This is a genomic window from Kitasatospora sp. NEAU-69 (assembly GCF_057158765.1).
Genome location: NZ_JBWXUE010000012.1, coordinates 1 through 57,438 on the forward strand (window position 1 = coordinate 1; position 57,438 = coordinate 57,438).

Consider the following 57,438-nt stretch of genomic DNA (forward strand, 5'->3'; position numbering starts at 1 on the left):
ACATCGGCGGGTTGCCGTGCTTGCGGCTGGGCAGGTCGGCGTGCTTGGTGCGGAGCATGGCCAGGGCGGCGGCGAGGACCTCGCGGGTCTCGGCCGGGTCGATCACGTCGTCCACCAGACCGCGTTCGGCCGCGTAGTACGGGTGCATCAACTCGCTCTTGTACTCCTTGATCTTCTGCGCGCGCATCGCCTCCGGGTCCTGGGCCCCGTTGATGTCCCGCCGGAAGATCACGTTCGCCGCGCCCTCCGCGCCCATCACCGCGATCTCGTTCGTCGGCCACGCGTACGACAGGTCCGCGCCGATCGAGCGCGAGTCCATCACGATGTACGCCCCGCCGTACGCCTTGCGCAGGATCAGCTGGATCCGCGGCACCGTGGCGTTGCAGTACGCGTACAGCAACTTCGCGCCGTGCCGGATGATCCCGTCGTGCTCCTGGTCCACACCCGGCAGGAACCCGGGCACGTCCAGCAACGTCACCAGCGGAATGTTGAACGCGTCGCACATCTGCACGAACCGCGCCGCCTTCTCCGAGGCGTTGATGTCCAGCACACCCGCCAGCGACTGCGGCTGGTTCGCGATGATCCCCACCACGTGCCCGTCGATCCGCGCCAACGCGACGATCACATTCGTCGCCCACCGCTCATGGATCTCCAGGTACTCGCCGTGATCGACGACCTCCTCGATCACCTTGCGCATGTCGTACGGCCGGTTGCCGTCCGCCGGCACCAAGTCCAGCAGCGCGTCGCAGCGACGGGTGACCGGGTCCTCGGTCGGCGTGGCCGGCGGCATCTCCCGGTTGTTCTGCGGCAGCAGCGACAGCAGGAAGCGGACCTCCTCGATGCACGACTGCTCGTCGTCATACGCGAAGTGCGACACACCCGAGACCGAGGAGTGGACGTCCGCGCCACCCAGACCGTTCTGCGAGATCTTCTCGCCCGTCACCGCCTGCACCACGTCCGGACCCGTGATGAACATCTGCGAGGTCTCCCGCACCATGAACACGAAATCCGTCAACGCCGGCGAGTAGGCGGCGCCACCGGCACACGGACCCAGCATCACCGAGATCTGCGGGATCACCCCCGACGCACGCGTGTTGCGCTGGAAGATGCCGCCGTACCCGGCCAGCGCCGTGACACCCTCCTGGATCCGCGCACCCGCACCATCGTTCAACGACACCAACGGCGCACCCGCCGCGATCGCCATATCCATGATCTTGTGGATCTTCTGCGCATGCGCCTCACCCAGCGCACCCCCGAAGATCCGGAAATCATGCGCGTACGTGAACACCGTCCGCCCGTGCACCGTGCCCCACCCGACGATCACACCATCGGTATGCGGCTTCTTCCCCTCAAGGCCGAAACCCGACGCACGATGCCGCCGCAGAGGCTCCACCTCATGAAACGAACCCTCGTCCAGCAGCAGATCGATCCGCTCACGGGCCGTCAACTTGCCCTTCGCGTGCTGCGCCTCGGTGGCCGCCTCACTCGGACCACGACGAACCTGCTCACGCAGCTCGTGCAGCTCGGTGACTCGGCCACGCGTGTCCGTGGGCTCTCCCGAGGGGCTCTCCTGCAACACCGTCATCTCGAACTCCCAGGTATGTGAGCGTGCGAGCAGTCGGTGTCTCCTCGGGCTCCCGGCTGCGATTTCCGTCCTCCCTACGACATTACGAGGGATGGCGGTCCCGATTCGGCGTCGATTCCGTACAAGGTCACCAGCCTTTAGCTGTCGGAGTCATACAGAAGAGACCATGGTGACGGGCGTCGGCAGGTGGCTCCGAGGGTTACTTGCCGAGTGCACGCCAAGCTGCTAGGTGATCCCCTGTCACTGGCAAATTAGCAGTTCAGGGCCGGTATGGCGGCGTTTCCGGCCGAGTGTCCGCCGGATGGAGGAGGGGTTACCGGGAGGTAGTCGGCGGGGTGGCCGGGTGGGCGAAATATGCCGGTAACTCGTAGGGATACGCCAAAATCGACGTGAAGCCTCTTGCGCCCGCAATGCACGCAGTCCGCAGTATCGCGCCCGCGCTGCCCGAAGGCGGTCGTTCTGCGTGTCCTCGGCGGGTCCGCCGGGGGTGCACGGCCGGGCCGAACCGGGACCCTCTTGACCGGCCCAGGCTATCGGGTGACCGATACTTGCTCCCATGGCATACGACGATCTCCGCTCGTTTCTGCGGGCCCTCGAACGAGAAGGCGACCTCAAGCGCATCAAGGCCGAGGTCGACCCCCATCTGGAGATCGGCGAGATCGTCGACCGGGTGCAGAAGGCCAAGGGCCCCGCGCTGCTCTTCGAGAACGTCAAGGGCAGCTCGATGCCGCTCGCGATGAACGTCTTCGGCACCGAGCGCCGGCTGGCCAAGTCGCTCGGCCTGAAGTCGCCGGAGGACATCGCCGAGAAGATCGCCGGGCTGCTGAAGCCCGAGCTGCCGCACGGCTTCACCGGGTTCCGGGACGCCTTCGGCAAGCTCGCCTCGATGGCGCACGTGCCGCCGCGCAAGGTCAAGGCGACCGAGGCGCCGGTCCAGGAGGTCGTGCTGACCGGGGACAGCGTCGACCTGGACCAGCTGCCCGCGCTCTTCACCTGGCCGCAGGACGGCGGCTCCTTCTTCAACCTGGGCCTGACCCACACCAAGGACCCGGACACCGGCATCCGCAACCTCGGTCTGTACCGCCTCCAGCGGCACGACAAGCGGACCATCGGCATGCACTGGCAGATCCACAAGGACAGCCGCAACCACGCGGCCGTCGCCGCCAAGCGCGGCGAGCGGCTGCCGGTCGCGATCGCCTTCGGCTGCCCGCCGGTCGTCACGTACGCCGCGACCGCGCCGCTGCCGGGGGACATCGACGAGTACCTGTTCGCCGGCTTCGTGGCCGGTGAGCGGGTCAAGATGGTGGACTGCAAGACCGTGCCGCTCCAGGTCCCGGCCGACGCCGAGGTGGTCCTGGAGGGCTGGCTGGAGCCCGGTGAGCTGCTGCCGGAGGGCCCGTTCGGCGACCACACCGGCTTCTACACGCCGCAGGAGCCGTTCCCCGCGCTGACCATCGACTGCGTGACGATGCGCCGGCGCCCGATCCTGCAGTCCATCGTGGTCGGCCGCCCGCCGACCGAGGACGGCCCGCTGGGCAAGTTCACCGAGCGGTTCTTCCTGCCGCTGCTGAAGATCATCATCCCGGACATCGTCGACTACGACCTGCCCGAGGCCGGCGGCTTCCACAACTGCGTGATCGTCTCGATCGACAAGAAGTACCCGAAGCACGCGCAGAAGGTGATGCACGCCATCTGGGGCGCGCACATGATGTCGCTGACCAAGCTGATCATCGTGGTGGACGCCGACTGCGACGTGCACGACTACCAGGAAGTCGCCTGGCGGGCGCTCGGCAACGTCGACTACAGCCGCGACCTGAGCGTCGTCGAGGGTCCGGTCGACCACCTGGACCACGCGTCGTACCAGCAGTTCTGGGGCGGCAAGGCGGGCATCGACGCGACCCGCAAGCTCCCGGAGGAGGGCTACACCCGCGACGGCGGCTGGCCCGAGATGGTCACCTCGGACCCGGCGACGGCCGAGCTGGTGACGAAGCGCTGGACGGAGTACGGGCTGTGAGTACCACTGCGGATCTCTTCGAGACGCCGCCGCCCAACCGGGCCAAGGCCTTCCTGAAGCTGGTGCTGATCGAGCACTCGGTCTTCGCCCTCCCCTTCGCCTACATCGCCACCCTGACCGCGATGTTCCTGGCCGACCGGAAGGTGCACTGGGGCACGCTGCTGGTCGTCACGGTCGCGATGGTCAGCCTGCGCACCTTCGCGATGGCGGCGAACCGGATCATCGACCGCGAGATCGACGCCCGCAACCCGCGCACCGCCAACCGCGAGCTGGTCACCGGCGCGGTCTCGCTGCGCACCGCGTACACCGGCTCGGCGATCGCGCTGCTCGTCTTCCTCGGTGCGGCCGCCTCGCTCAACACGCTCTGTCTGGTGCTCGCGCCGGTGGCCGTGGTGCCGATGGTGGTCTACCCGTACGGCAAGCGGTTCACCGACTTCCCGCACGCGATCCTGGGCCTGGCCCAGGCGATGGGCCCGGTCGGTGCCTGGCTCGCGGTCACCGGCCGCTGGTCCTGGGACGCCGTGGTGCTGGGCCTGGCGGTCGGCATCTGGATCGGCGGCTTCGACCTGATCTTCGGCTGCCAGGACGTCGCGGCCGACCGCGCCGAGGGCGTGCGCTCGGTGCCGGCCCGCTTCGGCGTCGCCGGCGCGCTGTACGGCGCCCGGGTCTGTCACCTGATCACCACCGGCCTGCTGGCCTGGTACGGCGTGCTCACCCACGCCGGCCCGGCGTTCTTCGTCGGCCTGGTCGTGGTGATCGGCGCCTTCCTGTACGAGCACAGCATCGTCAAGCCGGGCGACCTCTCCCGCCTCAACCGCGCGTTCTTCACCACCAACGGCTTCGTCGGGATCTCGCTCTTCGTCTTCGCCCTGCTGGACCTGATCCTGCGCGGCCTGCGGATCGGCTGAGCCCGGCTGAGGGATCATCGGCAGCGAGGATCCCTGCCCGGAGGAGGCGTCATGCTCGGCACGCTGCAGTGCGTGGTCCTGGACTGCCACTACCCGCCCGCGCTGGCCCGGTTCTACGCCGTGCTGCTCGGCGGGGAGGTGGACCGGCCGGATCCGCGCTGGTCGCTGGACGAGGACTGGTCCACCCTGCACACGCCGGGCGGCCTGGTGCTGGGCTTCCAGCGGGTGGCGGACTTCCACCCGCCGCAGTGGCCCGATCCGGCGCACCCGCAGCAGGTGCACCTGGACGTCGAGGTCCCCGACCTCGCGCTCGCGGAGCGGGAGGTGACGGCGCACGGCGCGGCGGTGCTGCGCCGCGAGCCCGGCTGGGTGATCTACGCGGATCCGGCCGGCCACCCGTTCTGCCTGCTCCCGCAGTCCGCGCGCTCCTGAACCACCACCGCCGGACAGGCCCTAGAGCAGCCGCAGTCGGTCGCCCACCCGCAGCCGTCCCGGGGCGCTGACGGTGGCCAGCGCGTCCAGCCGGTTGTCGTGGCACCTGGCGATGGCGCGCAGGATCTCCGGCGCGTACGGCAGGCCGGGCTGGGCCGTGCTCGTCATCGCGCACCGCTCGCTGGCCCGCACGAAGGCCAGCCGCACGCCGGAGCCCGGCACGCCGGAGCTCGCCACGTCGGAGTCCGGCACGCCCGAGCCCAGGAGCCCCTCGCGGCCGAACCAGTCGTCCTCGACGAACGGGCGGGTGCCGGGCGGCGTGCGCAGCAGGACGTTCGGGCGGAACCGCCGCTCGTCCACCAGCGCCGTGCTCGCCGCCTCCCGCATCCAGTCCAGCGTGGCGGTGGTGAGCACGCTGACCGGCAGCTGGTCGAAGTGCGAGACGGCGTCCTCGCGGGCCAGCGAGACGTCCTCGCGCTGCAGGTAGGCGCGCAGGAACGCGTCGGGGTCGGCGACCGGGTGGCCCAGCGGGTCGAGCAGTTCGGGGCGGTCGAGTCGGGAGCCAAGCCGGGAGCCGAGCCGCAGCAGGCCGTCCATCCGGCGGAACCGGCGGGTGTTCTTGCCCGAGCCGAACTTGCCGTCGCCGTCCCGGACGGCATAGAGGCGGTCGCCCGCCAGGCCGCGTTCATCGACACCGACCTCGGTCAGCCGCTCCCCGGCGGTGGACTTCACGGGGTAGCGCCAGAGCCTCTCGACCACACCGATGATCTCAGCCATGGGTCCGCAGCCTATCGGGGTGACAAGAGATGGTCTAGACCTATCACAGCGCGCTCGGCACGCTCGGCACGGCCGGCGCGCTCCGGTGCCCGTGCTCGTTCCAGTAGCCGAGCAGCCGGTCCCGCTCGGCCGCGTAGTCCGGATTCGGGGCGATGATGCTCTCGGACGGGCAGGGCAGCGTGATCCGGCGGCCGTCGGCCAGGTGCATCCGGACGAACTCCGTGCTGCCGTTCGTCTCCGGCTCCAGCGAGTCGATCTGGTCCCAGCCGAACCGGCGGCGCAGGACGAAGTACTGCCGGAGCTCGATTCCGTCCGGGTCGAGCGTGGTCCGGCCGCAACCGGCGGCGACCACGAGGAGCCCGAGCAGGGTCACGGCCATCACGACGCCGATCAGCGGTTGGTGCTGGGCCATCGCGAAGGGCACCACGGTGGCGAGGGTGAAGAACCCGCCGGCTCGCAGCAGCAGGTTGCCGAGCTGGCGCCGGCTCATGGTGAAGATCAGATTGTCCACGTCAGAACCCTAGCGACCTGCGCAAACAACATTTCGGCGCGCCTTCGGCGCTGCTCAACTGGCATCAAAAACAAGCGATCTGACACTTGATCGACTGGCTCGCATGATGATCTTATGTTGGCTTCGACGAGTCGATTCGACGGGGGAAAAGATCATGAAGCTCCAGACCAGACGTGTCCTGCGGGCCGGCGGCGCCGTCGCGGCCGCGGCCGGCCTCGCGCTCGCCTGCTCGTCCGCGCCGGCCAGCGCCGCCGGTGCGCCGGGGTACGAGTACACGAACATGCAGATCGGCAAGTGCCTGGAACTGCACGACCACGACACCAGCGACGGCGCCCTGGTCGACCTGTGGAACTGCGACGGCGGCTCCAACCAGCGCTGGAACGTCCAGCAGCACGGGACCGGCTACGAGATCGTCAACAGCTTCAGCGGCAAGTGCCTGGAGCTGCACGGCTTCGACACCAGCGACGGCGCCAAGGTCGATCTGTGGACCTGTGACGGCGGCCCGAACCAGACCTGGACCACCACCGGCGGCTCGCTGGAGACCGGAATCCCGATCGTCTGGAAGAACGTCTTCAGCGGCAAGTGCCTGGAACTGCACGGCCTGAGCGGCGGCGACGGCGCGACGGTCGACGTGTGGAACTGCGACGGCGGCGCGAACCAGTCCTGGACCGGCGCCTACACGGCTCCGGCGCCCGCCCCGACGCAGACCCCGACCCCGGCGCCGTCCGCGAGCTGACGCGCAAGGGCCCGTCCCGGCTTCACCCGATCCGCGCCACCGCGCGGATCGGGGCGCCGTCGGCGGCCGCCAGCCGCAGCGGGAACAGGCTGACCTCGATCGGCCGCTCCCGGGCCTGCGCCTCCAGCAGCGGCGTCAGATCGGTGAGGTTCTCGGCGATCACCGCGCCGCCCTCGGCGCCGAGCAGGATCCGGTGCGCGGCCAGCTCCGGCTGCTCGGCGGCCGGCTGCGCGTCGTGCTCGTCGGCCAGCCCGGCCAGCAGCACCGCGACCGCCGGGTCGGCCGGGCCGGGATCGGGGGTGCGGTCCACGCTCAGCGCGTCCACCCCGACCGTCCGCACGCCGGCGGCGGTGATCGCCTCGGCCGCCTCGGCGGTCAGGTACGGGTGCGCCAGGTAGCGGTCGGTGCCCCAGAACCGCGGCCAGCCGGTGGCCAGCAGCAGCACCGCGCCGGGTGTCAGCCGGGCCAGCACGGGCGCGAGCTGCTCGGGCGTCACCGCGCTGCGGGCGGGCAGCGCGCGCAGGTCGGCGACCACGGCGGGGCCGGTGAACAGCTCCAGCGGCAGCCCGTCCAGCGTCGGCCAGGTGACGTCCACGTGGTACGGGGCGTCCACGTGCGTGCCGGACTGCGAACCGAGGTGCACCGACAGCACGTTGACGCCGGCGGTCTCGGTGGTCAGCGCAGGCCGGACCATGACCTCCGGGTCGCCCGGGTAGACCGGCATGCCGGTGGTCACCTGGTGGGTCAGCTCGATCAGCGTCGGCGCCATGCCGCCATCCTCCCGCGTCGGACACCCTAGGGTGCGGGGTATGGCCAATGAACATCAAGCGACGCGGCGGCCCTGGGTGGTCGCGGTCTCCGGGGCGTCCGGCACTCCGTACCCGGCCTCGGTGATCCGGGCGCTGCTCGCGGCCGGTGAGGCGGTGGACCTGGTGGTCAGCCGGGCCGCCCGGCTGACCATCCTGGACGAGACCGGGATCTCGTTCCGCGACGCGCACTGGCGCGCCGACCTGGCGGCCTGGCTCGCCCTCGGCGCCGGCGCCGGCACGGGCTTCGACGAGCGGCTGCTGGACGGCGTCCGGTACTGGGCGGCCGGCGACTTCGCGGCCGGCCCGTCCAGCGGCTCGTACCCCGCGAAGGGGATGCTGGTGGTCCCGGCCACCACCGGAGCCGTGGCCGGCATCGCGCTCGGTCTGAGCAAGGACCTGCTGCAGCGCGCCGCCGCCGTCACGCTCAAGGAGCGCCGCCCGCTGGTCGTCTGCGTCCGCGAGGCGCCGCTGGACGGGGTGACGCTGCGCCATCTGGTGGAGCTGGACGCGGCCGGCGCCGTGGTGCTGCCCGCCTCGCCCGGGTTCTACGCGGGTGGATCGACGGCTCAGGAGCTGGTCGACTTCGTCGCCGGCCGGGTGCTGGACGCGGTCGGCGTGCCGCACCGGCTCTACCGCCGCTGGGCCGGCGAGCTCGGCGCGGCCCGGACGGCGCCTGACGGATCACCAGCCGGTGCAACGGGAGCGGCGGAGGGGGCGTAAGAGGGCCGCTGCCGGGAGAGTATGTTCTCTGCGATATCTGGCATCCGACATCTGTCGTCTGCGAAACCCGGGTTGCGCCGAGAACGGGCCTTGGATTTGCGGATAATGCTCTCGGGGTCTGGCGAGGTTCGGAAGGACGCGGACGGTACATGGACACGGTGGACAGACAGCTCATCCAGGCACTCCGGGAGAACGGCCGCGCCTCCTACGCGGAACTGGGCCGCCTGGTGGGCCTGTCCGGCCCGAGCGTCACGGACCGGATCAACCGGCTGGAACAGGCCGGGGTGATCACCGGCTACCGGGCCACCGTCAACCCGGCCGCGCTGGGCTTCGGCGTCACCGCGCTGATCGGCCTCCAGCTCACCGACGCCGCGGACCACGAGGACGTCGCGCACCGGCTGAAGGACCTCGGCGAGGTCGAGGACTGCTGGTTCATCGCGGGCGACGACTCGTACATGCTCAAGGTCCGGGTCTCCGACGTCGAAGGCCTGGAATCAGTGGTCAAGCGGCTCTCCGGGACCAAGGGAGTGGCCCGCACCCGGACCACCGTGGTCCTCTCCACCAAGTGGGAGAGCCGGGTCAGCGAACTGCCCTTCAACACCACGGAGTGATGCCCTGATGGCACTGGTCGGTCTGGAAGAACTGCGCGCGGCCCAGCAGCGGATAGCCGGGGTCGCGGTCCGCACCCCGCTGATGCCCTGCCCCTGGGCGGCGGACGGCCACCGCCGGCTCTGGCTCAAGCCGGAGAACCTCCAGCCGACCGGTGCCTTCAAGATCCGCGGTGCGTACAACCGGCTGGCCCAGCTGACCGCCGCCGAGCGGGCCCGCGGCGTCGTCGCGCAGTCCAGCGGCAACCACGCGCAGGCGGTCGCGTACGCGGCGCAGCTGCTCGGCATCAAGGCCGTCATCGTCATGCCGGACACCTCACCCGAGGTCAAGGTGGAGAGCACCCGGTCCTACGGCGCCGAGGTGATCATGGTCGATGCGGCCGACCGGGACACCCACCCCGCCGAGCTGGTGGCCCGGCACGGCTACGTCTGGGTGCCGCCGTACGACGATCCGTCGATCATCGCGGGCCAGGGCACGGTCGGCCTGGAGATCGGCGAGGACGCCCCGGACGAGCTGGACACCGTGCTGGTCCCGGTCAGCGGCGGCGGCCTGATCGGCGGCACGGCGGCGGCGATCAAGCTGACCACACCCGGCGTGCGGGTGATCGGCGTCGAACCGGAGCTGGCGGCCGACGCGCAGGAGAGCCTGCGGGCCGGCGAGCTGCGCCAGTGGTCGGTCGCCGATCGCTACCGGACCGTGGCCGACGGCCTGCGCAGCACGCTCGGGGTGCTGAACTTCGAGCACCTCCAGGCGTACGTGGACGACATCGTCACGGTCACCGAGCAGGAGATCCGCGACACGGTCGCGGTGCTGGCGCGGCGCGGCCGGCTGGTCGCGGAGCCGTCCGGCGCGGTGGCCACGGCCGGGTACCTGCACCGGGCCGAGGAGTTGGGCGGCCGGGTCTTCGCCGCGGTGGTCAGCGGCGGCAACCTGGAGCCCAAGCTGCTGTCGGAGCTGCTCTCCGCATAGGCGTAGTCTCGTTTTCGGCCATTGACACAGGAACACGAGGAGGCGGCCACCGCATGGACGCAGGGCTGAAGCGGGAGCTGGAGGCGAAGGTCTACGCGGGTGAGCGGCTGACCCGCGAGGACGGCATCGCGCTCTACGAGAGCGACGACCTGGCCTGGCTGGGCGGCCTTGCGCACCACGTGCGGACGCAGAAGAACGGCGACGTCGTCCACTTCAACGTCAACCGTCACCTCAACATGACGAACGTCTGCGCCGCCTCCTGCGCGTACTGCTCGTTCCAGCGCAAGCCGGGCGAGAAGGACGCGTACACGATGCGGATCGAGGAGGCGGTGCGGCTCGCCAAGACGATGGAGAGCGAGTCGCTCACCGAGCTGCACATCGTCAACGGCCTGCACCCGACGCTGCCCTGGCGCTACTACCCGCGCTCGCTGCGGGAGCTCAAGGCGGCGCTGCCGAACGTCTCGCTGAAGGCCTTCACCGCGACCGAGATCCACTGGTTCGAGAAGATCAGCGGCCTGAGCGCCTCCGAGATCCTCGACGAGCTGATCGACGCCGGGCTGGAGTCGCTGACCGGTGGCGGCGCGGAGATCTTCGACTGGGAGGTCCGCCAGCACATCGTCGACCACGAGACCCACTGGGAGGACTGGTCGCGGATCCACCGGCTGGCGCACTCCAAGGGCCTCAAGACGCCGTGCACCATGCTGTACGGGCACATCGAGGAGCCCCGGCACCGGGTGGACCACGTGCTGCGGCTGCGCGAGCTGCAGGACGAGACCGGGGGCTTCCAGGTCTTCATCCCGCTGCGCTACCAGCACGACTTCCACGACTCCAAGGACGGCGTGGTCCGCAACCGGCTGATGGCCCGCACCGAGATGGCCACCGGCGCCGAGGCGCTGAAGACCTTCGCGGTCTCCCGGCTGCTCTTCGACAACGTGCCGCACGTCAAGGTCTTCTGGGTGATGCACGGCGTCACCACCGCGCAGCTGGCGCTCAGCCACGGCGCGGACGACATGGACGGCTCGGTGGTCGAGTACAAGATCACCCATGACGCGGACAACTTCGGCACGCCGAACAAGCTCGGCCGGGACGACCTGCTCGACCTGATCCGGGACGCCGGGTTCCGGCCGGTGGAGCGGAACACCCGCTACGAGATCATCCGTGAGTACGACGGCCCGGACCTGAACCGCCGGGAGACCCCGCAGGCCATGCGGCTCTGATCCGTTCCCCACCGCGCTCCGTTTCCTTCTGCGCTCCGTCCCCCACTGCGCTCTGTCTCCTGCTGCGCTCTGCGATCGGCCTGAACGTCCCCTTCACGAGGATTTATGGCTTGTCAGGTTTACCGATCGCGGACGCATTTGGGAGGATCGATCGCATGTCCGGATCCCATCGTGTCTCCGCCCAGCGCCGCCGCAGTGCCGGCCCTTCCGAGGGTCAGCCCGGCGGCGCCGCCGTACCGGGCCCCAGGGCTGCTCCTGGTCGTGCGGGCGCCGGCCCCCGCTCCCAGGCCCGCGGACACCGCCGCAAGGCCCGCCGGCGGCGCGGGGCGATATCGGCGACCTCCGTCGCGCTGCTGCTGACCGCCGCGGCCGGCTGGTTCGGGTTCGGCCCCGGCGGCCTGCTGGTGGCCCACGGCAAGACCTCCGCGCTCCCGCACAGCACGCCGGACCTGCCGCCCGCCACGCCCTCGTCGAGCGCCAGTACGAGTTCCAGTGCGAGCCCGAACGCCGCGCCGACGGCGGCGGACGGCACCTCGGCCGCCCGCGCCGATACCGGCGGGATCGCCTCGGGCGCGAGCACGCCGTCCGGGGCCGGCACCGGGGCGGCGAGCGGCACCCCGGCCGGCGGCTTCACGGCGATCCCCGGGCTCGGCGCCGACTTCCTGGCGAAGATCCCGAACACCACCACCCAGGTGGTCCTCGCCTCCGGTGCCAACAAGGAGTCCTCGGACGCCAGCGTCACGCTCTGGTCCCGCACCGCGGACGGCCACTGGCAGCCCGGCGAGACCTGGGCCGCACACAACGGCTACTCGGGCTGGACCACCGACCACTCGGTGGGCGACCTGCGCAGCCCGATCGGCGTCTTCACCCTCAGCGATGCCGGCGGCCTCAAGGCCGACCCCGGCAGCAAGCTGCCGTACCACCAGGACGACGGCTTCGTGGCGAGCGGGACCGGCTTCTCCGGCGAGTCGCTGGCCGGCGCGTTCGACTACGTGGTGGCGATCGACTACAACCGGGTCGTCGGCAGCTCGCCGCTGGACACCCGGGAGCCGCTGGGCACCGCGAAGGGCGGCGGCATCTGGTTGCACGTCGACCACGGCGGGCCGACGCACGCCTGCGTCTCGCTCTCCGAGGACCACATGGCCCAGCTGGTGAAGACGCTGGACCCGGCCGCGCATCCGGTGATCGTGATGGGCGACACGTCCTCTTTGGCGGTCTGAGCCGCGTTCGGCCGTGTTCGTCCGTGTTCAAGTGGTGAATTCGACCGAGCCGGACCGTTGCAGGACAAGGGCTGTTGTCCGGCTCCTACAGGTTCCGGGGCCGGATCCTGTCACAGGCCGTGAGCAGTTGACGCGCCGGTAACCGTTTGAGTGGCAGCATGACCGGTTCCCGCATTGTGGCGCTCGGCCACTACCAGCCGCCCAAGGTCCTCACGAACGACGACCTGGCCGTGCTGGTCGACACGGACGACGAGTGGATCCGCAGCCGGGTGGGCATCCGGCAGCGGCACCTCGCTGTGGACGAGTCGCTCGTCGACATGGCCACCGAGGCCGGGCAGAAAGCGCTGGCCGCAAGTGGGTACAGCGCGCGTGACATCGACCTGGTCGTCGTCGCCACCTGCACGGCCATCGAGCGCAGCCCGAACACCGCCTGCGCGGTCTCGGCCCGGCTCGGCATCCCGTCGCCGGCCGCGTACGACATCAACACCGTCTGCTCCGGCTTCTCCTACGCGCTGGCCACCGCCGACCACGCGATCCGGGCCGGTGCGGCGAGCCGGGCGCTGGTGATCGGCGCCGAGCGGATGTCCGACACCATCGACTGGACCGACCGCTCGACCTGCGTGATCTTCGCCGACGGCGCCGGTGCGGCCGTGGTGGAGGCCCAGCCGGAGGGGGCGGAGCCCGGCATCGGGCCGGTGGTCTGGGGTTCGGAGCCGGAGAAGAACGACGCGGTGACCATCACCGGCTGGCAGCCGGTGATCAGCCAGCAGGGCCAGGCGGTCTTCCGCTGGGCCACCACGCAGATCGCTCCGCTGGCCCGGCAGACCTGCGAGCGGGCCGGACTGGACCCGAGCGAGCTGAAGGGCTTCGTCGCGCACCAGGCGAACCTGCGGATCATCGAGTCGATCGCCGCCAAGCTCGGCGCACCCGACGCGGTGATCGCACGTGACGTGATCGACTCCGGCAACACCTCGGCCGCCTCGATCCCGCTGGCGCTGAGCAAGCTGGTCGAACGCGGCGAGCTGACGACCGGCGACCCGGTGCTGCTCTTCGGTTTCGGCGGCGGACTGGCGTACGCGGGGCAGGTCATCCGCTGCCCCTGACCGGTCCGTCGGATCGCCCCGGAAAACCGGCACCGCGGGTGCTTTCCGGGGCGGCTCCAGCGGCCGCGAAGGCGGCTGCGAACGCGGCCGCGAATTCCGGCGGAATCCGGGGCCGGTACAACGGCTGAATACGACGGTGGGCGGAACCCGAGACGGGTTCCGCCCACTCTGTCGTGCACCGGCGCGGTGCGGTACGGCGGCAAACCTCCCCCGAGGACACGGCCGCCGCCCGACGATCCACCGGACAGGAGGCCGGGGCCACGCGCGAGCACTACGTCGTACAGGGTCGCCTCATCGGCTTCCCCGATTGTCGGAAGGTTCTACTTGGGCGGCTTCTTACCGGTGATTCCCAGGTAGACCATGGGGGCGAGAGTGGGCTTGAGATCCTTGACCTTGACGCCCCAGGACGTGAAGGCCTTCTGATGCTCCGCCGCCGAAGCGAGCAGCGAGATCAGCGAGCCGGCCACCGCGGCGGCGTCCTGCGCCTTGTCGGCCTGGCCCTTGGCCTGAAGGTCCTTGATCGCGTCCGTGAGCGGTTTCGCGACCGAGTTGAGGACCGTCATGCGGATCTTGAAGAACCGCTTGTCCCCTTCTGCGGCACCCAGCGTGACCACTCGCAGAATGGCGTCGTTCTTGCGCCAGAAGGCGAGGAATCCGTCCACCAGTTCTTCCGAGGTGGTGGTGCCGGACTTTCCCGCCCAGGACTTTCCGTCGACGAGCTCCTTGAGCTCGACGCTGTCCTTGGCCATTTCCTCTGCGATGTCGAGGACAGCGCCCTCGACATCTGGGAAGTACTGGTAGAAGGTCGCGGGGGAGGTACCCGCCATACGGGCGACGTCGATGACCTTGACGTCCCGGTACGGCGACGTGCTGAGCATCTCGCGGAGGCAGTCGAGCAGCTTCTGCCGCGTCTCCTGTCCGCGTCGCCCGGCGACGCGACCGTCGACGGTGCGAACTTGTCCTGTCATGCCGTCAGCTTACCGCGCACCGATCATGCCGCGATTCGGTGATGCGACTATTAGTCCGCCCGGGGGTCCTTTTGAGGGGCGGGATAGGGATATTCGAAGCCCCCCCGTGTGCTGATGGCGGCACAGAGTGACGATCAGTGGGCTGAAGGGGGATCGGGTCGCTCTCCGTAGTTCCGCGCATGAATGCGGTGAACAGTGGAAAACCGCCGAGCGGGCGTCAGATCATGCTCTCGGGGCGGGAACGGACGAGCCGTCCGACCCGGTGGCGGGACCCGGTCGCGCGACACGGCCGGGTGGCGTGGGCGGGGGGAGATTGGCTCAGACGCCAGGTGCATTGGACAATCAACTCCGGCCCCCGTGGGGGTACCTCCCGGCCGAAGGCCGGGGGAGGGTGGCGTGCGGACGGGGAGGTGGCAGCCGAGTGGACCAGCTGACGGCGCAGGATCCGAGACGGATCGGGCCCTTCGAGGTGCTCGGACGCCTCGGCGCCGGTGGGATGGGGCTGGTGTACCTGGCACGGTCGGCCTCCGGCCGTCGGGTGGCGATCAAGACGGTGCGCGGCGAACTCGCCGAGGACGAGCTGTTCCGGGTCAGGTTCGCGCGCGAGATCGAGGCGGCCAAGACGGTCGGCGGCTTCTACACCGCCGCCGTGGTCGATGCGGACGCCGACGCCCGGGTGCCCTGGCTGGCCACCGCGTACGTCCCCGCGCCCTCGCTGGAGGACCTGATCGGTGAGACCGGACCGCTGCCGGTGGACGCCGTGCGCTGGCTGGTCGCCGGGATCGCCGAGGCGCTGCAGTCGATCCACGCCGCCGGGCTGGTGCACCGCGACCTCAAGCCGTCCAACGTGCTGGTGGTCGAGGACGGCCCGCGGGTGATCGACTTCGGGATCGCCGCCGGGGTCTCCAGCTCGCGGCTCACCATGACCAACGTCGCGGTGGGCACGCCCGCCTACATGTCGCCGGAGCAGGCCCGGGACAGCCGCAGCGTGACCGGCGCCAGCGACGTGTTCTCGCTCGGCTCGCTGCTGGTCTTCTGTGCCACCGGGCATCCGCCCTACCAGGGCGGCAACCCGGTCGAGACGGTGTTCAAGTTGCTGCGCGACCAGCCGGACCTGTCCGGACTGCCGGTCGAGCTGGTGGACCTGGTGCGGGCCTGCATGCGGCCCGCGCCCGAGCGCCGGCCGACACCCGCGCAGATCCAGGCGGAGCTGGCCCCGCACCTCTTCTCGCGGGACGACGCGGGCGAGCAGGCGGGGGACTGGCTGCCGCCGGAGGTGCTGGACCTGATCGAGCACAAGCGCGGCCGGCGGCCGGGCGCCGCCGGTCGCGCGGCTGCGGCCGCCGCGGCGGCCGCGCCTGTTGCACCCGTTGCAGTGCCGCCAGGGCCGGCGCCGGTCGGGCCGCCGGTGCAGCCCGAGCCGTACCGGCCGGCGGGGGTGCCCGGCCAGGGCGGCGCGCCGGACGCGCGCTGGTCGCCGCCGCCGGCCGCCCAGCCCGAGCCGGCTCGGCCGCCGCGCCCGGACCGGGTGGACCCGCGGACCGGCGCCCTGGGGCCGCTCGGCAGCACGCCGTCCGGTCGCACGCCGTCCGGCCGGCCACAGCCCGGCCGACCGGTCGGCGGCCCGGCATCCGGCCCGCAGGTGCCGGTGGGCCAGGTCCTCGGCGGTCCGACGCCGGGCGTTCAGGGTTCGGGCGTTCAGGGTGCGGGTGTTCAGGGTGCGGGCACTCAGGGGTCGGACGCCCCGGCCCCCGCAGTCGCGGGCCCGGGCGCCGAGGTGGCCACCGCCAAGCTGGGCGCCCGCCGGCACCGGCGCGACCCCGCGCAGGAGGTGCACCTCTCCGGGGCCTCGGTGCGGATAGGGCCGGGCCCGCAGGCGCACGGCTCGGAGCCGTCCCTGGCCGCCGGCCCGGCGCCCGCCGAGACCGACTGGGTGCGCCGCAGTGGTGCCGCCACCGGTGCCGCGGTGACCAGCGCCGCCGTGGGCGGTGCGGTCGCCGGTGCTGCCACCCCGACCGGTGCCGCCCACCCGGCCGCCGGTGCGCCGCCGCAGGGGCGGTGGCGGCCGTGGCGGTTCCGGATGTCCAACGACGTCTTCGGCACCCCCGTGGTCGCCGACGGCACGCTCTTCGTCTCCAGCTTCGAGGTGCACGCGCTCGACATCGCCTCCGGCCGCCGCCGCTACAAGACCCGTGACGTGGCCTGGGCGACCGCCGTCGACGCCGGGCGGCTGCACGCCGCTGACGGCCCGCACCTCTACACGGTGGACGTGGCCGACGGCACCGAGCGGTGGCACAACTCGCTGGACGGCTGGGTCTACTCGCTGGACGCCGCCGACGGCGTGCTCTGCTGCGGGCTGCGCGGCGGCGGGGTGCAGGTCCGCTCGACGGCCAACGGCGCCGAGCTGTGGCGGGCCGACGACGCGCAGCAGGACTACGAGAACCCGCAGTCCGGCCCGGCCCTGGCGGCCGGCGCGGTCTACTACTACGGCGGCGGGCGGCTGCGCTGCGTGGACGCTCGCGGCGGGCTGCTGCGCTGGACCTGCCCGGTCGGCGAGGACGTCCCGTCCCGCCCGACGGTGCGCGGCGGCGTGGTCTACGTGACCGCCGGGACCAAGGTCTACGCGCTGGACGCGGTGACCGGCGTCCAGCGCTGGCGGTTCGAGGCGCCGGTGGTGCTGTTCACGCCGCCGACCCTCGACGACTCGGCGACCCCGACGGTCTACGTGGCCGACTACCTCGGCACGCTCTACGCGTTGGACGGCGCGTCCGGCCGGGTCCGCTGGCAGGGGCGGACCGCCAGCCGGCAGGGCGCCGAGCCGGTGGTGCTGGCCGGGCGGACCGCGCTGATCGCCAGCGGCGACACGCTCTACGCCTTCGACACCGCCGACGGCCGCGAGCTGTGGCGGTACGCCGCGCGCGGTGAGATCGTCGGCGCCCCGGCGGCGGCCGACGGGCTGGTGCACGTCGGCAGCCGGGACCACTCGCTGCACACCCTGGAGCTCGCGAGCGGCCGGCTGCGCTGGGAGCTCGGGACCAAGGGCGAGCTGACGGGCTCTCCGGTGGCGGTCGGCGGACGGGTCTTCGTGAGCAGCAAGGACCGCTGCGTCTACGCCCTCGACGCTGCCTACGGCACGGCGGTACCGGACCACCGCTGACGCCCCGCCGCGCAGCACACCCGCCGCGTCGCCGGCCTCCGCCGGGCCTGGGCGCGCGGCGGGCCGGCCGGACCGCCTCGGCGGGCCCGTACGCGGCCGCCCGGGGAGCGTGTCCCGGCTCCGGCGCGCCATTGACGGCGAATCGGATATATCGGTGCAATGCTGGCGAAAATCGGCTCCGCAGCCCGGGCCGGCTCCGGCGCGCCCCGCACCGGGACCAGCGGTGGCCGGGGCCGGCCCGCGCGTACGGAACCGGAGGCAGCCCAGGTGCACCGCACGAAGGACAACAACCGCCCGATCCCGGCCGGTCCACGCCCCACTGGTCCCAAGGCCGTCGCAGTCGAAGCCGCCGTCCTGCTCTGCGCCGCCCTGGTGCTGACCGGTTGCACCAGCAGCAAGTCCTCCTCCTCGTCCTCCTCGTCCTCCTCCTCGCCGTCCGCCGCCGGCACGGCCGTTGCCACCGCCACCGGAGCCCCGGCCGGTGACCAGCTGCAGAGCGACTACCAGCGGGTGATCGCGAACGCGCTGCCCTCGGTCGTCCAGATCACCACCGCCTCCGGACTCGGCTCCGGGATCGTCTACGACGACAAGGGCGACATCGTCACGAACGCCCACGTGGTCGGCACCGCCACCACGTTCCAGGTGAGCCTGGCGAACAGCACGGCGATGCTGGACGCCTCACTGGTGGGCAGCTATCCGGACTCCGACCTCGCGGTGGTCAAGCTCAACAGCCCGCCCGCCGGGCTGCGCCCGGCCACCTTCGGGGACAGCAGCAAGGTCGAGCTCGGGCAGATCACGCTGGCCATGGGCAGCCCGCTCGGGCTCACCAGCAGCGTGACCGAGGGCATCGTCTCGGCGACCGGGCGGACCGTCACCGAGCCCAGCGGCGGCGGCTCGCCGGGCGCGACCATCGGCAACATGGTGCAGACCTCGGCCGCGATCAACCCGGGCAACAGCGGCGGCGCGCTGGTGAACCTCTCCAGCCAGGTGATCGGGATCAACACGCTGGCGGCGGTCGACCAGGAGACCAACAGCAGCGCCGCCCCGGGCATCGGCTTCGCGATCCCGAGCGCCACCATCACGAACATCGCCGACCAGCTGATCAAGAACGGCACGGTCACCAACTCCGGCCGGGCCGCGCTGGGCGTCACCGCGCGCACCTACTACGGCAACAACTACCAGCCGGCCGGCGCGCTGGTGGTGAGCACCACCTCCGGCGGGCCCGCCGCCTCGGCCGGGCTGCAGGCCGGGGACGTGATCACCCAGGTCGGCGACACGCAGATCACCACGCTCAGCTCGCTGACCACGGCGCTGGCCTCGCTGACCCCGGGCGACAAGGTCACCGTCACGTACAGCCGCAACGGCCAGACCATGACCGCCAACGTGACCCTGGGGACGCTCAGCGCCTAGGCCTATAGGCCGGTCCGGCGGCGGCACCGCGCAAGGGTCACCGCCGCCGGACCGCTTCCCTCCGTCCCCGGCGTCAGCGTCAGCGCGGGCGGGCGGCGGCCCGGGTGTGCCAGGGCAGTTCTATGGTCACCGCGGTCGGACCGCCCTCGGGGCTCTCCACCACGAAGACGCCGTCCACCGCGCGGATCCGTTCGGCCAGCCCGGCCAGCCCGCCGCCGGGCCGGAAGCCGCCGCCGGGCGGGACCGCGCCGCCGCGCCCGTTGTCGCCGACCTGGAGCATCAGCCGGTCGCCGGAGCGCCAGGCATCGACCGTGGCGCTGGTCGCGCCGGAGTGCTTCGAGGTGTTGGTCAGCAGCTCGCTGACCGTGAAGTACGCGATGCCCTCGACGGCCGAGTCGGGGCGCTCTGCGGTGCCGTCCGGACCGGTCAGATCGACCTGGACCTGCACCCCGCCCGGCACGGTGCAGCGGGCGGCGACCGCGGAGAGCGCCGCGTCCAGCCCGCGGTCGGTGAGCACGGCCGGGTGGATCCCCCGGGCGAGATCGCGCAGTTCCTGCAGCGCCAGCTTCACCTCGCCGTGCGCCGCGCCGAGCATCCGTGCGGCGTCCTGCTGCTCCTCGGTCAGCTCGGTGTCCAGCAGCTTCTCCTTCGCCAGACCGAGGTCCATGGCCAGCGCGACGAGCCGGGCCTGCGCGCCGTCGTGCAGGTCGCGCTCGATCCGGCGCAGGTCGGCGGCGGCGGTGTCGACCACCGCGCCGCGGTCCTCCTCCAGCTCGCGGACCCGGACCGAGAGCGAGTCCGGGCCGAGCAGCAACTCGACGAGGAGTCGATGCCCGACTGAGAGCCACCGGACCGCCCAGGGCACCAGCGGCCAGCCGGCGATCAGCAGCGTCAGGGTGAGCGAGAACGTCAGGATGCCCCAGGGCAGCATGACCAAGCAGAACAGCGCCGAGCGCCAGCTGACCCCGTCGGTGAGCGAGGCGATCACCCGGCCCGCGACCCCCGGCCGGGTGGGCTGCAGCGGCTCCGGCTCGGCCATCTCCAGCTCCAGGCTCTGCCGGGCGCTCTGCCTGGCCACCGCGCCGAGCCACCGGCAGGTGCGCAGACCGAGCGCGAGCAACGGCAGCCCGATCACCGTCACGGTCAGCGAGGCGCCGACCGTGAGCAGGGTGAACGTGCAGATGAACGCGGCGATGCCGAACGGCAGGTTGAGCAGCTGGAGGCGGACCGCACGCCACAGCTGGGCGCCGTAAGGGGAGCGGGCGTCGTGCCGCGGCTCGCGCAGGGGCTTCATGGGTGTGCCGTCCGTCCTCTTCGTGGTGCGGGGGTCGTAGCGGGTGGTCACAGCGGGTCCGCTGGCTCCGGGTGGAGCTGCGGGGTACCAGCTTGGCGGGTGCGGCGGGCCCCGCGCACGGGTGCTGGGACGAGTCTTCACCTGGGGATAACCCCACCTTCGCGGCGGCGTCCGGGCCCCGCTCCGGAGCCGGCCTGGGGACGTGACGTTGTCCACGGGGCGTCTTGCAGGTCGGGCAGGGTGCGGGTGCCGCGGAGCGGTGGTCTTAGACTCACGCCATAGCGAGGTTATGGATGTGTAAAGACATGCGGTGACTCCGGCTCTGCGAGGCCGGGCGCACCGCACGGCCGATGTGGAGGCGAACGCATGGAGGGCCCCCGGGCCGCCGCTCTGGCGGCCGACCCAGCCATGGGCAGCGGCTACTTCGACGCCTACGCGGCGGTCGGTCTGCTCGCGGTGATCGGCGTGCTCTTCGTCGCGGTGGCCTTCACGGCCAACCGGCTGCTGCGGCCGGTGGTCTGGTCGCCGGAGAAGCTGCTGACCTACGAGTGCGGCGTCGACCCCGTCGGCGAGGGCTGGGCGCACACCCAGGTCCGCTACTACGTCTACGCCTTCCTCTATGTGATCTTCGCGGTCGACGCGATCTACCTCTTCCCGTGGGCGACGGTCTTCGCCGCCGCGGGGTACGGCATGGCAACGCTGGTGGAGATGTTCATCTTCCTCGGCTTCCTCGCGGTCGGGCTGCTCTACGCCTGGAAGAAGGGCGTTCTGGAATGGACGTGACCCACTCGCACGGCAACGCCGCGCACGGCTCCGGGGGCCCCGTCCCGCTCGGCCTCCCCGATCCGGCCACCCCGGGCCCGGGAGCGCTGGAGCAGCGCCGGCTCGGTCCGCTGGCCCGGCTGGCGCCGGACCCGGTCAAGGTGGTGCTGAACTGGGGCCGCCGGTACAGCCTGTGGTGCTTCAACTTCGGTCTGGCCTGCTGCGCGATCGAGTTCATCGCGGCGTCCATGGCCAAGCACGACTTCATCCGGATGGGTGTCATCCCGTTCGCGCCCGGACCCCGCCAGGCTGATCTGATGATCGTTTCGGGCACCGTGACGGACAAGATGGCCCCGGCCGTGAAGCGGCTCTACGAGCAGATGCCGGAGCCGAAGTACGTGATCTCGTTCGGCGCCTGCTCCAACTCGGGCGGACCGTACTGGGACTCGTACTCGGTCACCAAGGGCGTCGACCAGATCATCCCGGTGGACGTCTACGTGCCCGGCTGCCCGCCGCGGCCGGAGGCGCTGCTGCAGGGCATCCTCAAGTTGCAGGAGAAGATCGCCGGCGAGTCGCTGCCGGAGCGTTTCGCCGCCGCCCCCGCCGTCGGTGCGCTGCGCCGCCCGCTGGTGCCCGGACCTGGTGGTGTGCAGTGAGCACGGTGGACGTGGAAACGGTCGAGCCCGAGCAGCTGGCCGCGGCGATCGGGCCGTGGGCCACGGCCTCGCGGGCGTACCGCCTGCTGACCGTCGAGGTGCCGGCCGAGCACTGGATCGAGGCGCTCACCGCGGCCCGGGACGGCCTCGGGCTGAGCTTCTTCGACTGGCTGAGCGCGGTGGACGAGCTGGCCGAGGGCTTCTCGGTCTGCGCGCACCTGGCCGGCGTCGGTGGCGCCGACGGGCTGCCGCACCTGCTGCTGCGCACCCGGCTGCCGCGCGAGGGCGCCGCGCTGCCCACCGCGGCGGGCGTGTACGCCGGGGCCGGCTGGCACGAGCGCGAGACGCACGAGATGTTCGGCATCGACTTCACCGGCCACCCGCACCTGGTGCCGCTGCTGCTGCCGGAGGGCTTCGAGGGGCACCCGCTGCGCAAGGAGTTCGTGCTCGCGGCCCGGGTCGCCAAGGCCTGGCCGGGTGCGAAGGAGCCGGGCGAGAGCGACCACGGCGACGGGCCGGCGCGGCGCAAGATGCAGCCGGCCGGTGTGCCGGACCCGAACGAGTGGGGCCCGCTGAAGGGCACCCTGCCGCCGGTGGCCGAACGCCCCGCGCGGGCCGCCCGGGCACCGCGCGCCGGTGCCGCGGGTGCGGCTGCCCCGGGTGCGGCGGCGGCCGCCGCCGGCGAGGGCGCGGCGCGCCCGGTGCGGGCGGACCGGCCGCGGCGGACCCGCAGCATCACCGAGGGCTCGGCGAGCCAGGCGGCCGCCGCCGCGGCGGCACCGGCCGCCACACCGGCGGAGGCACCGGCGGAGGCGGGCAACGCCGACGCAGCTGCTCCGGCTGCTCCGGCCGCTCCGGCCCGGGTGACGCGGACGCAGAGCTCGGACGCGCCCTGGCACGCCCCGGTACCCGCGCACGGGCCGAAGGAGGGTGAGCCCGGATCAGCCGACACCACGTCAGCCGACAGCGCCGCTCCCACCGAGCCCGCTCCCACCGAGCCCGCTCCCACCGAGCCCGCTCCGGCGGAGCCCGCTCCGGCCGAGCCTGCTGAAACCCCCACCGAGCCCACCACCCAGGACGGAGACGGCGCGTGAATCTGCTCGACACGCTGCTGCGCTGCGCCGCCGCACTGGTCGTCCTGCTCACCTTCCCGCTGATCGTCGGTCAGACCGAGCACAAGGTGATGGCCCATATGCAGGGCCGGCTCGGCCCGATGTACGCGGGCGGGTTCCACGGCTGGGCGCAGCTGGTCGCCGACGGCGTGAAGTTCTCGCAGAAGGAGGACATCGTCCCGGCCGGTGCCGACCGGCGGGTCTTCCAGCTGGCACCCGCCGTCGCGCTGCTGCCGTACCTGCTGGTGCTGCTCGCCGTCCCGGTCGGCCCGAACGGGTTCGTCGGCGTGGCGATCGACGCCGGCATCTTCTTCGTGCTCGCGGTGATGGGGATCGGCGTGCTCGGCGCGCTGATGGCCGGCTGGGCCTCGGCGAACAAGTTCTCGCTGCTCGGCGGCCTGCGGACGGCGGCCCAGCTGATGTCCTACGAGCTGCCGATGCTGCTGGCCGGCGCCTCGGTGGCGATGGCGGCCGGCACGCTCTCGCTGCCCGGGATCCTGAACGCGTTCCACTGGTGGTGGATCCCGTGGCAGGCGATCGGCGCGTTCGTCTTCTTCACCGCGGGGCTGGCCGAGCTCCAGCGGCCGCCGTTCGACATGCCGGTGGCCGACTCGGAGATCATCTTCGGTGCCTACACCGAGTACACCGGCCTGCGGTTCGCGCTCTTCCTGCTCGCCGAGTACGCCGGGATCGTGGTGCTCTGCGCGCTGACCACGGTGCTCTTCCTCGGCGGCTGGCACGGCCCACTGCCGCACCAGCTGGGCTGGCTCTGGACGCTGCTGAAGACCTTCGCGCTCGCCTTCGTGGTGATCTGGGCCCGGGTGACCTTCCCGCGGCTGCGCGAGGACCAGCTGATGCGCTTCGCCTGGACCGTGCTGATCCCGCTCGCGCTCCTCCAGCTCGCCCTGACCGGCATCATCAAGGTGGCGATCTCCCAGTGAACCTCCCCGGCTCCGGCCTGGCCAAGGGCCTCGCCGTCACCCTGCGGACGATGACGCGCAAGACCGTCACCGCCCAGTACCCCGACGTGCAGCCGCACCTGCCGCCGCGCAGCCGCGGTGTGATCGGGCTGCTGGAGGAGAACTGCACGGTCTGCATGCTCTGCGCCCGTGAGTGCCCGGACTGGTGCATCTACATCGACTCGCACAAGGAGACCCTCCCGGCGGTCGACCCGAACGCGCGCGCCCGCACCCGCAACGTGCTGGACCGCTTCGCCATCGACTTCTCGCTCTGCATGTACTGCGGCATCTGCATCGAGGTCTGCCCGTTCGACGCGCTCTTCTGGTCGCCCGAGTTCGAGTACGCGGAGACGGACATCCTGGAGCTGACCCACGAGCGGGAGAAGCTCCGCGAGTGGATGTGGACCGTGCCGGCCCCGCCGGCGCTGGACCCGGCCGCCGAGGAGCCCAAGGAGATCGCGGCGGCCCGCAAGGCCGCGGACAAGCTCGCTGCCGCGCAGGCCGCTGCCGCTGCCGCCGCCGCAGAGACTGCGGAAAACACGGGTGATGCCTCGTGAGCGCGCTGCTGCTCGCCGCCACCGGCTCGCTGACGCCGGCCGCTCGCGGCTTCCTGTCGCCGACCGGGGTCGAGATCGTCTTCGTGCTGGTCGGCCTCGCCGTGCTGGGGGCCGCCGTGATCTCGGTGACCACCAAGCAGCTGGTGCACGCCGCGCTCTGGCTGGTGGTCGCGCTCGGCGGACTGGCGATCGAGTTCCTGCTGCTCACGGCCGAGTTCGTGGCCTGGGTGCAGGTGCTGATCTACCTCGGCTCGGTGGTCGTGCTGGTGCTCTTCGGGCTGATGCTCACCAAGGCGCCGATCGGCCGCTCGCCGGACGCCGACTCGGGCAACCGCTGGGTCGCGCTCGGCGTGGCCCTGGCCGCCGCGGGCACGCTGGTGACGCTCGTGGTGGACGCCTTCCGGACGTCCTGGATCGATCTGGGCGCGGGCGGCGGCAGCGCCGCCGTGACCGGGGCCAGCCTGTTCCGGAACTGGGTGCTGCCGTTCGAGGCGCTCTCGGTGCTGCTGCTGGCCGCGCTGGTCGGCGCCGTCGTGCTGTCCCGCACGTCCGGCGCGGGCGGGCCCAGGCCGCGGGCCGGCAGGCTGCGCACGGCGCGTCCGAACGGCCGTCCGAACGGTGGCCCGGCCGTGGCCCGTCCGGTCCGCACGACCGCGGCTCCGCAGGCCGTCGCTCCAGACCCCCAGCGCCCGCCGCAGCAGGAGAGCTGACCCCGATGCACCTCGCCTACCCCGCCGTCCTCGCCGCGCTGCTCTTCAGCATCGGCGTCTACGGCGTGCTCGCCCGGCGCAACGCCGTCCTCGTCCTGATGTCCGTCGAGCTGATGCTCAACGCCGTCAACCTCAACCTGGTCGCCTTCGACGCCTGGCTGCGCGACGCGCTGCACGCCGGGCAGGCGCTCACGCTGTTCACCATCACCGTCGCGGCCGCCGAGATCGGCCTCGGCCTGGCCATCGTGCTGCTGGTCTTCCGGACCAGGGGCACGGCCGACATCGACCGGCTGACCGCGCTCGGCGACCGCTTCGCCGAGGTCCCGGCCCAGGCCGACGCGGCGGCCGCCGGCTCGGCGCCGACCGGTGAGCAGCCCGCCGGCGCGCTGTCGAAGGGGCAGGCCCACTCGTGAACATCGCCCTCACCGCCCTCGTCCCGGCGCTGCCCGCGCTCGGCGCGGCCGCGATCTTCGCGACCGGCCGCCGGGCCCCCGGCCTGGTCAAGCCGCTGGCGATCCTGCCGGTGGCCGTCGCGGCCGTCCTGGCGCTGGTCACCGCGCTGCAGCTGGGCACCGGCCGGACGCTGGACGCCGCGACGCAGCTCACCCCGACCGGTGGCCCGGACATCTCGCTCGCGATCCACCTGGACGGCTACACCTCGCTGCTCACCGTCCTGGTCGGCGTGGTCGCCACCTGCGTGCAGGTCTACTCGACGGCCTACCTGCGGGAGGATCCGCGCTACCCGTCCTACGCCGCGCTGGTCTCGCTCTTCACCGCCGCGATGTTCCTGGTGGTGTACTCCGGCGACCTGATCGTGCTGCTGGTCGGCTGGGAGATCATGGGCATCTGCTCGTACTTCCTGATCGGCCACCACTGGGAGACCGCGGACGCCCGGTCGGCCTCGCTGAAGGCCTTCCTGGTCACCAAGCTCGGTGACGTGCCGTTCCTGATCGGCATCTTCGTGCTCGCCCAGGACGCCGGGACGTTCCGGATCAACGGTGTGCTGGCGGCCGCCGCGCACGGGCAGCTCACCCATCCGACGCTGGCCGCGCTGCTGCTGCTGGGCGGCGTGGCGGGCAAGAGCGCGCAGTTCCCGTTGCACACCTGGCTGCCCGACGCGATGGCCGGCCCGACTCCGGTCTCCGCGCTGATCCACGCCGCGACCATGGTCGCGGCCGGTATCTACCTGGTGGCCCGGCTGCTGCCGGTCTTCCTGCTCTCCGGCGCCGCGCTGGTGGTGCTCTCGGTCATGGCCGCCGTGACGATGATCGGGTCGGCGCTCTGCGCGCTGGCCCAGGACGACATCAAGCGGGTGCTGGCCTACTCGACCGTCGGCCAGCTCGGTTACATGGCCGGCGCGCTGGCGGCAGGCGACCGCGAGGCGGCGGTCTTCCACCTGGTCAGCCACGGTGCGTTCAAGGCGCTGCTGTTCCTCGCGGCCGGCGTGCTGATCCACGCGGCGCACACCAACTCGCTCTCCGCGATGTCCCGGCTGCCCGGGCTGCGCGACCGGGTGCCGGACGCCCGCTGGACGCTCGGCATCGGCCTGGTGGCGCTGGTCGGGCTGCCGCCGTTCTCCGGGTTCTTCAGCAAGGAGTCGGTCTTCTCGGCCGCCGAGCACGCCGCCGACGGGGACGCGCTGACCAACGGCGTCGGCTCGGCCGCCGGGGTGCCGCAGGCGGCCGGCTGGATCGTGCTTATCGCCGCCGGGCTGACCGCGGTGCTGACCGCCGCGTACGCGACCAGGCTCTGGCTGCTCGCCTTCCCGAGCCGGTCCGCCACCGGTGCTGCCGGTGCCGGCGCTCCGGCCGAGCCGGCGGAGCCGGGCGCGCCCTACTCGCCGGAGCTCGACGAGGCCGACCCGACCCAGGCCGAGCCGCCCGCGATGCGCTGGCCGCTCTGGGTGCTGGCGCTGCCGACGATGGCCTTCGGCATCGCCGGGGTGCGCACCGACTGGCTGCCCGCGCTGCTGGACGGCGGCTCGCTGCGCCCCTCGCTCGCCACCGCCGTGATCGGCACCGGCCTCGCGCTGACGGGTCTGCTGATCTGTTACGCCGCCTGGCGGACCGCCACGGCCCGCGCAGCGCAGGCCGGGCAGTCGCCGGCCACCGCGGCCGTCGCCGACCCCGGCCGGCTGCTGCTCGGCCCGCTGTACGGGCCGGCGCAGCACGGTTTCCACGTCGACCGGCTGTACAGCCTGCTCTTCGTCCGGCCCACGGTCGCCGCCGCCGAGCTGGTCCGGTTCCTGGACCGCGAGGTGGTCGAGGGCTACGTCCAGGGCTCGGGTGTCGCCGCCCGGATGCTCGGCTGGGTGGTCCGCCGGAGCCAGACCGGCAACGCGCAGACCTACCTCAGCGCGCTGCTGGCCGGTGTGGTGCTGATCGCGGTCTTCGTGGCGGTGGGCACATGAGGCACCGCCACCCCGGCACGAGCCGGCAGCCGATGTCCGTCCAGCCCCGTTTGTCCGTCCAGCCCAGCTTGTCCGTCCAGCCCAGCCCAGGGAGCCACCGATGAACGCACTCCTCATCGCGCTGCTGCTGGTTCCGCTGCTGGGCGCCGCCGCCACGCTGGCGCCCGCCACCGTGTTCGGCCCGGACCGGCCGACCCAGGAGCGCCGCGCGCTGCGGTTCAACACGCTGGTCACCGGCCTGGTGCTGGTGCTGGCGATCGCGCTCGCCGCCGGCTTCGACCACGCGCACCCGAGCCGGATGCAGGCCGTCACGAACACCGCCTGGATCCCGGCGATCGGGGTGCGCTTCCACCTCGGCGTGGACGGCATCTCGCTGCCGCTGGTGGTGCTCACCGCGCTGCTGACCTTCCTGTGCGCGCTCTACTCGACCAAGCGGCTGCCGGGCGCCAAGCCGCGGCCGGGTGGCTCGGGCTCCGCCATGGACACGGGCGAGGACGCGGGCGACGCCCCGTCGGCCCGGGTCTTCACCGGGCTCTTCCTGCTGCTGCTGGTCGGCATGCTGGCCACCTTCCTGGTGCTGGACCTGCTGCTCTTCTTCCTCGCCTTCGAGATCGTGCTGATCCCGATGTACTTCCTGATCGCCCGCTGGGGCAGCGGGGCCAAGGTGCCGGCCGCCAACCGGTTCATCCTGTACACGCTGCTCGGCTCGGCCGTGATGCTGCTCGGGTTCCTGCTGGTCGGCCTCAAGGCCGGCACCTTCGACATGACGGCGCTGGCCGCCGCGCACGGCCACGGCCTCTCGCACTCCACCCAGGTGATCGCCGCGCTGGCGATCGGCCTCGGGCTCGCGGTCAAGGCCCCGGCCTGGCCGCTGCACAGCTGGCTGCCCGACGCCCACACCTCGGCCCCGACGGTCGGCTCGGTGCTGCTGGCCGGCGTCCTGCTCAAGATGGGGACATACGGTCTGGTCCGGGTGCTGCTCCCGGTGGTGCCGGACGGGACGGCCACGCTGGCGCCGTACCTCGGGGCGCTGGCCGCCGTCGGCATCGTCTACGGCTCGCTCGCCTGCCTCGCGCTCGCCCGCCAGGGCCGCAAGGGCGACCTGAAGCGGCTGATCGCGTTCTCCTCGGTCGGCCACATGGGCTTCGTCCTGCTGGGCATCGCCACGCTCACGCCGGTGGGCGTGAACGGCGCGCTCTTCGCGAACGTCGCGCACGGCCTGGTCACCGGCCTGCTCTTCTTCATCGTCGGCTCGCTCAAGGACCGGTACGGGACGGCGGACCTCGACACCCTCGCGGGTGAGACGGGGGCCGCGCTGTACGGCCGGGCGCCGCGGCTCGGCGCGCTGCTGGCTTTCGCCGCCGTGGCGAGCCTGGGGCTGCCCGGGCTCGCCGGGTTCTGGGGCGAGCTGCTCGCGATGTTCGGCTCGTTCCACCCGGCGGCGGGCCTGTCCCGCCCCGCGTTCCTCACCTACCTGGTGCTGGCCGGCCTCGGCACCCTGCTGACCGCCGCCTACCTGCTGGGGGTGGTCCGCCGGGTCTGCATGGGCGACCCGACCAGGCCGGCGGTGGCCGAGCCGGCCGAGCTGCGCCCGTACGAGGCGCTCAGCTGGACCCCGCTCGCCGCGCTGACGCTGCTCGCCGGGCTCTGGCCGGCCCTGCTGCTGGGCCTGTCGAATCCGGCCGTCAAGCAGCTGCTGGCGGGTGGCTGACCGATGACCAGCATGCTCGCCGCGCTCTCCACCGTCGCCCACCACCTCCCGGGGCAGCCAGCCGTGAACACCGTGTCAGCCGTGAACACCCTGCCAGCTGTAAAAGCCCTGTCGCCTGCCACCGCGGAGCACCTCGCCGTGGCGAACCCCGGTGCGCTGATCCAGTCCGTCGACTGGGTCGCGATCGCTCCGCCGCTGATCGCCGGGATCGCCGCCCTGGTGGTGCTGCTCGCCGACCTGCTGCTGCCCGAGGCCCGCAAGAAGCTGCTCGGGCCGATCACCGTGGTCGGCCTGCTGCTCGCCCTGCTCTCGCTGCTGCCGCTGACCGGCGGCCGGCCGCGGGCCACCTTCTGCATCGCGAGCGTGTCGAACGCGGTGGGCGGCAACGGCGGCTGCTCGTACGTCGCCGACCACTTCGCGCTGGTCTTCCAGCTGCTCGCGCTCGGTGGCGCGCTGATCGCCGCGCTGCTCTCGCTGCACACCGTCCGGGAGAGCAGGCTGCCGGCCGGCGAGTACTGGTTCCTGCTGCTCAGCAGTGCCACCGGCGCCGCGCTGCTGCCCGCCTCGCGCGACCTGGCCACGCTGGTGATCGCGCTGGAGGTGGTCTCGCTGCCCTCCTTCGCCCTGGTCGGCCTGAAGCGGGACGGGCGCGGCGGCGAGTCGGCGCTGAAGTTCTTCCTCTCCTCGGTGACCGCGACGGCCGTGATGCTGCTCGGCGTGAGCTTCGTCTACGCGGCGACCGGCAGCCTGCACCTGGCGGCGATCGCGGACGGCCTCGGCCACGCGCCGGCGCAGCTGAAGCCGCTCGCCGAGGCCGGTGCGGCGCTGACCCTGGTCGGCTTCGCGTTCAAGGTCGCGGCCGTCCCGTTCCACTTCTGGGTGCCCGACACGTACACCGGCGCACCGCTGCCGGTGGCCGGCTACCTCTCGGTGGTCGGCAAGGCGGCCGGCTTCGCCGGTCTGGCGCTGGTGACCAGCCTCGCGTTGCGCCCGTACGGGCACACCTGGGGTCTGCTGCTCGCCGTGCTGGCCGCCGTCACGATGACGGCCGGCAACGTGGCCGCGCTGCGCCAGCGCAGTGACTCGGCGCAGGGCGCGGTCCGGCTGCTGGCCTGGTCCTCGGTCGCCCAGGCGGGCTACCTGCTGGTTCCGCTGGCGGCGGCCGGGTACGCCGGCTCGGCGCACCCGCTGGGCGCGACGGTCGCGTACGCGCTGATCTACGGGCTGGTCAACCTCGGCGCCTTCGGCTCGGCCGCGGTGGTGGCGCGGACCAGCCCGGCCAACCGGCTGGACGACTACCGGGGACTCTTCGCCCGCAACCGCTGGGCGGCGCTCGCGCTGGGCTTCTTCCTGCTCTGCCTGGCGGGGCTGCCGCCGGGCGTGGTCGGCCTGTTCGGCAAGGTGGTGGTCTTCCGGGCCGCGGTGGATGCCGGTCTCGGCTGGCTCGCGGTCGTCATGGCGGTCAATGTGGTGATCGCCCTGTACTACTACCTGTTCTGGTTGGCGAAGCTCTTCCAGCCCGCCGCCGATGCGGGCCTGGCCGAGTCGGGTCCGGCTGTGTCGGCCGACCTGGTGAGCGGGCGGATGCCCGGCTCGCTGGCCGGCACCCTGGGCCTGACCGCCGCGGCCGCCGTGGTGCTCTCGGTCGCTCCGCAGCTGGTGCTCCAGGTGGTCAGCGGCAGCCTGTTCTGAGCCCTCCCGGGCCGGTCCCCGCATCGACCCCTGCATCGACCCCGCATCGACTCCTGAACCGACTTCCGGGTCGGCCGGGGCCGTGCCGAGCTGCGACAGTGCCGCCGACGTGGGAAGAAGGGAACCCGGGCCCGTGGTTTCTCCGTTGACCAAGCAACAGGGGACGTGAACAGAGGGCTTCCCACCGCACCACTTGGAGGGCTTCCGTGCACCGCCAGCACAACGGACTGAGGACGGCTGTCCTCCTCGGCGGCCTGTCGGCGCTGATCCTGGTGATCGGTAGCTTCTTCGGCCGCACCGGTTTGCTGATCGGTCTGCTGGTGGCCCTCGGTACCAACGGCTACGCGTACTGGAACAGCGACAAGCTCGCCCTGCGCGCGATGCGGGCCCGCCCGGTCAGCGAGATCGAGGCGCCGGGGCTCTACCGGATCGTCCGCGAGCTCTCCACCTCGGCCCGCCAGCCGATGCCCCGGCTCTACATCTCCCCGACCGAGGCCCCGAACGCCTTCGCCACCGGCCGCAACCCGCGCAACGCCGCCGTCTGCTGCACCGACGGCATCCTGCGGCTGCTGGACGAGCGCGAGCTGCGCGGGGTGATCGGCCATGAGCTGAGCCATGTCTACAACCGAGACATCCTGATCTCGTCGGTGGCCGGAGCGCTGGCCTCGGTGATCATGTTCCTGGTGAATTTCGCCTGGCTGATCCCGTTCGGCCGCGACGAGGACGACAACGGACCCGGGCTCTTCGGTGCTCTCGCCATCATGATCCTGGGCCCGCTCGCCGCCTCGCTCATCCAGCTGGCCGTCAGCCGCTCCCGCGAGTACCAGGCGGACGCCGACGGCGCGCGGATCACCGGGGATCCGCTCGCCCTCGCGAGTGCGCTGCGCAAGCTCGCGGTCGGGACCCAGCGGCTGCCGCTGCCGCCCGAGCCACAGCTGCAGACGGCCAGCCACATGATGATCGCCAGCCCGTTCCGCGCCGGTGAGGCGGGCACCCGGCTCTTCTCGACGCACCCGCCGATGGGCGAGCGGATCGCGCGGCTGGAGCAGATGGCCGGGCGACGGTAGCCGTCCTGAACCCTGTCCCGCCGTACCCCTGTTTCCGCCTACCTCCGGAGAACGACGTGTTCGTGGTGACGCTCACCTACACCGCCCCGCTGACCGAGATCGACGAGCTGGTGCCCGAGCACCGGCTCTGGCTGGAGAAGTACTACGCGGCGGGCGCCTTCCTGGCCTCCGGCCGCCAGGAGCCGCGCACCGGTGGCGTGATCCTGGCGCGGGCCGACAGCCGGGCGGCGCTGGAGGCGATACTGGCAGAGGACCCGTTCGGCCGGGCCGGCGTCGCGACGTACCAGGTGACGGAGTTCCTGCCGACCATGACGGCGCCGGAGCTGGCCTCGATCGCGGTGCCGTCCGCGTAGCTTCCGTCTGGCCGTCCGTCCGATCGACTGTCCGGCTGACCGGATCGTGATCGTTCGGATGCGGCGGGTACTGCTCACCCCGCGGTCCCGCCGCAGTCGTGTGCGGCACGCCCGGGGTTAACCGGCGGGGGAAGGGTCAGCTCCGACGGGCCGCCGAGGGCCGGCCCGCGCGAGCCTGGAGGACCCGCCGTGTGCGCCAACGAGAGCTGCCTGCACCACGACCCGGTTGACCCAGCCGACCCAGCCGACCCTGCCGCTCCGGCCGATCCCGCGGGCCTGGACCGCCGCCGGCTGCTTCAGGCCGGGCTCGCGGCCGGGGCGGTGGGTGCGCTGACGCTCGGGCCGATCTCCTTCGCCGCGGCGGCGGCCCCGGCCGCGGGCTCCGGGCCGTCCACCAGCACCCGGACGATCACCGGGCACCTGGACACCGGCGTCGCCGACTTCGTCTACCTGCCGGTCGAAGTCCCGCACGGCGTCCAGCAGATCGACGTCTCGTACAGCTACGACAAACCCACCGTGCCGGCCGGCACCGCAGGCAACTCCTGCGACATCGGCGTCTTCGACGAGCGCGGCACCGACCTCGGCGGGCCGGGGTTCCGGGGCTGGTCCGGCGGGTTCCGCACCGAGTTCACGATCAGCCGCGGCGCGGCCACCCCCGGCTACCTGCCCGGACCGGTCAACCCGGGCACCTGGCACGTGGTGCTGGGGCCGTACCAGGTCGCGCCGCAGGGCCTGGACTACCAGGTCCAGGTGACGCTGACGTTCGGCGACCCCGGGCCGGCCTTCACCCCCGCCTATCCGCCCGAGCGCGCCAAGGGCCGTGGCCGGGCCTGGTACCGCGGCGACTGCCACCTGCACACCGTCTACTCGGACGGCCGCCGGCTCCCCACCGAGGTGGCCGCCGGCGCCCGGGCGGCCGGTCTCGACTTCATGGTCTCCACCGATCACAACACCTCCGCCTCGCACGGGATCTGGGGGCCGCTGGCCGGGCCCGACCTGCTGATCATCACCGGCGAGGAGGTCACCACCCGCAACGGTCACTGGCTCGCGCTCGGCCTGCCGCCCGGCGACTGGATCGACTGGCGCTACCGGTCCCGGGACGACGCGTACCCCCGCTTCGCGCGCCAGGTCCAGGCCGCCGGTGGCCTGGTGGTGCCCGCGCACCCGTACTGCCCGTACGTCGCCTGCCAGTGGAAGTACGGCTACCAGGGCGCCGACGCGGTCGAGGTGTGGAACGGCCCCTGGACGTACGACGACGAGTCCGCCGTCGACGCCTGGGACTCGCACCTCGCCGAGCAACTGCGCGCCGGCCGCTCCTGGCTGCCCGCGATGGGCAACAGCGACGCGCACAGTGCGCCGCAGGTCATCGGCCTGCCGCACAACGTGGTGCTGGCCGACGACCTGACCCGCGACCGGATCCTCGCCGCGCTCCGGAGCGGCCGCAGCTGGCTGGCCGAATCCGCCACCGTCCAGCTCGACTTCACCGCCACCGGGCACGGCCGCCAGGCCGGCATCGGCGAACGGCTGACGCTGCCGGCCGACGCCCCGGTCGACGTGCGGCTGGTCGCCTCCGGCGTCCCGAACGGCACCGTCCGTTTCCTCACCGACGAGGGCCAGCTGCACCAGGAGTCACTCGGCGCGGACGGCACCGGCACCGTCGTCTGGCGCACCACCGCCTCGCTCGCCACCTACGTGCGCGCGGAGCTCCGCCACCCGCTCGCCGACGGCACCCCGGGCAAGGGCAACACCATGGGCCCGGTGCTGCCGTGGGGACCGATGGCGGCCCTCACCAACCCGATCCTGCTGACGGCGGAGGATGACTGACGGCTTCCTGGTGCTCACCGTGCGCGCATCTGGGTGCTGCCGGGCGTGCTGCGTGCCAGGCTGGGAGCATGAAGGCGATCAACTTTGTGCTCAACATCATCTGGCTGATCCTGTGCGGCATCTGGATGGCCCTCGGCTATGTCGTGGCGGGCATCATCTGCTGCATTCTCATCATCACGATCCCCTTTGGTATCGCCTCGTTCCGTATCGCCGCCTATGTCCTGTGGCCATTCGGGCGGACCACGGTGGAGCGGCCGGACGCCGGGGCGGCGTCCTGCATCGGCAACGTGATCTGGCTGGTGTTCGCGGGCTGGTGGCTGGCACTGGCGCACGTCGCCACGAGCATCGCGCTCGCGGTGACGATCATCGGGATCCCGTTCGCCTGGGCGAACCTGAAGATGATCCCGATCTCGCTGGTGCCGCTGGGGCGGGAGATCGTGTCGACCGAGGACCGGTTTGCCGGCTGGTGATCGACTGTCAGGCCGTCGGGTGGCGGCCCGTCAGGCGGCGGTCTGTCAGGCGGCGGTCCGCCGGGTCGATCGCCAGGTCGTTGATGCTCGCGTACCGGCGGCGCATCAGGCCGTTGTCGGCGAACTCCCACTGCTCGTTGCCGTAGCTGCGCCACCACCGGCCGGCTGTGTCGTGCCACTCGTACTCGAAGCGGACCGAGATCCGGTTGCCGGTGTGGGACCAGAGTTCCTTGCGCAGGCGGTAGTCGAGCTCCCGCTCCCACTTGGTGCGCAGGAAGGCGACGATCTCGGCACGGCCGTGCAGGAAGGTGTCGCGGTTACGCCATTCGGAGTCCTCGGTGTAGGCGAGGGCGACGCGTTCGGGGTCGCGGGAGTTCCAGGCGTCCTCGGCCGCCTGCACCTTCTGGCGGGCGGTGGCCTCGGTGAACGGGGGGAGGGGCGGGCGGGTGTCGGTCATCTCGGTCATCTCGGTCGTCTCGGTCGTCTCGGTCATGCCTCGACACTCGCAGCCGGTGGTGCGGCGGCGCCATGTCCTCCAGGACGTCCGGCCCACGGATTCGGCCATCGTGCCGGACTACCATCGGCGGCATGACCACCCGACTCCCACCGGCGCCCCGGCACCCACCCGTGCCCCGGCACCCGCGGATCGCCGTGCTCGCGTTCGACGGCGTGCGGCTGCTGGACGTCGCCGCGCCGTTGGAGGTGTTCGACACCGCCGGCGGCTACGAGGTGGTGCTCTGCTCGCCGGACGGCGCACCGGTCACCGCCGCGACCGGGACCGGCCTGGCGGTGGCGGCCGCCGCGCACGAGGTCGACGCGGACACCGTGGTGGTGCCCGGCGGGCCTGCCCTGCCGACCGGACCGCTGCCGGCCGGGCTGGTCGCGGCCACGACCGCGCTCGCCGCCGGGGCCCGCCGGGTGGCCTCGGTCTGCACCGGCGCGTTCGTGCTCGCCGAGGCCGGGCTGCTGGACGGGCGCCGGGCCGCCACGCACTGGCGGTACGCGGCCGCGTTGAGCAGCCGCTACCCGGGCACCAGCGTCGAACCGGACGCGATCTACGTGCGCGACGGCCGTCTGCTGACCTCGGCCGGCGTGACGGCCGGGATCGACCTCGCGCTCGCGCTGGTCGAGGAGGACCGCGGCTCGCGGGTCGCCCGCGAGGTGGCCCGTGACCTGGTGGTCTTCATGCAACGGCCGGGCGGGCAGTCGCAGTTCTCGGTGCCCGCCCGCACTCCGCGGCCCCGGCACGACGCGCTGCGGGCGGCCGTCGAGGCCGTCGCGGCGGATCCGGGCGGCGACCACTCGGCGGCCGCACTTGCCGCCCGGGCCGGATTGAGCGTCCGTCAACTCTCCCGGCTGTTCCGCGAGCAGCTCGGTAGTACGCCCGCCGGCTACGTCGAGGAGGTGCGGCTGGAGGCGGCCCGCGCGCTGCTGGAGCAGGGGGAGTCGGTGGCCGGAGCGGCCCGCCGCTCGGGGATCGGCAGCGACGAGACGCTGCGCCGGGTGTTCCTGCGCCGGCTCGGCGTGCCGCCGTCGGCGTACGCGGCGCGGTTCAGGGGCGGCAGGGACGGCCGGTAAGCCGGCTGGTGTTCCTAGACCTCGCCGACCTGGACGATCATCTTGCCGGTGTTCGCGCCGTCCAGCATGCCGAGGAAGGCGTCGACCACGTTCTCGATGCCGGTCACCACGGTCTCGTGCGCCACCAGCTCACCGGACCGCAGCCGCGGGACCAGGAAGTCCTCCAACTCGCCCTGCAGCGCCCGGTGGTTGCGGACCAGGAAGCCCTCCAGCCGCAGGCTCTTGCCGACCACGTCGTAGAGGTTGCGCGGGGCAGCCGGCGGCTCGGTGCTGCTGTACTGGCCGACCGCGCCGCACCAGGCGATCCGGCCGTGCTCGCGCAGCACCTCGATCGCGCCTTCGAGGTGGCTGCCGCCGACGTTGTCGAAGTAGGTGTCGATGCCCGTGGGGGCGGCCTGGCGCAGCAGCGTGCCGACCGGGCCGTCGTGGTAGTCGAACGCGGCGTCGAAGCCGAGCGTCTCGGTGAGGTGCTTCACCTTGGCGGCGGAGCCGGCGCTGCCGATGATCCGGCCGGCGCCGAGCAGCCGGGCGATCTGGCCGACCGCGGTGCCGACGCCGCCGGCGGCCGCCGAGACGAAGAGCGTCTCGCCCGGCTGGAGCCGCAGCACCCGGGTCAGGCCGACGTACGCGGTCAGCCCGGTGCCGCCGAGCAGGCTCAGGTAGGTGCTGAGCGGCACGCCCTCGGCCGGGCGGAGCAGCCGGGCCTCGTCGGCCCGGACCACGGCGTGGGTGCGCCAGGCCTGCCGGTGGAAGACCAGGTCGCCGACGGCCAGGCCGGGCGCCTGCGATTCGACGACCCGGCCGATCGCGCGGCCTTCCAGCGGTGCGTTCAGCTCCCAGCCGTCCTCGTCCATCGCCTCGCGCATGTAGGGATCGACGGAGAGGTAGACGTTCTCGACGAGCGCGCTGCCGGGGGTCAGCGGGGCCAGGGTGTCGGCGACGAAGGCGAAGTTGTCGGCGGTCGGACGGCCGAACGGGCGGGACACCTGGTGGACGGCGACGGGCAGGCGCGTCATGGCGGAGCTCCTTGCGGCGGGGTGCGGCGGGGGCGGGGCGGGGGTGGGGCGGGGAACTACCTCACCGTAGGAGCGCGCTGGAGGCGGTGGCAGGGGGCCGCGTCGATGGATGAGTCGTTTCCATGAATCCCCCTCATGGAAACGACTCATCGGGTGGGCGCCCTACTCCACGGCCTCGCGCAGCACCCGGAACTCCGCCGCCAGGCCGTCCAGGGTGTAGTGCGCGTTGAGCCCGCTCGGGTTCGGCAGCACCCAGACCTCGGTCGTGCCGAGCGGGTCCGGCTGCCGTCCGATCACGGTGCGCGGTCGCCCGAAGGCCGTCCGGTACGCGCCGATGCCGAGCACCGCGAGGACTCGTGGCCGCAGCGCCGTGACCCGTTCGACCAGCGCTGCGCCGCCCGCCCTCAGCTCCTCCTTGGTCAGCTCGTCCGCCTTGGCGGTCGCTCGGGCCACCACGTTCGTGATGCCGAGGCCGAGGCCGAGCAGCTCGCCCTGCTCGTGCGGCGCGAGCTGGCGTGGGGTGAAGCCGGAGCGGTGCAGGGCCGGCCAGAACCGGTTGCCCGGGCGGGCGAAGTGGTGGCCGGTGGCCCCGGACCAGAGCCCGGGATTGATCCCGCAGAAGAGCACCCGGAGGCCGGGCGCGCTGATGTCCGGGATCGTCGTGTCATGGGCTGCGGCGAGCTGCTCGGCGTTGGGCCGGAAGGGTGTCTGCACCGGGCCAGTCTGCCGCGTGTGCCGTACTACGACTTGCGCCTGACGACTGATGCCTGACGACTGATGCCTGACACCGCGGGCGGTGTCAGGCATCAGTCGTCGGATGACGTTCGTCAGTGGCGGGCCGGTTCGCGTTCGGCCTGCTGCTTCGCCGGGCGCGCCGTCTTCGTGCGGACGGCCTTCGTGTGGGCGTTCTTCGCGCGGGTCGCGGTGGCCCCCGCCGGCTTGGTGCGTGCCGTCGTGGTGCGGGTGGCGCGGGTGGTGTGGCCGACCTGCGCCACCGCCGCGACGGGCACGGGTTCGGTCGCGGTCACCGCCTCGGCGGCCTTGGCCCGTTCGGCCTTCGCGCGCTCCCGTCGTGCCTTGCGCCGGTCCAGCAGCCGGCCCAGACCGAGCACGACCACCGCCGCGTACAGCCAGCCCATCAGCACGTCGATCACGTAGTGCTCCGCGCCGTACACCAGCGTGAAGGCCATGGCGAGCGGATACAGCACGAGCAGCACCCGCAGCTTGCGGCCGGCGGTCGGCCAGAAGAAGAGCGCGAGCAGCATCGGGTAGGCGGCGTGCAGCGAGGGCATCGCGGCCACGTCGTTGTCGAAGCGGCTGCCGTTCATGAAGAGCGAGCCGGCCCGGGGCAGGCCGCTCTGCGTCAGCACGTCGGAGACTATCCGGGTGACCTGCGGGATGTGCCCGTTCACGCCGGTCAGCCACGGCGGGTCGGCCGGGTAGAGCACGTAGGTCGCGAAGCCCGCGAAGGTGAGCGCCAGGTAGAGCGCCACCAGCCGGGTGAAACGGTCGTGCCGGCGCTTCCAGAGGGCCGCCATCACCAGGAAGACCGCGAAGAAGTGCGACATGTAGACGACGGTGCAGGCGTAGTCGTACCAGTGCGGATGGCCGGGCGTGTACAGCAGGTGCTGCAGCCGCACGGTCCAGACCTGGCCGAAGCCGACCGTCCGGTCGAAGGCCACCTGTGGCGCCCAGTGCACCGCCCACGGGGTGTGCGCGCCGTAGCCGCGCAGCAGCGAGTAGACGTAGATGGCGCCCATCACCGGCACCCAGTCGCGCAGCACCCGCAGCCAGCCGAACCGGTTGCCGCTGTGCACGGCGGCCGCGCTCAGCGCGCCCATCAGCCAGCAGAAGACCACGTCGTTCTGGTACGGCAGGCCGTTGACGTCGATGTAGTGCCAGAGCGAGAGGAAGTAGACCGGCCAGGCGAGCAGCCGTAGGTACCGTGCACGCGCGCGCAGGACGTTGAGTCCGTTCATGAGCTGCCGGACCCTCCCGGCCGCGGGGGCGGCCTCTACGGCCCCGGCCTCCTCGTCGGTACGGGCGATCGCGCTTGAGTCGTCCGGCGGGTTCGCGCCGTCTGAGCGCTCCGCGCCGTCCGAGTGGCCCTTGCGGCGCGGACCGTCCGGTGTCGTCCGGGTCGGTTCCGCACCGGTCGCGCCGGCGGCGGGGCGTGCGGGGTGGAGCAGGCTGGTCACCGGTGGCGTCCCCTTCACGAAGTCAGGTGGGGCGAGCCGGGTCAACGTAGTGCGCCACTTTTAAGAATTACTGAGCCCGACTGCGCGCCTGCCAACTCCAGGCTGCCCCAAGGTCGGCTCCGAGTCGTGCCGAGCGCGCTGATACCGGCTTTGCGCCGTCCGCAGGCGCACATCAAACTCTCAGGAAACTTCCGCCGCAGCAAGACCTCCGACAGCCTCCGGAAGCACAACCAGAGCCTTCCCCCGTATGCACCGCGAGGGGCGCCGCAAGCGCGGCGCCCCTCGACGAACCGAGCCCGCCCGGTCTCCCGGGCGCCGGCTCAGCGGTAGTTGACGAACTGGACGGCGAAGTCCAGGTCCTTGCCCTTGATCAGCGCCTGGATGGTCTGGAGGTCGTCGCGGCTCTTGGACGAGACCCGCAGCTCCTCGCCCTGGATCTGGGCCTTCACGCCCTTGGGGCCCTCATCGCGGATGATCTTGGAGATCTTCTTGGCGTTCTCCTGCGAGATGCCCTCGGTGATCGTCGCGAAGATCTTGTACTCCTTGCCGGACAGCTGCGGCTCGCCCGCGTCCAGCGCCTTCAGCGAGATCTTCCGCGCGATCAGCTTGCTCTGGAACACATCGAGGATGGCCTTGACCCGCTCCTCGCCGTTGGCCTTCATCTCGATCTTCTCGCCCGACCGGGCGATGGAGGCCCCGACGTTCTTGAAGTCGTAGCGGTTGTCGATCTCGCGGGAGGTCTGGTTGATCGCGTTGTCGACCTCCTGCATCTCGACCTTCGAGACGATGTCGAAACTGGAGTCGGCCATCTGTGGTGGTCTCCTTGGGGTTCTCGGCAGCACAGGCCCCGCCGGTGCGGGGCGGTAACGCCCCCAGCCTATCCAGCCACGCCGCGCGACGGCTTCTTGATCATCACGTGACCAATCGAGTGGCGGAGCACCCCCAGTCATCAGGTAAGGTTTACCCAGTCGAACGGGGCAAGGCCCCGCAAGACAACAATCCTGGCTGGTTGCCCGAGCGGCCAAAGGGAGCAGACTGTAAATCTGTCGCGCAAGCTACGCAGGTTCGAACCCTGCACCAGCCACAGGATAGAGAACGGCCCCTGATCTGCGGAAACGCTGATCAGGGGCCGTTCTGTTGCGCCCGCGGGTGGGGTGGGTGAGGTGGGCTGTTCGCCCGGCTTGTCGCACTCCGGCCCGCCCGGATCCCGGCCCCGACCAGCGCGTACGGACCAGCCACGGACCAGGGTCTGCCCGCCCCTCGTCCGGTGGGGGTGCCGGCGTGCGGCGGTTCAACCGCTTCGTGGCCCGGCCGGCGGGATCCTGGCCCACGCCACGCCACACCACGCCGTCGCGCTTCTGCGGGAGGGTGCGGAACAGCCGGCCGTCGGCCGCGACGCCGTACGTGTCGATGCGCTCGCGCAGCATCGCGACCACCTCGGGCAGGATCGACCAGGGCACCGGGGCCGACCTCCTCCTCGATCTCTGGCGGCTGCCACTGCACCAGTTGCATCGGATCTGCAGTCAGTAGATACTGCTCCACCGCATATCCGAAGATCCGGTGAAGGATCCGCGCTTACGAAGTACAGCCAAGGGCGTCACCTTCTTGCCGTCGAGCATGCGGCGCACCATCTTCGGCTCCTCGAACGCCGCAACCGGAACCGAGTTCTCCGCGACCCAGGCGAGCGCCTTGGTCACCTCTAGCATGGGTTCCTTCGTCCACTGATGGACCTTGAATCCAAGCTGTACAGCGCTCAGCGGACCAGCCGCCGGTCCGGCATCCCGCCCTCGGATGTTGCAGGGGTGCCGCCCGCCGTTTCTTTTCATAGTTTTGACCTTGCTGGCGTCAGGTGATCTGCTGCTCCTTGCGCAGCTCGGAGAGCGCCCGGCCCCGGTCGCAGTCGAACAGCTCCCCCGGGCGAGCGGCGACGACGAGCTCGGCCTTACGGCCGTCAGCCTGGGTCTTGGTCAACTCCCGGCCGGCGACCGCCCAGCGGAGCATGCAGGGCTTGCGCCGGTTGGGACGGTGACGGTGCCCCCAGAGTTGTACTTGGCGATGCGTCAGTGGTCTTTCGGGAGAGGCACTGCCCCTCGGCATGGACACCTGCGACGTCACCCATCCCGGTACGCCGTCAGCAACAGTGATCGCGACCCGGCTGACCGAGGAGCAGGTCGAGTACCTGGTGCTGGCCGACTCCACGCTCGTCCTCGAAACCGCCGACGGCCGCAACTCCGGTACCCGTCACCAACGACCGCGAGGCGCAGGTCGGGCGGGTCCTTCGCCGGCCCAAGGATGCTGAGGCCACGGGCACCCCCCGCGCACCGTGCTCCCCACCGCGCCTACGTCGAAGCCTGCGCGGCCACCGCAACCGACCCGGCGGATTCTGGCGCCGCCCTTGAAGCCATCACCGGCAGCATCCCCCGCACCGATCTCACGGGCTTCACGCTCTTCAGCGACGTCGCCTGGTCGACCGTTTCGCCCTGGCCGACTGGTCCCAGGCCCTCCAGCTCGTCTGCCACCAGGGCCCCGCCGAACTGATCCGCCAGGTCCGCATTGCCGAACACGACGACGCCGACGGCAAGTGCTGGCCCCGCGGCAAGGCCCACGACGACACCGCCGTCGCTTCCGTCACCCTGTAGCCGCGCCAGCTCGCAACGCTCCCGGACGCACTGCCGAATTCAGCTGTACTAGCTCAAGAACGCGCGCCCTGCGCGCGCCGCTGCCCCACCGCCCGGCGGCCGACGCCGGGCATGCGGGCTGGCGCCCGGTCCCGGCGCGACCGCCAGAACAGGGCAGCGCGATGGCTGGGGCCGGCGGCTCCACGGTTTTACCCACCAGCCACGACTGAGCCCCGCGCCGACCAAGACCGGGAGGCCAATCCGCCAAACTGCGGTCAGGCCCAAAAGTCCTGACCGAGCCGCAGCAGCTTACGGCCCCCGATCATGCCCGGCCCCAGACCAGACAGCACACCGGCCAAAACCGCTCCACCACCTGCGCGGCATCGTGTGCGCCGCGACATGACTGGCGGCGATTAGTCGAGATATAGCCACCTGCGATGTGTCGGCTAATCGCTGTTCCTACCTGCGGCTGGATCCTGATGAGAAGTAACTCCGGCTTCAATCCGCTTTGAGGCGCGCCGAAATAGGCGGTTGGGTACCGGTTCATCCTTGGCGACGATAGAGTCTCGGGTCCGACTCAAGGCTCGCACGGATTCCTCCAATTGATCGGCGGATCGCGAGGAGCCAAACGCAGCCTCAAGGCGGGCATTGTGCCTCAGAATGGTGTACTGTCGTGCCGATTCTCGATATGATCCCGCCAGCTTTCCGGACCCAATAAAGGCGGCTGTGGCGGCTACCGCTCCAGACGCCGCAGAGAGCGCGCCACCGAATTTGACTGAGTAAATTGCCGAGGCGATTCCAGAGATGGCCGAAACTAGTGCCGGGAAAAATACGATGAACCTCCCCCAGAAATCCGCTGACTTTGCTGCTTCGAAGTATGCTTGGGCGCTATAGGTGGCGTCGGATTCCAGCCTTTTGAGTGCGCCTATAAGATCGGCTTCGGGGTTACCGCTAGTCAATTTAACGCCTCACACAATCGGTATCATTGGTTCGCTTTTCAGGTACTCTGCGGTCACTCCGAGAAGTCCATCCTTGCTGGAGAGGTGCTGAAAGATTCTTTTGGGGAAGTAGCCAGACTCGTACATTCCAACCATTAGGGCCCTCTGCATGGATTCGGTCGGCTCATTCTCGAATCTGTGCTTCATGAGCATTCCGCTGGATAGGCTGCCCGATCGTGCGATGTATCGCACGGCAAACTCCCGAGGGAGGCTGCCTCTGTTTTTATCCTCCAGAATTTCCCATGATGCGTCCAGAATGCTTGGGTCGAGCATCTTGTGTTTAAGTGCCATTCGAATTACCTGAAACTGCAAGTAGGGGTAAGGCCGTATTGCCCCGCTGCGGACCAGCTGGGCAAGGTGCTGCCTAATTTCACCCCCTCTTGAACCCACAAATCGTGCAATGTATGAAAATAGGTCCTTGGCTAGGTGTGGAAATTCTGGGGAGTTTTCCAGTGCCCAGGAGAGGGCGTAGTCGTCCCCCAGCTGCTTAAGCCTATTGATCGAGAATCGGAGGTCCCGTGCGGATGGCTCCTCCTGGGCGATGACTTTTTCAAAGTAAGAACGCACTGATGCTGGGGTACCTGGGTTGCCAACCAGGATCCCATACTGAATTGCATCCTTCTCGGCATCTTCGAAGAAATCTTTAGCCTCAGCCGGCGTCATTATGCTGGTTTTTTGTGAGGCCATGGTAAGCCTGCGTGATCGCAGGACATCATTTATTTGCAGTATTGCGTCGCGGAGCGCGAAGAAGTCTGGGCCGAATAGGTACATGTCGTCAGAGTATCGAAAGCTCTTGATTCCGCGTCGTCGCAGGAGCTCGTCGACAGGCAGTAGGTAGAGATTCGCCAGAACTCCGGAGGCATCAGACCCTTGAGGGACTCCCCAGGCGCTGTGGAAAGACTGGAATGAATCAAGGTAGCTGCCGAGCATTTGCACCCACTGGGTCTCCCCGGATGCCGCCTCGAGATCGTCCATCAACGTCTCAAGGTGCATGCTGTCATAGAATGAGGTGACGTCTGTTCGGGCCACGAAATGTCCGGGATTTCGAGCTAGGTGACGCGATGCCAGCTTCTGCATTCTTAGCCACATTTTAATAGGGCTTTTAAATGAGAAGCTGTTGCGACTCCATCGATAGCTATGGACTGATTCGAAAATCTGCGAGTCGACAGTCCTCGCGAGTCTGAAAACGAGGGCCTCGTACAGAAGGCGATCCCTGGTGGAGAAGCGAACGAGGGGGCGAACTGAGATTTTATCCTTGGGGAGGTCCACTATCTCGATGTTCTTAATTCGCGTGTCTCCTGCTTGCAGATCGGCGAGGAGGGAGTTGTATAGGGTCGGCCAAAAGTTGCGAAGATCGTCCAGTCCAATTACATCCGGAAGTTCTTCGCTGAATCGGCCGCGATAGTGGTGCCGCCACGTGAAATCAAGAACCCTCGGGATGCTTAGCACTCGACCTCTTGCAAGCCGGGCGAACCGCAGGTCGGCGCGCGGGATTAAGAGTCACCTTTTAATCGAAGAAGGATACACGCAAGGCCCTGTGCTGCCTAGCAAGCTGAGCGAAAGTGGGTCCTCTTTGAGACGATTCGAGAGGGCCAAGTTACTATGGGAGTCAGTCCGCCTTGGCCAGGTTCGGGCGTAAGTGCCTGGCTGAGGCCGCTGTGGATGGGGCGTGGTGAGGCTCACGCAGGCAAAGGAAGACGGCCGAGTCGGTCTGCAGCAGTGGCACATCCCGTCTGCTGGGTAACGCAGGAGGCTATTAACGCCTCAGGCTGCCTGTGGCCCGGAGGTGAGGGTGCGCCCCAGTGGCTAGTGGCGAGGCTCGGAGCTGACCGTTGCCTAGGCTGGGAGGCTGGCGGGTGGCCTTAGCGGCCGCCCAACTCATTAGTTCGCATCTAGGGATGTGCCCTATGCCGCGGGTGCGGGGGTGGTGCGGCCAAGCATGATCCGGACCAGTGACGGACCATGGCTGACGGATTGATGACTGTTGGCACGTCAGAGGTGGTGCGCGCGACGGACTGTAAATCTGTCGCGCAAGATGCGCAGGTTCGAACCTTGCACCAGTCACAAGATAGGGAAGGGCCCTGATCAGCGGAAATGCTGATCAGGGCCTTCTTAGTGTGGTGCTGGTGGGGTCGGTGGGGGCTTCGTGCGCGCGGGTGGGGTGGCGGTGGTGTCTGTTGGGGTGGTGAGGGTGTCCGGGGGTGGGCGGTTGGCAGGTGGGGGTGGAGTGAAGGTCTTTGTTGGGTCTTCACGTAGTGGAGGGGGTGGGAGGGTTCCGTGATGGGTGGTCGGTGGCCTACCATCCCGGGATGCACAGAGGGAGCGTTCTCGCGGCATTTGCGAACGGGCAGAAGATCACCGGGTGGCAGTTGCTCGGGCCGTTTGTGATGGGGGTGGTCTGTGCGCTCGTGGGGCTGGCTGTGCTTGTTGACTTCCGTGGGGTGTCGAGCCGGTTTGTGGAGGGGGTCCGCGATCAGCGGTTCCAGCGCGTCATGAACAAGGTGGTGGGTGCTGCGTTCGTGGGGGTTGGGGGGCTGTTCGCGGTGCTGTCTGTGGTGCAGGGGGTTGGGGAGATGGTCGGTCGCTAGTCCTGGCCTGTCAGGGGAGCGTTCGGATGGCTGTCGGGGGCGTCAGGGAGGCGTCAACGGGGGCGTCGTCGTGCGGCTGATCCCGCTTTGCTGGAGGCCGACCGGTCCGGTGAGGCAGGGAGAGGGAAGAACGTCATGGTGCAGCAGCGGGTCGTCGTCGGGGTGAGTGGGTCGCTCGGCAGTCTGGCCGCGCTGCACCGGGGGGTCGAGGAGGCCCGGCGGGTCGGGGGTGAGCTGGTGGCGGTGTTGGTCTGGACGCCGCCGGGGGGTGAGCAGAGTTTTCGGCTGGCGCCCGGTCCGCAGCTGCTCGAGGCCTGTCGGGATGCGGCGGTCGAGCGGCTGCGGGTTGCGATCGGGGAGGCCTTTCCGACGGGTGATCCCGGGGTGCCGCTGCGCTGTCTGGCGGTGCGGGGTGAGCCTGGGGCCGGGCTGGTCGGGGTGGCCGATGGGCCGCAGGATCTGCTGGTGGTCGGGGCCGGCGGGGGGCGTCGGCTGGGCCGACTTCTGCGGCCGGCGGTGACGCCGTACTGCGTCCGGCGGGCGAGTTGCCCGGTGCTGGCGGTGCCGCGCCCGGCGATGCAGCGGGAGCTGGCGGCACTTGAACGCAGGGGTGGTCGGCGGTTGTCGCTGCCTGTGTTGCCGGTGCGGGCAGCGGCTTGGCGGGCGTTGAGGTAGTCAGATTGTGTGTTGTACAGGGAAAGTGTGAAGTGGTGAGTTAGTCGGTGATCACCACGGTGACGGTGTAGGTGCGCTGATCCGGTGCGCAGGGCTTCGCTTCGCCGCATGAGGTCCGGCTCGCGGTCAGCTGGGCGGTGCCGGCCCGCTCGGCCTTGAAGGAGCCGACCGAGACGTCGTTGCAGCCGGTGCCCGGGTGGCAGGCCGCAGGGCTGGCGGAGGGCAGCAGCGGCCGGGAGAACGGCTGCGGGCTGAGCAGCTGCGGGTCGGAGCTGGTGATCGTGGACCAGTACGGCCCGGCCAGCGTGACCCAGAGCCGAGCGCCGACGGTGACCCGCATGGTTGTCCCGTTGGCGCTCGCGTCCAGCTGGACGAACCCGTCGGAGGGTGACACCGCAATGGACGGCGGGCCCGGCGTGACCTTGTCGGCGCACCCGGCCAGGGTCAGCCCGAGGGTCGTCACTGCCACGCCGGTGACGAGAAGCTTCCGGATGTCCATCGGTGTCCACCTTCACTGCTCGGGGGTGCGTGTCGATGAGACGCAGCCGACCGCCGTTCGGATCCGTCGGAGCGACGTCAATGGATCGTCAGGGAAGGTCGGGCAGGCGTATGGAACGCGTATAGGGGACTGAAGCGGGGCGGTCGCGCGGAGACGATTTCAGACGCAACCGAGCGCGGAGGAATTCCGATGTCGCACACCCCTGAGGCCGTCACGGCCGAGGCCCCCGTCGAGCCCCCCGATACCGGGCGGCCCGGCCCGGGCGCCGAGCGCGACAAGCTCTCCGCGCTGGGCGGAGTGGCGGCGCTCTCGCTCGACGCGATGGCCTCGGTCGCCTACGGTCCCGAGTCGATCGTGCTGGTCCTCGCCGCGGTCGGCGCCCACGGGCTCGGCTTCACGCTGCCGGTCACCATCGCGATCGCGGTGCTGCTCGCCGTGCTCACCGCCTCGTACCGCCAGGTGATCGCCGCGTTCCCGGACGGCGGCGGGTCCTACGCGGTCGCCAAGACCCACCTGGGCCGCCGCACCGCGCTCACCGCCGCGGCCTCGCTGGTGATCGACTACATCCTCAACGTCGCGGTCTCGGTGACCGCCGGGGTTGCGGCGCTGACCTCGGCCTTCCCGGGGCTCTACGCCGACCGGGTCTGGCTCTGCCTGGGCGTGCTGGCCCTGGTCACCGCGGTCAACCTGCGCGGCATAGCCGAGTCGGCCCGCTGGTTCATGGCGCCGACGGCGGTCTTCGTGCTCGCGATCATGGCGATCATCGTGATCGGCCTGTTCCGCTCGGCCCCGGCCAGCACCGCGGCGGCCGCCGGCCACGCGTCCGCGCTGGCCGGCAACGCGGGCAGCGTCGGCGCGCTGCTGCTGCTGAAGGCCTTCGCCTCCGGCTGCTCGGCGCTGACCGGCGTCGAGGCGGTGGCCAACGCCGTTCCGTCGTTCCGCACGCCGCGGGTCAAGCGGGCCCAGCACACCGAGGTCGCACTCGGCGCGGTGCTCGGCGTGATGCTGATCGGGCTGGCCGTGCTGATCGGCAAGTTCCACCTCCAGCCGGTCGAGGGCGTCACGGTGCTCGCCCAGCTCGCGGACGCCTCGCTCGGCCACGGCTTCGGCTTCTACCTGGTGCAGTTCGCCACCGTGGTGCTGCTGGCGCTGGCCGCCAACACCTCGTTCGGCGGCCTGCCGGTGCTGATGCGGCTGCTGGCCCGCGACAACCACCTGCCGCACGTCTTCGCGCTGCGCGCCGACCACCAGGTGCACCGGCACGGCGTGCTCTTCCTTGCGGTCGTCTCGGCCGGCCTGCTGGTCGCCTCGGGCGGGGACGTGAACGCGCTGGTGCCGCTCTTCTCGATCGGCGTCTTCGTCGGCTTCACGATCTGTCAGGTCGGCATGGTCCGGCACTGGCTGCGCTCGCGCTGCGCCGGCTGGCGCGGCAAGGCGGCGCTGAACGGCTTCGGCGCGCTGCTGACGGGCGTGGCGACCCTGGTGGTGACCGGCACCAAGTTCACCGAGGGCGCCTGGGGCATCGTGCTCGCGCTGCCGCTGCTGGTGCTGCTCTTCGAGCTGGTGCACCGGGCGTACGGGCGGATCGGCAGCTGCCTGGAGCTCGGCCGGATCCCCGGGCCGCTCACCCGGCAGCGCTCGCTGGTGGTCGTCCCGGTGCACTCGATCACCCGGATGACCCGCGAGGCACTCTCCGCGGCGCTCTCGCTCGGCGACGAGGTGCTCGCGGTGACCGTCGTCCACACCGAGCCGGACGCCGAGGACCGGCAGGCCGCCGACGCGCTGCGCCGGGACTGGGAGCTGTGGAACCCGGGCGTGCCGCTGATCGAGGTGCGGGACGCGCACCGCAGGCTGGGCCGTCCGCTGGTCGGCTTCGTGAACGAGCTCGGGACGGAGCACGCGTACGACCGGGTCACCGTGCTGATCGCGGAGGTCGAGCCGGTGCACGTGTGGCAGCGGGCGCTGCAGAACCAGCGCGGCGTGCTGATCGACCGGGCGCTGCGCCGCGGCACCGACGCGGTGGTCTGCCGGCTGCGGCTGCGGATGTGACGGAAAGTCGGATGAAGGTGGCTCGGCTGATGGCGGGTCGGCTGACGGCCCATCGGCGGTAGCCCCCGCGAGTCGCCGACGGCCGCAACGCACGGGGCGCATACGCTCCCAAATGTGTTCAATGTGCCCGCAGCGCTCAAGCGACTCGTGATCGGCAAGGCCATGCGCAGCGAGGAGCTCGGGGAAACCCTGCTCCCCAAGCGCCTGGCCCTGCCGATCTTCGCCTCCGACCCGCTCTCCTCGGTCGCGTACGCCACCGAGGAGATCCTGCTGGTGCTCACGATCGGCGGCACCGCGTTCCTCTACCTCACCCCGTGGGTCGCGGCCGGTGTGGTCGCGCTGATGGCGGTCGTCGTGACGTCCTACCGCCAGGTGGTGCACGCCTACCCGGACGGCGGCGGCTCGTACGAGGTGGTGACCCAGAACCTGGGCGGCCGGCCCGGACTCGTGGTCGCGGCCGCGCTGCTGGTGGACTACGTGATGACCGTCGCGGTCTCGGTGGCCTCCGGCGTGGACAACTTCATCTCGGCGTTCCCCGGTCTCAACGGCGTCCGGGTCCCGCTCGCGGTCGGCTGCGTGGCGCTGCTGGCCGCGGTGAACCTGCGCGGCGTGCGGGAGTCCGGCAAGGCCTTCGCCGCGCCGACGTACCTGTTCATCTTCAGCATCATGCTGATGGTGATCACCGGGCTGGTCCGGATGGCCCTCGGCCACACGCCGATGGCCTCCAGCGCGAAGTACCCGATCACGCCGATCGGCGACAACGGCACGCTGACCGGGATCGCGCTGGTGTTCCTGGCGCTGAAGGCGTTCGCCTCCGGCTGCACCGCGCTCACCGGGGTCGAGGCGATCTCCAACGGCGTGCCGGCGTTCCGCCCGCCGAAGTCGAAGAACGCGGCGACCACCATGGCGGCGATGGGCATCACGGCCGTGGTGATGTTCGTCGGCATCACCGTGCTGGCCCTGACCACCAAGGTGCACAAGACCGCCGACACCTGCCAGCTGGTCGGCTACCCCGGCGACTGCCACACCGCCGCCCAACCGACCGTGATCGCGCAGCTGGCCTCCGCGATCTTCGGCGGCGACCACACCTTCCTCTTCTACCTGGTCCAGTTCTCCACCGCGCTGGTCCTGGTACTGGCCGCCAACACCGCGTTCAACGGGTTCCCGCTGCTCGGCTCGATCCTGGCCCAGCACCGCTACCTGCCCCGGCAGCTGCACACCCGTGGCGACCGGCTGGCCTTCTCCAACGGGATCATCGCGCTGGCGGTGGTCAACATCCTGTTGCTGTGGGCCTACAAGGCGAGCGTCAACAGCCTGATCCACCTGTACATCCTGGGCGTCTTCACGTCCTTCACGCTCTCCCAGATCGGCATGGTCCGGCACTGGAACGAGGTGCTGAGCACCGAGAGCGACCCGGCGGTGCGCAACGCGGCCAAGCGCTCCCGGGTGATCAACGGCTTCGGCTCGGGGGTCACCGCGCTGGTGCTGGTGATCGTGATGGCGACGAAGTTCCTCGAGGGCGCCTGGCTCGCGGTGGTCGCGGCGATCGTGCTCTTCCTGATGATGCGCGGGATCCGGCGGCACTACGACTCGGTGGCCGAGGAACTGGCGGTGGACGATCCGCACGGGGAGTCGGTCCGGCCGTCCAAGGTGCACGCCATCGTGCTCGTCGCCACGATCCACAAGCCGACGCTGCGGGCGCTCGGCTACGCGCAGGCGTTCCGGCCGGACACGCTGGAGGCGCTCACCGTCGCGGTGGAGAAGGAGGATACGGTCGAACTCCAGCGGCGCTGGGCCGAGTTCGACATCCACGTGCCGCTCAAGGTGCTGGACTCGCCGTACCGGGAGATCACCAAGCCGGTGGTCGCGTACGTGCGCTCGCGCAAGTTCGACAACCCGCGGGACGTGATCGCGGTCTTCATCCCGGAGTACGTGGTCGGGCACTGGTGGGAGCACCTGCTGCACAACCAGTCGGCGCTCTGGCTGAAGAGCCGGCTGCTCTTCACTCCCGGCGTGATGGTGATCAGCGTGCCGTGGCAGCTGAGCTCGGCGCCGCGGGCCGACCACCCCGCCCGCCGGGCGCCCGGTTCGGTGCGGCGCGGCGAGCCGTCCGGCGGGCGGGAGAAGATCGGCGCGTAGACGGGAGCGGAGTCGCACACAGAGTCGGCGTCAAGGGCCCGGACGGAATTCACCGTCCGGGCCCTCGCCCGTCCGCCCCGGTGTCACGGGGGCGCTAAGACGCGCCGCGATCCCAGCGTTATCAGCCCGTAGTCGGGCCGTGCTCACCCGTATGGACCACGTCAACATGCGCAGGGGCCCCGTATGGAGGCCGTCAAGAAGAGCCGGCGGCCGCCGAACACCCGGTTTGCTACTGGAGCCGGCCTGCCGCCGGCGTCGTGACGCGTCCACGGATTGCGGATTGCCACGGCAGGTCCTGACCACCTTGGTGGAGCTCATGCTCGATCTCGTCTTCGTAGCGATCACAGTCGCTGTCTTCGCCGTGCTCGCCCTCATCGCGCGGGGGGTGGAGAAGCTGTGAGCGTCGAAAACCTCGCAGGTCTCATCGTCGCCGTTGTCCTCGTTGGCTACCTCGTGGTGGCGTTGATCTTCCCGGAGAAGTTCTGACATGAGCTCCACTCTCGCGGGCTGGCTGCAAGCCCTCGCCCTGGTGGGTGCGCTGGCCCTCTGCTACCGCCCTCTGGGCGACTACATCGCCAGGCTCCTCACCACCGCCAAGCACCTGAAGGCCGAGCGCGGCCTCTACAAGGTCATCGGGGTCGACGGTGACGCCGACCAGCGCTGGCCGTCGTACCTGCGCTCGCTGCTGGCCTTCTCGGCCGTCTCGGTCCTCTTCCTCTACCTGCTGCAGCGGATCCAGAACCACCTGATGCTCAGCCTCGGCTTCAAGGCCGTCGGCTCGCACGCCGCCTGGAACACCGCGATCTCGTTCGTGACGAACACGAACTGGCAGGACTACTCCGGCGAAGCCACCATGGGCCACGTGGTCCAGATGGCCGGCCTCGCGGTGCAGAACTTCGTCTCCGCCGCGGTGGGCATCGCGGTCGTCGCGACGCTGATCCGGGGCTTCACGCGCAGCAAGACCGACCGGGTCGGCAACTTCTGGGTGGACCTCACCCGGATCTGCCTGCGCCTGCTGCTGCCGATCTCGATCGTCTTCGCGCTGGTCCTGGTGGCCAACGGCGTGATCCAGAACTTCCACGGCTTCCACGACCTGACCACGCTCGGCGGCGACACCCAGTCGATCCCCGGCGGCCCGGTCGCCTCGCAGGAGGTCATCAAGGAGCTGGGCACCAACGGTGGCGGCTTCTTCAACGCCAACTCGGCGCACCCGTTCGAGAACCCGACCGGCTTCACGAACTGGCTGGAGATCTTCCTGCTGCTGGTGATCCCGTTCGCGCTGCCCCGCACCTTCGGCAAGATGGTCAAGGACAACCGCCAGGGTTACGCGATCGTCTCCGTGATGGGCATCTTCTGGACGGCCTCGGTCGCGCTGATGACCTTCTTCGAGACGCACGCCAGTGGCGTGGCGCTGAAGGCGGCCGGCGCGGCGATGGAGGGCAAGGAGGTCCGCTTCGGGCCCTGGGCCACCGCGCTCTTCGCCTCCTCGACGACGCTGACCTCGACCGGTGCGGTGGACGGCGCGCACGACTCGCTCACCCCCGGCGGCGGCGGTGTCGCGATGTTCGACATGATGCTCGGCGAGATCGCGCCCGGCGGTACCGGCTCCGGCCTGTACGGCATGCTGGTGCTGGCCATCGTGGCCGTCTTCGTCGCCGGTCTGATGGTCGGCCGCACGCCCGAGTACCTGGGCAAGAAGCTGGGCGGGCGGGAGATGAAGTTCGCCTCCCTCTACATCCTCACCACCCCCGTGATCGTGCTGGTCGGCACCGGCCTGGCGATGGCGCTGGGCGGTGAACGGGCCGCCATGGGCAACACCGGCGCGCACGGCTTCTCCGAAGTGCTCTACGCCTTCACCTCCGCGGCGAACAACAACGGGTCCGCGTTCGGCGGCCTGACGGTGACCTCGCCCTGGTGGGACACCGCGCTCGGCCTCGCGATGGTCTTCGGCCGCTTCCTGCCGATCATCTTCGTGCTGGCGCTGGCGGGCTCGCTCGCCCAGCAGCAGCCGGTCCCCGCCACCAAGGGCACCCTGCCCACTCACAAGCCGCTCTTCGTGGGCCTTCTCTCGGGCGTCGTCCTGATCGTGGTCGGCCTCACCTACTTCCCGGCCCTGGCTCTCGGGCCGATCGCGGAAGGTCTGCACTGATGTCCTCGACCCTTACTCCCGTCCCCACCGATCCGGCTGAGGCTCAAGCGCACCCGCACCGCGTCTCGTCCGGCCTGCTCGACCCCAAGCTGATCGTCGCCTCCCTCCCGGACGCGTGCAAGAAGCTCGACCCGCGGGTCATGATCAAGAACCCGGTCATGTTCGTGGTCGAGGTCGGGTCGGTGGTCACCACCATCGACGCGATCGCCAAGCCCTCGGTCTTCGCCTGGGCGATCACCGTCTGGCTCTGGCTGACCGTGATCTTCGCGAACCTGGCCGAGGCCGTCGCGGAGGGCCGCGGCAAGGCGCAGGCCGAGACGCTGCGCCGCACCAAGACCGAGACCAAGGCCCGCCGGCTGCTCGACTGGCCCGCCTCGCAGGCCGAGGAGGAGGTGGCCGGCACCGAGCTGCGGCTCGGCGACCACGTGGTGATCGAGGCCGGCGAGATCATCCCCGGCGACGGCGACGTCGTCGAGGGTGTGGCCAGCGTGGACGAGTCGGCGATCACCGGCGAGTCCGCACCGGTGATCCGCGAGTCCGGTGGCGACCGCTCGGCGGTCACCGGTGGCACCAAGGTGCTCTCCGACCGGATCGTGGTGAAGATCGCCTCCGAGCCCGGCAAGTCGTTCATCGACCGGATGATCGCGCTGGTCGAGGGCGCCTCGCGGCAGAAGACGCCGAACGAGATCGCGCTGAACATCCTGCTCGCCTCGCTGACCATCGTCTTCCTGGTCACCGTCGCCGCGCTGCAGCCGATGGCCGCGTTCGCCGGCGCCCCGCAGACCCTGATCGTGCTGGTCTCGCTGGTCGTCGCGCTGATCCCGACCACGATCGGCGCGCTGCTCTCGGCGATCGGCATCGCCGGCATGGACCGCCTGGTGCAGCGCAACGTGCTCGCCATGTCCGGCCGCGCCGTCGAGGCCGCCGGCGACGTCAACACGCTGCTGCTCGACAAGACCGGCACGATCACCCTGGGCAACCGCCAGGCCGCCGAGTTCCTGCCCTCCCAGGGCATCGAGATCGGCGAGCTCGCGGACGCCGCCCAGCTCTCCTCGCTGGCCGACGAGACGCCCGAGGGCCGCTCGATCGTGGTCCTCGCCAAGGCCGAGTACGGCCTGCGGGCCCGCGCCCAGGGCGAGCTCGCGCACGCCACCTGGGTCCCGTTCACCGCCCAGACCCGGATGTCCGGGGTCGATCTGGAGGAGAGCGACGGCGTCCACTCGGTGCGCAAGGGCGCGGCCGGCTCGGTCATCCGCTGGGTCACCGAGAACGGCGGCACGGTCGGCGCCGACGTCACCGAGCTGGTGGACGGCATCTCGGCCGCCGGTGGCACGCCGCTGCTGGTGGCGAGCCGGATCGCGGACAAGCCCGCCCGCGCCCTCGGGGTGATCTACCTCAAGGACGTGGTCAAGGAGGGCATGAAGGAGCGCTTCGACGAGCTCCGCCGGATGGGCATCAAGACCATCATGATCACCGGTGACAACCCGCTGACCGCCCGGGCGATCGCGGAGGAGGCCGGCGTGGACGACTTCCTCGCCGAGGCCACGCCCGAGGACAAGATGGCGCTGATCAAGAAGGAGCAGGAGGGTGGCAAGCTGGTCGCGATGACCGGCGACGGCACCAACGACGCTCCGGCGCTGGCCCAGGCCGACGTGGGTGTGGCGATGAACACCGGCACCATGGCGGCCAAGGAGGCCGGCAACATGGTGGACCTGGACTCCAACCCCACCAAGCTGATCGAGATCGTCGAGATCGGCAAGCAGCTCCTGATCACCCGTGGCGCGCTGACCACCTTCTCGATCGCCAACGACGTCGCGAAGTACTTCGCGATCATCCCGGCGATGTTCGCCAGCGTGTACCCGGGCCTGAAGCACCTCAACATCATGGGTCTGCACAGCCCGACCTCGGCGATCACCTCGGCGATCATCTTCAACGCCCTGGTCATCATCGGCCTGATCCCGCTCGCCCTGCGCGGTGTGAAGTACCGTCCTTCGGACGCCAGCTCGCTGCTCGCCCGCAACATCGGGGTCTACGGCATCGGCGGTCTGATCGTGCCGTTCATCGGCATCAAGCTGATCGACCTGGTCGTCCAGTTCATCCCCGGCCTGCGCTGAGAAACGGAGGAAAAGCTCTCATGTCCAAGCCACTGCCCACCTCCGTCCGTACCCACCTCTCCGCGCTGCGGATGCTCCTGGTGATGACGGTGATCCTCGGGATCGCCTACCCGCTGCTGGTGACCGGGATCAGCCAGGTCGCGTTCACCCAGAAGGCGAACGGCTCGATCGTCAAGTCCGCCGACGGCAAGGAGATCGGCTCCAGCCTGCTGGGCCAGAACTACAACCTGCCGAAGAAGGACCCGAACGACCCGAAGGAGCAGGCGCAGCCGGACCCGAAGTGGTTCCAGCCGCGGCCCTCCGCGGCGGGCTACGACCCGCACGGCTCGTCCGCGACCAACCTGGGCCCGAACAGCGACACGCTGCTCAAGTCGGTCAACGACACCCGGGCCGCCGTCGCCGCCTTCGACGGCGTGGACCCGGCGAGCGTGCCGGCCGACGCGGTCACCTCCTCCGGCTCCGGCCTCGACCCGCACATCTCGGTGGCCTACGCCGACGAGCAGGTCGCCCGGGTGGCCAAGGCCCGCGGCGTCTCGGCGGACGCGGTCAAGGCGCTGGTCGGCAAGTACACCGAGAGCCGCTCGGCCGGCTTCCTCGGTGACCCCGGCGTCAACGTCGTACTGCTCAACAGGGCTGTCAGCGAGCTGAAGTGACAGACCATCAGATGTAACCGGACCGGCTCGTACGGGGAGTGCCCCGCACGAGCCGGTCCGGCCTGTCTCCGCAACACCCTGTCTCCGTAACACCCTGTCTCCGCCCACTGTTCAGACACCATTTCGCGAAGAGAGAAGCCCTGATGGCTCGCGATCTCGCCTCCGGCACCCCTCCCCGGCGCGGCCGGCTGCGGGTGTACCTCGGCTCGGCCCCCGGCGTAGGCAAGACCTACCGGATGCTGGACGAGGCCAGGCGCAGACAGGAGCGCGGGGCGGAGGTCGTGGTCGGCTACATCGAGTGCCACGGCCGCAAGCACACCGAGCACATGCTGGAGGGCCTGGACGTCATCCCCCGGCTGCACCGCACCTACCGCGGTACCGAGTTCACCGAGATGGACGTGGACGCCGTGCTGGCCCGCCGCCCCGAGGTGGTGCTGGTGGACGAGCTCGCGCACACCAACATCCCCGGTGGGCGCAACGCCAAGCGCTGGCAGGACGTCGACGAGCTGCTGGCGGCCGGACTGGACGTGATCACCACGGTCAACATCCAGCACCTGGAGAGCCTCAACGACGTCGTGCAGAAGATCACCGGCACCCCGCAGCGGGAGACCGTGCCGGACGAGGTGGTCCGCCGGGCCGACCAGATCGAGCTCGTCGACATGGCCCCGCAGGCGCTGCGCCGCCGGATGGCGCACGGCAACGTCTACAAGGCCGAGAAGGTGGACGCCGCCCTCTCCAACTACTTCCGGGTGGGCAACTTGACGGCGCTGAGGGAGCTGGCCCTGCTCTGGGTGGCCGGCCGGGTGGACGAGGGCCTGCGCGACTACCGGGCCCAGCACAACATCGACCGGGTCTGGGAGACCCGTGAGCGGGTGGTGGTCGCGCTCACCGGCGGCCCGGAGGGCGAGACGCTGATCCGCCGCGCCGCCCGGATCGCCGACCGCACCGCGGCCGGCCAGGTGCTGGCCGTGCACATCACCCGCAGCGACGGCCTGGCCGGTGCCTCGCCCGCCGCGCTGGCCAACCAGCGCCGCCTGGTCGAGTCGCTGGGCGGCAGCTACCACGTGGTGGTCGGCGACGACATCCCCACCGCGCTGCTCGGCTTCGCCCGCGCCAACGACGCCACCCAGCTGGTGCTCGGCACCAGCCGGCGCGGCCGGATCACCCGCTTCCTGACCGGCCCGGGCATCGGCGAGACCACCGTCGACCTGTCCGAGGACATCGACGTCCACATGGTCACCCACGAGTTCACCGGGCGCGGCCGGCTGCTGCCCAGCCTGGGCCGGCGGCACTCGCGCGGGCGCACGGTGGCCGGTTTCACCTCCGGCCTGCTGCTGCCGTTCGCGCTGACCGGTCTGCTCTCCCAGCTGCACCACACGCTCAACCTGACCACCGACGCGCTGCTCTTCCAGCTCGGCGTGGTCGCGGTCGCGCTGCTCGGC

52 protein-coding genes and 1 tRNA gene (1 of these 53 only partly in view) are annotated in these 57,438 nt (G+C 70.8%); 37 read left to right on the forward strand and 16 right to left on the reverse strand.

What is annotated here, in order from left to right; translation table 11 throughout:
* The coding region (locus AC060L_RS15625) for an acyl-CoA carboxylase subunit beta (RefSeq protein WP_483799346.1) at positions 1–1,585 on the reverse strand (1,585 nt) is incomplete at its 3' end.
* Between the two features lie 556 nt (positions 1,586–2,141).
* On the opposite strand from AC060L_RS15625, the gene AC060L_RS15630 reads away from it, so the two are divergent.
* From AC060L_RS15630 to AC060L_RS15640, 3 genes are read left to right on the forward strand one after another with little or no spacing between them, the layout of a single operon-like run.
* Positions 2,142–3,599, forward strand: a complete 1,458-nt coding sequence (locus tag AC060L_RS15630) for a menaquinone biosynthesis decarboxylase (RefSeq protein WP_483799347.1) — start codon at positions 2,142–2,144, stop codon at positions 3,597–3,599.
* Positions 3,596–4,507, forward strand: a complete 912-nt coding sequence (gene mqnP, locus AC060L_RS15635; RefSeq protein WP_483799348.1) for a menaquinone biosynthesis prenyltransferase MqnP — start codon at positions 3,596–3,598, stop codon at positions 4,505–4,507. Before AC060L_RS15630 ends, mqnP begins: the two co-directional genes overlap by 4 nt.
* A 51-nt stretch (positions 4,508–4,558) precedes the next feature.
* Positions 4,559–4,939, forward strand: a complete 381-nt coding sequence (locus AC060L_RS15640; protein ID WP_483799349.1) for a VOC family protein — start codon at positions 4,559–4,561, stop codon at positions 4,937–4,939.
* A gap of 21 nt (positions 4,940–4,960) precedes the next feature.
* Here AC060L_RS15640 and AC060L_RS15645 read toward each other — a convergent pair whose 3' ends face one another.
* Positions 4,961–5,716: an MOSC domain-containing protein gene (locus AC060L_RS15645; protein ID WP_483799350.1), complete on the reverse strand. Its 756-nt coding sequence runs from the start codon at positions 5,714–5,716 to the stop codon at positions 4,961–4,963.
* A 43-nt stretch (positions 5,717–5,759) separates the two neighbouring features.
* On the reverse strand, positions 5,760–6,227 hold the full coding sequence (locus tag AC060L_RS15650) for a PH domain-containing protein (RefSeq protein WP_483799351.1): 468 nt from the start codon (positions 6,225–6,227) through the stop codon (positions 5,760–5,762).
* Positions 6,228–6,381: 154 nt separating this feature from the next.
* On the opposite strand from AC060L_RS15650, the gene AC060L_RS15655 reads away from it, so the two are divergent.
* Entirely contained in the window at positions 6,382–6,963 is a 582-nt protein-coding gene (locus AC060L_RS15655; protein WP_483799352.1) for an RICIN domain-containing protein, read from the forward strand.
* Between the two features lie 22 nt (positions 6,964–6,985).
* On the opposite strand, the gene AC060L_RS15660 is transcribed toward AC060L_RS15655, so the two are convergent.
* Positions 6,986–7,732 (reverse strand): cyclase family protein, encoded by a 747-nt coding sequence (locus tag AC060L_RS15660; RefSeq protein WP_483799353.1) that lies wholly within the window; start codon positions 7,730–7,732, stop codon positions 6,986–6,988.
* A gap of 40 nt (positions 7,733–7,772) precedes the next feature.
* Between AC060L_RS15660 and AC060L_RS15665 the strand changes: the two genes are divergently transcribed.
* The 6 genes from AC060L_RS15665 to AC060L_RS15690 all read left to right on the forward strand — a co-directional run bounded on the left by AC060L_RS15665 (position 7,773) and on the right by AC060L_RS15690 (position 13,610).
* Positions 7,773–8,492: a UbiX family flavin prenyltransferase gene (locus AC060L_RS15665; protein ID WP_483799354.1), complete on the forward strand. Its 720-nt coding sequence runs from the start codon at positions 7,773–7,775 to the stop codon at positions 8,490–8,492.
* Positions 8,493–8,641: 149 nt separating this feature from the next.
* Entirely contained in the window at positions 8,642–9,103 is a 462-nt protein-coding gene (locus tag AC060L_RS15670; protein ID WP_483799355.1) for an Lrp/AsnC family transcriptional regulator, read from the forward strand.
* 7 nt (positions 9,104–9,110) lie between these two features.
* On the forward strand, positions 9,111–10,070 hold the full coding sequence (locus AC060L_RS15675) for a threonine ammonia-lyase (RefSeq protein ID WP_483799356.1): 960 nt from the start codon (positions 9,111–9,113) through the stop codon (positions 10,068–10,070).
* Positions 10,071–10,123: 53 nt separating this feature from the next.
* The gene (gene mqnE / locus AC060L_RS15680; RefSeq protein ID WP_483799357.1) at positions 10,124–11,287 is read left to right on the forward strand and encodes an aminofutalosine synthase MqnE; all 1,164 of its coding nucleotides are present in this window, start codon (positions 10,124–10,126) and stop codon (positions 11,285–11,287) included.
* A 155-nt stretch (positions 11,288–11,442) separates the two neighbouring features.
* A complete protein-coding gene (locus tag AC060L_RS15685; protein ID WP_483799358.1) occupies positions 11,443–12,507 on the forward strand; it encodes a L,D-transpeptidase family protein in 1,065 nt (354 codons plus the stop codon).
* A gap of 158 nt (positions 12,508–12,665) precedes the next feature.
* Positions 12,666–13,610, forward strand: coding sequence for a beta-ketoacyl-ACP synthase III (locus AC060L_RS15690; RefSeq protein ID WP_483799359.1), 945 nt, complete (start codon positions 12,666–12,668; stop codon positions 13,608–13,610).
* Between the two features lie 320 nt (positions 13,611–13,930).
* Here the strand turns inward: AC060L_RS15690 and AC060L_RS15695 are convergent, their stop codons facing one another.
* Positions 13,931–14,578, reverse strand: coding sequence for a TetR family transcriptional regulator (locus AC060L_RS15695; protein WP_483799360.1), 648 nt, complete (start codon positions 14,576–14,578; stop codon positions 13,931–13,933).
* A gap of 421 nt (positions 14,579–14,999) precedes the next feature.
* Here AC060L_RS15695 and AC060L_RS15700 point away from each other — a divergent pair, with 421 nt between their 5' ends.
* Both AC060L_RS15700 and AC060L_RS15705 read left to right on the forward strand, forming a co-directional pair.
* Positions 15,000–17,735 carry an outer membrane protein assembly factor BamB family protein gene (locus tag AC060L_RS15700; RefSeq protein ID WP_483799361.1) on the forward strand — a complete coding sequence of 912 codons (2,736 nt, stop codon included), beginning with the start codon at positions 15,000–15,002 and terminating at the stop codon, positions 17,733–17,735.
* A gap of 297 nt (positions 17,736–18,032) precedes the next feature.
* Positions 18,033–19,145, forward strand: a complete 1,113-nt coding sequence (locus AC060L_RS15705; protein WP_483799519.1) for a S1C family serine protease — start codon at positions 18,033–18,035, stop codon at positions 19,143–19,145.
* Positions 19,146–19,224: 79 nt separating this feature from the next.
* On the opposite strand, the gene AC060L_RS15710 is transcribed toward AC060L_RS15705, so the two are convergent.
* The gene (locus AC060L_RS15710; protein ID WP_483799362.1) at positions 19,225–20,439 is read right to left on the reverse strand and encodes a sensor histidine kinase; all 1,215 of its coding nucleotides are present in this window, start codon (positions 20,437–20,439) and stop codon (positions 19,225–19,227) included.
* 366 nt (positions 20,440–20,805) lie between these two features.
* On the opposite strand from AC060L_RS15710, the gene AC060L_RS15715 reads away from it, so the two are divergent.
* The 14 genes from AC060L_RS15715 to AC060L_RS15780 all read left to right on the forward strand — a co-directional run bounded on the left by AC060L_RS15715 (position 20,806) and on the right by AC060L_RS15780 (position 34,722).
* Positions 20,806–21,222 (forward strand): NADH-quinone oxidoreductase subunit A, encoded by a 417-nt coding sequence (locus AC060L_RS15715; RefSeq protein ID WP_483799363.1) that lies wholly within the window; start codon positions 20,806–20,808, stop codon positions 21,220–21,222.
* Positions 21,213–21,857, forward strand: a complete 645-nt coding sequence (locus tag AC060L_RS15720) for an NADH-quinone oxidoreductase subunit B (RefSeq protein WP_483799364.1) — start codon at positions 21,213–21,215, stop codon at positions 21,855–21,857. Before AC060L_RS15715 ends, AC060L_RS15720 begins: the two co-directional genes overlap by 10 nt.
* A gap of 5 nt (positions 21,858–21,862) precedes the next feature.
* Positions 21,863–22,951: an NADH-quinone oxidoreductase subunit C gene (locus AC060L_RS15725; protein ID WP_483799365.1), complete on the forward strand. Its 1,089-nt coding sequence runs from the start codon at positions 21,863–21,865 to the stop codon at positions 22,949–22,951.
* A gap of 2 nt (positions 22,952–22,953) precedes the next feature.
* On the forward strand, positions 22,954–23,910 hold the full coding sequence (locus AC060L_RS15730) for a complex I subunit 1/NuoH family protein (RefSeq protein WP_483799520.1): 957 nt from the start codon (positions 22,954–22,956) through the stop codon (positions 23,908–23,910).
* Positions 23,911–23,960: 50 nt separating this feature from the next.
* Complete coding sequence (locus AC060L_RS15735) at positions 23,961–24,485, forward strand: 4Fe-4S binding protein (RefSeq protein ID WP_483799521.1); 525 nt, start codon at positions 23,961–23,963, stop codon at positions 24,483–24,485.
* Positions 24,482–25,195, forward strand: coding sequence for an NADH-quinone oxidoreductase subunit J family protein (locus AC060L_RS15740; protein ID WP_483799366.1), 714 nt, complete (start codon positions 24,482–24,484; stop codon positions 25,193–25,195). Before AC060L_RS15735 ends, AC060L_RS15740 begins: the two co-directional genes overlap by 4 nt.
* 5 nt (positions 25,196–25,200) lie before the next feature.
* A complete protein-coding gene (gene nuoK, locus AC060L_RS15745) occupies positions 25,201–25,608 on the forward strand; it encodes an NADH-quinone oxidoreductase subunit NuoK (RefSeq protein ID WP_483799367.1) in 408 nt (135 codons plus the stop codon).
* Positions 25,605–27,605 carry an NADH-quinone oxidoreductase subunit 5 family protein gene (locus AC060L_RS15750; RefSeq protein WP_483799368.1) on the forward strand — a complete coding sequence of 667 codons (2,001 nt, stop codon included), beginning with the start codon at positions 25,605–25,607 and terminating at the stop codon, positions 27,603–27,605. The genes nuoK and AC060L_RS15750 overlap by 4 nt, the downstream gene beginning before the upstream one ends.
* A gap of 100 nt (positions 27,606–27,705) precedes the next feature.
* Positions 27,706–29,316: a complex I subunit 4 family protein gene (locus tag AC060L_RS15755; RefSeq protein ID WP_483799369.1), complete on the forward strand. Its 1,611-nt coding sequence runs from the start codon at positions 27,706–27,708 to the stop codon at positions 29,314–29,316.
* A 12-nt stretch (positions 29,317–29,328) separates the two neighbouring features.
* Positions 29,329–31,008 (forward strand): NADH-quinone oxidoreductase subunit N, encoded by a 1,680-nt coding sequence (locus tag AC060L_RS15760; protein ID WP_483799522.1) that lies wholly within the window; start codon positions 29,329–29,331, stop codon positions 31,006–31,008.
* A 206-nt stretch (positions 31,009–31,214) separates the two neighbouring features.
* Positions 31,215–32,075, forward strand: coding sequence for a zinc metalloprotease HtpX (gene htpX, locus AC060L_RS15765; protein ID WP_483799370.1), 861 nt, complete (start codon positions 31,215–31,217; stop codon positions 32,073–32,075).
* A gap of 56 nt (positions 32,076–32,131) precedes the next feature.
* Complete coding sequence (locus AC060L_RS15770) at positions 32,132–32,428, forward strand: YciI family protein (protein WP_483799371.1); 297 nt, start codon at positions 32,132–32,134, stop codon at positions 32,426–32,428.
* Positions 32,429–32,704: 276 nt separating this feature from the next.
* Entirely contained in the window at positions 32,705–34,252 is a 1,548-nt protein-coding gene (locus tag AC060L_RS15775) for a CehA/McbA family metallohydrolase (RefSeq protein ID WP_483799523.1), read from the forward strand.
* A gap of 68 nt (positions 34,253–34,320) precedes the next feature.
* Complete coding sequence (locus AC060L_RS15780) at positions 34,321–34,722, forward strand: YccF domain-containing protein (RefSeq protein WP_483799372.1); 402 nt, start codon at positions 34,321–34,323, stop codon at positions 34,720–34,722.
* A gap of 7 nt (positions 34,723–34,729) precedes the next feature.
* Here the strand turns inward: AC060L_RS15780 and AC060L_RS15785 are convergent, their stop codons facing one another.
* Positions 34,730–35,179 carry a nuclear transport factor 2 family protein gene (locus AC060L_RS15785; RefSeq protein ID WP_483799524.1) on the reverse strand — a complete coding sequence of 150 codons (450 nt, stop codon included), beginning with the start codon at positions 35,177–35,179 and terminating at the stop codon, positions 34,730–34,732.
* A gap of 131 nt (positions 35,180–35,310) precedes the next feature.
* Here AC060L_RS15785 and AC060L_RS15790 point away from each other — a divergent pair, with 131 nt between their 5' ends.
* Positions 35,311–36,300 (forward strand): GlxA family transcriptional regulator, encoded by a 990-nt coding sequence (locus AC060L_RS15790; RefSeq protein WP_483799373.1) that lies wholly within the window; start codon positions 35,311–35,313, stop codon positions 36,298–36,300.
* Positions 36,301–36,314: 14 nt separating this feature from the next.
* Here AC060L_RS15790 and AC060L_RS15795 read toward each other — a convergent pair whose 3' ends face one another.
* The 4 genes from AC060L_RS15795 to AC060L_RS15810 all read right to left on the reverse strand — a co-directional run bounded on the left by AC060L_RS15795 (position 36,315) and on the right by AC060L_RS15810 (position 40,323).
* Complete coding sequence (locus AC060L_RS15795) at positions 36,315–37,316, reverse strand: NADP-dependent oxidoreductase (protein WP_483799374.1); 1,002 nt, start codon at positions 37,314–37,316, stop codon at positions 36,315–36,317.
* Between the two features lie 162 nt (positions 37,317–37,478).
* Positions 37,479–38,030, reverse strand: coding sequence for a G/U mismatch-specific DNA glycosylase (mug, locus tag AC060L_RS15800; RefSeq protein WP_483799375.1), 552 nt, complete (start codon positions 38,028–38,030; stop codon positions 37,479–37,481).
* 113 nt (positions 38,031–38,143) lie between these two features.
* Entirely contained in the window at positions 38,144–39,514 is a 1,371-nt protein-coding gene (locus tag AC060L_RS15805) for a phosphatase PAP2 family protein (RefSeq protein ID WP_483799376.1), read from the reverse strand.
* Between the two features lie 320 nt (positions 39,515–39,834).
* The gene (locus AC060L_RS15810; RefSeq protein ID WP_483799377.1) at positions 39,835–40,323 is read right to left on the reverse strand and encodes a YajQ family cyclic di-GMP-binding protein; all 489 of its coding nucleotides are present in this window, start codon (positions 40,321–40,323) and stop codon (positions 39,835–39,837) included.
* A 194-nt stretch (positions 40,324–40,517) separates the two neighbouring features.
* On the opposite strand from AC060L_RS15810, the gene AC060L_RS15815 reads away from it, so the two are divergent.
* Positions 40,518–40,598, forward strand: a tRNA-Tyr gene (locus AC060L_RS15815).
* A gap of 439 nt (positions 40,599–41,037) precedes the next feature.
* Here the strand turns inward: AC060L_RS15815 and AC060L_RS15820 are convergent.
* From AC060L_RS15820 to AC060L_RS15835, 4 genes are all read right to left on the reverse strand, one after another.
* Positions 41,038–41,211, reverse strand: coding sequence for a hypothetical protein (locus AC060L_RS15820; RefSeq protein WP_483799378.1), 174 nt, complete (start codon positions 41,209–41,211; stop codon positions 41,038–41,040).
* A gap of 148 nt (positions 41,212–41,359) precedes the next feature.
* Positions 41,360–41,515 carry a hypothetical protein gene (locus tag AC060L_RS15825; protein WP_483799379.1) on the reverse strand — a complete coding sequence of 52 codons (156 nt, stop codon included), beginning with the start codon at positions 41,513–41,515 and terminating at the stop codon, positions 41,360–41,362.
* A 338-nt stretch (positions 41,516–41,853) separates the two neighbouring features.
* A complete protein-coding gene (locus tag AC060L_RS15830; protein WP_483799380.1) occupies positions 41,854–42,120 on the reverse strand; it encodes a hypothetical protein in 267 nt (88 codons plus the stop codon).
* A gap of 980 nt (positions 42,121–43,100) precedes the next feature.
* On the reverse strand, positions 43,101–44,579 hold the full coding sequence (locus AC060L_RS15835; protein WP_483799381.1) for an RNA-directed DNA polymerase: 1,479 nt from the start codon (positions 44,577–44,579) through the stop codon (positions 43,101–43,103).
* Positions 44,580–45,439: 860 nt separating this feature from the next.
* Here AC060L_RS15835 and AC060L_RS15840 point away from each other — a divergent pair.
* Positions 45,440–45,718 (forward strand): hypothetical protein, encoded by a 279-nt coding sequence (locus AC060L_RS15840; RefSeq protein WP_483799382.1) that lies wholly within the window; start codon positions 45,440–45,442, stop codon positions 45,716–45,718.
* A 135-nt stretch (positions 45,719–45,853) separates the two neighbouring features.
* The gene (locus AC060L_RS15845) at positions 45,854–46,393 is read left to right on the forward strand and encodes a universal stress protein (RefSeq protein WP_483799383.1); all 540 of its coding nucleotides are present in this window, start codon (positions 45,854–45,856) and stop codon (positions 46,391–46,393) included.
* Between the two features lie 40 nt (positions 46,394–46,433).
* Here AC060L_RS15845 and AC060L_RS15850 read toward each other — a convergent pair whose 3' ends face one another.
* The gene (locus tag AC060L_RS15850) at positions 46,434–46,892 is read right to left on the reverse strand and encodes a hypothetical protein (RefSeq protein ID WP_483799384.1); all 459 of its coding nucleotides are present in this window, start codon (positions 46,890–46,892) and stop codon (positions 46,434–46,436) included.
* 189 nt (positions 46,893–47,081) lie between these two features.
* Here AC060L_RS15850 and AC060L_RS15855 point away from each other — a divergent pair, with 189 nt between their 5' ends.
* From AC060L_RS15855 to AC060L_RS15885, 7 genes are all read left to right on the forward strand, one after another.
* Complete coding sequence (locus AC060L_RS15855; protein WP_483799385.1) at positions 47,082–48,941, forward strand: APC family permease; 1,860 nt, start codon at positions 47,082–47,084, stop codon at positions 48,939–48,941.
* 162 nt (positions 48,942–49,103) lie between these two features.
* Complete coding sequence (locus AC060L_RS15860) at positions 49,104–51,080, forward strand: APC family permease (RefSeq protein WP_483799525.1); 1,977 nt, start codon at positions 49,104–49,106, stop codon at positions 51,078–51,080.
* Positions 51,081–51,476: 396 nt separating this feature from the next.
* Complete coding sequence (gene kdpF / locus AC060L_RS15865) at positions 51,477–51,566, forward strand: K(+)-transporting ATPase subunit F (protein WP_483799386.1); 90 nt, start codon at positions 51,477–51,479, stop codon at positions 51,564–51,566.
* 1 nt (position 51,567) lies between these two features.
* Positions 51,568–53,229 carry a potassium-transporting ATPase subunit KdpA gene (gene kdpA, locus AC060L_RS15870; protein ID WP_483799387.1) on the forward strand — a complete coding sequence of 554 codons (1,662 nt, stop codon included), beginning with the start codon at positions 51,568–51,570 and terminating at the stop codon, positions 53,227–53,229.
* Complete coding sequence (gene kdpB / locus AC060L_RS15875) at positions 53,229–55,343, forward strand: potassium-transporting ATPase subunit KdpB (RefSeq protein WP_483799388.1); 2,115 nt, start codon at positions 53,229–53,231, stop codon at positions 55,341–55,343. Before kdpA ends, kdpB begins: the two co-directional genes overlap by 1 nt.
* Before the next feature lie 20 nt (positions 55,344–55,363).
* Positions 55,364–55,996, forward strand: a complete 633-nt coding sequence (gene kdpC, locus AC060L_RS15880; RefSeq protein ID WP_483799389.1) for a K(+)-transporting ATPase subunit C — start codon at positions 55,364–55,366, stop codon at positions 55,994–55,996.
* Between the two features lie 143 nt (positions 55,997–56,139).
* Positions 56,140–57,438, forward strand: partial view of an ATP-binding protein gene (locus AC060L_RS15885; RefSeq protein ID WP_483799390.1) — the 5' portion only. It continues 1,260 nt past the right edge of the window; only the first 1,299 of its 2,559 coding nucleotides appear in the window; it begins with the start codon at positions 56,140–56,142; its stop codon lies off the right edge, out of view.

Coding starts and splice junctions, on each gene's coding strand:
- AC060L_RS15715 (WP_483799363.1), top strand. CDS start 20,806: ATGGAGGGCCCCCGGGCCGCCGCTCTGGCGGCCGACCCAGCCATGGGC.
- kdpC (WP_483799389.1), top strand. CDS start 55,364: ATGTCCAAGCCACTGCCCACCTCCGTCCGTACCCACCTCTCCGCGCTG.
- kdpB (WP_483799388.1), top strand. CDS start 53,229: ATGTCCTCGACCCTTACTCCCGTCCCCACCGATCCGGCTGAGGCTCAA.
- AC060L_RS15675 (WP_483799356.1), top strand. CDS start 9,111: ATGGCACTGGTCGGTCTGGAAGAACTGCGCGCGGCCCAGCAGCGGATA.
- AC060L_RS15795 (WP_483799374.1), bottom strand. CDS start 37,316: ATGACGCGCCTGCCCGTCGCCGTCCACCAGGTGTCCCGCCCGTTCGGC.
- AC060L_RS15690 (WP_483799359.1), top strand. CDS start 12,666: ATGACCGGTTCCCGCATTGTGGCGCTCGGCCACTACCAGCCGCCCAAG.
- kdpA (WP_483799387.1), top strand. CDS start 51,568: ATGAGCTCCACTCTCGCGGGCTGGCTGCAAGCCCTCGCCCTGGTGGGT.
- AC060L_RS15670 (WP_483799355.1), top strand. CDS start 8,642: ATGGACACGGTGGACAGACAGCTCATCCAGGCACTCCGGGAGAACGGC.
- AC060L_RS15720 (WP_483799364.1), top strand. CDS start 21,213: ATGGACGTGACCCACTCGCACGGCAACGCCGCGCACGGCTCCGGGGGC.
- AC060L_RS15810 (WP_483799377.1), bottom strand. CDS start 40,323: ATGGCCGACTCCAGTTTCGACATCGTCTCGAAGGTCGAGATGCAGGAG.
- AC060L_RS15660 (WP_483799353.1), bottom strand. CDS start 7,732: ATGGCGCCGACGCTGATCGAGCTGACCCACCAGGTGACCACCGGCATG.
- AC060L_RS15840 (WP_483799382.1), top strand. CDS start 45,440: ATGCACAGAGGGAGCGTTCTCGCGGCATTTGCGAACGGGCAGAAGATC.
- AC060L_RS15710 (WP_483799362.1), bottom strand. CDS start 20,439: ATGAAGCCCCTGCGCGAGCCGCGGCACGACGCCCGCTCCCCTTACGGC.
- AC060L_RS15695 (WP_483799360.1), bottom strand. CDS start 14,578: ATGACAGGACAAGTTCGCACCGTCGACGGTCGCGTCGCCGGGCGACGC.
- AC060L_RS15685 (WP_483799358.1), top strand. CDS start 11,443: ATGTCCGGATCCCATCGTGTCTCCGCCCAGCGCCGCCGCAGTGCCGGC.
- AC060L_RS15645 (WP_483799350.1), bottom strand. CDS start 5,716: ATGGCTGAGATCATCGGTGTGGTCGAGAGGCTCTGGCGCTACCCCGTG.
- AC060L_RS15790 (WP_483799373.1), top strand. CDS start 35,311: ATGACCACCCGACTCCCACCGGCGCCCCGGCACCCACCCGTGCCCCGG.
- nuoK (WP_483799367.1), top strand. CDS start 25,201: ATGCACCTCGCCTACCCCGCCGTCCTCGCCGCGCTGCTCTTCAGCATC.
- AC060L_RS15655 (WP_483799352.1), top strand. CDS start 6,382: ATGAAGCTCCAGACCAGACGTGTCCTGCGGGCCGGCGGCGCCGTCGCG.
- mqnE (WP_483799357.1), top strand. CDS start 10,124: ATGGACGCAGGGCTGAAGCGGGAGCTGGAGGCGAAGGTCTACGCGGGT.
- AC060L_RS15665 (WP_483799354.1), top strand. CDS start 7,773: ATGGCCAATGAACATCAAGCGACGCGGCGGCCCTGGGTGGTCGCGGTC.
- AC060L_RS15760 (WP_483799522.1), top strand. CDS start 29,329: ATGCTCGCCGCGCTCTCCACCGTCGCCCACCACCTCCCGGGGCAGCCA.
- AC060L_RS15755 (WP_483799369.1), top strand. CDS start 27,706: ATGAACGCACTCCTCATCGCGCTGCTGCTGGTTCCGCTGCTGGGCGCC.
- AC060L_RS15860 (WP_483799525.1), top strand. CDS start 49,104: ATGCGCAGCGAGGAGCTCGGGGAAACCCTGCTCCCCAAGCGCCTGGCC.
- AC060L_RS15845 (WP_483799383.1), top strand. CDS start 45,854: ATGGTGCAGCAGCGGGTCGTCGTCGGGGTGAGTGGGTCGCTCGGCAGT.
- AC060L_RS15630 (WP_483799347.1), top strand. CDS start 2,142: ATGGCATACGACGATCTCCGCTCGTTTCTGCGGGCCCTCGAACGAGAA.
- AC060L_RS15640 (WP_483799349.1), top strand. CDS start 4,559: ATGCTCGGCACGCTGCAGTGCGTGGTCCTGGACTGCCACTACCCGCCC.
- AC060L_RS15825 (WP_483799379.1), bottom strand. CDS start 41,515: ATGCTCCGCTGGGCGGTCGCCGGCCGGGAGTTGACCAAGACCCAGGCT.
- AC060L_RS15780 (WP_483799372.1), top strand. CDS start 34,321: ATGAAGGCGATCAACTTTGTGCTCAACATCATCTGGCTGATCCTGTGC.
- AC060L_RS15735 (WP_483799521.1), top strand. CDS start 23,961: ATGACGCGCAAGACCGTCACCGCCCAGTACCCCGACGTGCAGCCGCAC.
- AC060L_RS15785 (WP_483799524.1), bottom strand. CDS start 35,179: ATGACCGACACCCGCCCGCCCCTCCCCCCGTTCACCGAGGCCACCGCC.
- AC060L_RS15855 (WP_483799385.1), top strand. CDS start 47,082: ATGTCGCACACCCCTGAGGCCGTCACGGCCGAGGCCCCCGTCGAGCCC.
- AC060L_RS15850 (WP_483799384.1), bottom strand. CDS start 46,892: ATGGACATCCGGAAGCTTCTCGTCACCGGCGTGGCAGTGACGACCCTC.